Below are 41,928 nucleotides of genomic sequence, written 5' to 3' on the forward strand. Positions count from 1 at the left end.
GAGCTGCCTACCGCCGATACGCCAGACAAACTGGCGAAGCTGCTGCCATTCTGAGCTAAACAGCAATCATGCCGAAGGTGTGGTTGCTGTTACGCATACAGTGTTCAGCCCCTCTGGTTTTCTAGACTTTGGAAGCACTTACACCTGTAATCACCGCTTTAGTACCAAACATTGTATTGGCGAACCTTGACCCAGTGCTAAAAGCCCAGCCACCAAAGAAGCCGGATACGGCACCGAGCGCTGTTGCTGCTGCAATAGAACCAAAACTTCCACCATTGGAAGCGCTACTCACACCACCAATAATTCCGCCCAAGATAGCGCCGCCAGGTCCTACTCCACCATTTACTTCTTCAACTTGCTCAAATGTTAACTCTTGCATATTATCTCTCCTGAGATGTTTTTAAGTTTAAGGTTTGCTCTTTACCGAGCGTTATAACCGCCCTTGCAGGCTTAAAATCGGCTCAAACAACCAGGCTAACAGACTGCGTTGTTCCAGCACGATATCTGCGCTTAACAACATGCCCGATTGAAGCGGGACGGTGTTGCCATAAGCGCGGATGAGTTGCGAATCCAGTGCTACCTTTACCCGGTACACTGGCTCCTGTACGGCGACAGGCATTTCGACTTCATTTGGAAGCACGATAGCCTGCGCCGTTTTTATTACTTGCCCTTCGTATAAGCCAAAGCGCTGATACGGAAAGGCGTCAAAGCGCAAGCGGGTGCGCTGCCCTGGCTGTACAAAGCCGTAAGCCCGGGTAGGCACCAATAGCACTGCTTCAAGCATGGCGTTGTCGGGCATAATGGTGAGCAGCGGTATACCCAGCTGCACATTGTTGCCTACCTCGGCCATTAAATTGGTTACCCGGCCGCTAATGGGCGCGGTGATCAGCATTTCGCCACGGGCATTAAGTTCGGTTTGTTGTTGCGCCAGGCGAGAAATATCGCCGTCCATTAGCGCCAGCTGTTGCTCTCGCTCACTGGGCAGGCGCTGCAGTAAACCGCTAAGTTGCGTAAGTTGTGCCAACTGGCTTTGCTCGTTGGCATTTAGCTCAGCCAGCTGCTGGCGAATATTCAGCACTAATTCTTGTTGCTGCTGCAGCTCGTTAGTGGAGATAGCGCCACGCTGCTGTAAAGCCTGAAAATCTTGTAATGGTGCGCAAACTAATATGTTTTAATTAACTAAACAATAAATTGTTATATTCTTTTTTGTTATATTAATATTATTTGATAAAAAATTTTTACAGGGGATGAGGGTAATAAATTCAATTACTTAGCTCTGGCTATGCCTGCGGGCAATTGCTAAGCACTAACGCTAACCGCTTAAAAATTAGCCGGTCATTTGCCTTGTTAACATGCTTTTGCGCTTATTTCAGCTTAACATTGCACAGCGCCAGCAGGTTTGCGATTATGCCACTCTGTTGTTGGCGTTTGCCGTAACCACACTACTAATGAGTGATTGCACACTATGAGCGAATACAAAGCCTTTACTACCGACGCGGCTATAGCCTTTGCCGACAAGCACAGCGAGCTGTTTGGCGAGCATAGCAAACTAAGCGCAGAAGAGTTTGGTGGCGACAACCTGCACCTGATATTTCGGGTAGAAAATGATAAAGGCACCTCGTTAATCGTTAAACAAGCTCTACCCTACGTCCGGAGCGTGGGCGAAAGTTGGCCACTCACCACTGACCGCACCAGAATTGAGGCCGAAGTGTTAAAAATGCACCGGCGTTTTTGCCCGAAGCATTCGGTAGACGTGCGTTATTTTGACCCGGTCGACTGCGCTATTTTAATGGAAGACTTAAATGCTTATCGTATAGTTCGCAGTGAGCTTATTGCCGGCAAAAAACCTGGCCACTTAGCGCTGCAAATAGCCAACTATATGGCCAATACACTATTTTATACCAGTGACTTTGTGCTAAGCGGAGCGACTAAAAAAGCAGAAGTAGCGCGTTTTTTAAACCCGGAAATGTGCTTGATCACCGAAGATTTATTATTTACCGACCCCTACTGTAATCACGAGCGCAACAGCATAGAACCGTCTATTTTAGAAAAAGCCAAAACCTTGTGGCATGACGAAGCGTTAAAAGCCGAAGTAGCGGCGCTAAAAGCCGATTTTCTGAGCAAACCGCAAGCCTTGCTACATGGTAATTTACACAGCAGCAGCATTTTTATAGACGATGACAACTGCAAAGTTATTGCTGCTGAATTTGGCTTTTTTGGCCCCATTGGTTTTGATGTAGGCAGCTTACTGGGTAATTTACTGCTTAATTACCTGGCTTGCCCCGGGCACCATGCTTTGGAAGATAGCAGCGAGCAACAAACTTACTTGCTGCAACAGATTGAGCAATTATGGCAGCAATTTAGCGAGGTTTTCACCGAGCTTATGCGCACGGAAACCCAGGATCCGGCGCTAGAAAGCGGCTTATATCAGAGTAAGTTCTTGCAACAGATATTGAGCGATAGTATTGGTTACGCCGGTTGTGAGCTTATTCGCCGTACCGTTGGCATGGCCCATACCGCTGATTTTGAAAGCATTAATGATGCCAGTACACGTGCCACCTGTCAGCGTTTGGCCATAAAGCTGGGACGAGAACTGATTATGCAGCGGGCAGAGCTGAGTAATATCAGCCAGTTACTTACCTTAGTGCGTTACCAGCAAACTGAGTAGCAACCCACTACTTTACAGGAGCGTCCATGTTAACCGCACGCTGTATCTGGCAACAGGCTGAGCATAATGCTTTTACTGATCTTATCTGGTTTCAGCAAGCATTGTGGTGTGTGTTTCGGGAAGGCAGCGCCCATGTCTCGCCCGGTGGGGCTTTTCGGTTGTTGCGCTCGGCTGATTTGGGCCAAAGCTGGCACAAGGCAGCACTAATAAGTGCCGGTGATTGCAGCTATGCCGGCATGGTACTGCACAATAATACGCTGTATATCAGCTACTACTCCTCGCACGCAGGCAAAACGGCTATTTACTTCATTGAACTAGCAATAGCCGCTGCTGCCCTTAATTAGCTGTTAGTATTTAATACTACAACCATAAGGCTTGATTACTGCCGGGTTTGGCGTGTTACCCGCTAATACTGCATTAGCGGCATTAGCAAACAACGGCGTGGCCGGCGTTGCTGCTAGCTGTAACCTTGGTCTGCAGCATCTATTATTACTATCTCAACCTCGGCTGGGGCTGCAGTAAAATAGGTATTGAGTGCTTGCTGTAGCAACACACTGCCGTTTTGCGACACAATTTGCTGGCTGGCTGCATGATCAACCAGCTCGTTACCTGCTACAAAAAATGCCACTGGCTGCTGGTTATCCGCTAGCTCACTTTGCCCAGCCACCGCCAGGGTTAATTCAAAGCTAGCATCGGCCGGTATACAAATTTCTTCACACACCAACCAATCAACGTCGGCTTTAATAATCAGCGTGTCTGCGGTAAAGTTTGCCGGCAAACTAAGTTCGGTTAATAACAGTGTTTGACCGGCGTAGCCATAATTAACCAGCGGTGGGATCAAAAAGGCTTGCGGCGTGGGCCACTGAATAGCGCCGGCTTCTACACCCGCTGGTAAGTGCCAGTTTATGCTGGTGGCCAACCCGGAATCACCGTGCGGTATTCACTCACCAACTCCGCTTTTATATGCTTGGCCTGCTGCCAGCCACTGGTATTAGCAATGGTAGCAAAGCTGGTAAGCACGATACTGGCTACCAGCATGGCGCGCACCACTAGCAACCTGAAAAATAGCGACATTGTTTTACCTCTTTTTAACGACTCCGTTATTAAGCCACTAAAGTTTAAGCGCTAACATGAATTAAGGTTTTATTACGGCAAATACAGTAAAATTTACGACAAAATGCTATATTCACGTCGCTTAATTTTGTGATTAGTCGTGGTCACTCCGGCTGATTTTTACCAACCCCAGTGATGATATGAAGGTTAAACGTAATGAAAGACATGAAAAAGTCTGCTTTGAATCTGGCCGTTTGCGCCAGTTTACTTGGTGCTGTTAGTTTTACTGCGCAAGCACAGGAAAACAACAACAACCCACAAGAAAACAAGCTGGAAACCATCACCATAACGGCCCAAAAACGCAGCCAGAGTATCCAGGAAGTGCCTATTTCTGTGGCAACGATTAGCCAGGAGCGGTTTAACGCTATTTTTTCCAGTGGCGATGACATTACCGCTTTAGCCGTCAAAGTGCCGGGTCTGTATGCTGAAACCTCAAATGGCCGCGCTGCACCGCGTTTTTATATTCGTGGTTTAGGTAATACCGATTTTGACTTAGCCGCTTCACAGCCGGTATCCATTATTATGGATGAAGTGGTAATGGAAAACGTCATTTTAAAAAGTTTTCCGCTATTTGATGTTCAAGCCGTAGAAGTGATCCGTGGCCCGCAAGGTACCTTATTTGGCCGAAATACTACGGCCGGTATCATTAAGTTTGATAGCGTAAAACCCCGACAAGATTTTGATGGTTATTTTAAAACCAGCGCCGGCAGTCTTGGCATGTTAAACGTTGAAGGCGCCGTTGGCGGCGGTTTAACCGATGCGTTATCAGCCCGGGTGTCGTTAATGTCAAACTATCGTGACGACTGGGTAAGTAACAGTTTTAACAATGAAAAAGATGTTATGGGTGGTTATGAAGAGCTGGCCGGCCGGGTGCAATTTTTATATGAAAACGCTAACTTTGACGCACTGTTAAACCTGCATAGTCGCAACTATGCTGGTACGTCTAGTTTGTTCCGGGCTAACTTGTTAAGCCCTGGCAGCAACAAACTTAACAGCAATTATGATCGCGACAGCGTTGCTTACAACGAGGGCCGCAATAACCCGCAAAATTACGATGCCTGGGGCGGTTCGTTAAAACTTGATTTTGTATTTCAAGATATGACCTTAACCACTATTTCTGCCATAGAAAACGCGGATGGTGGTGGGATTGGAGATATTGACGGTGGTAATCCAACTGGCCCGGGCTTTATTCCCTTTCAGGCCGTAACAGAGGATCAGCTGCGTGATTTAAAGCAGGTTACCCAAGAAGTACGTTTAGCCAGCGATAGCAATAACGCGCTAAGCTGGCAAACTGGAGCTTTTTACTTCGATTCTACTTTCTCAGTAAACAGTATTGATGGCTTCTTTGGTGCTACTGAAGTATTTCATGGCAATACCAGTTGGGCTGTTTTTGGTCAGACCTCTTATAAAATAAACGATAAGCTGGATATTACCGGCGGCCTGCGCTATACCGACGATGAAAAAACCTTTTATGTTGGCCAGCAAAATGTTAATGGCTTCGCCTTAGTAATAGGTGTCGCAGAAGAACAGTTTTATGCCCCCATTAGGGTGTCAGACGATAACATTAGCTGGGAGCTAAGTGCTAACTACCGCTTAACTGGCACCACCAGTTTGTTTGCCCGGGCATCAGAAGGTTTCCGCGCCCAGTCTATTCAGGGCCGCGATGTGGCCTTTGAAGCGCCGCCGTCAGTAGCCGACTCTGAAACCATTACCTCGTTTGAAGTGGGTGCCAAATCAGATTTGCTAGACAACACCCTACGCTTAAACGGCGCATTGTTTTACTACACTATCGACGACATTCAACTGTCCGCCATTGGTGGCGGCACGCAGGGTAATCAATTAATCAATGCTGATCAGGGCGTCGGTTACGGCTTTGAAATAGACTTTGACTGGCGCGCCACACCCTATTTCACCGTAGGCGGTGGTTTTAGTTACAACAACACTGAACTGCAAGACGATACCCTTACGGTTGCGCCTTGTGGGTCAGGCATGTGTACCGTGCTGGACCCAACAAACAGTGATGGCCAGGCCTTTATTCGCGGCAATCCGTTTCCGCAAGCGCCAGAAACCATCTTAACCTTAAATGGCCGTTATGATTTCCCGCTTGAAAGCGGTGAAATTTATGTTTATGCGGATTACCAGTTGCAAGGTAAAACTAACCTGTTTTTATATGAGTCAGCCGAGTTTAACTCAGACAACAACTTTGAAGCCGGTATGCGGGTAGCCTATACCAACTATGCGCATAATTATGAAGTGGGCTTTTTTGGCCGCAACATTACCGACGAAGATAACCTAAAAGGTGCCATCGACTTTAATAACCTGACCGGCTTTGTTAACGAGCCACGGGTATTAGGCGTTGATTTTAGAATGAGCTTTTATTAATCACTCACTCTGTACCCAGGGGCAGCAAAAGCTGCCCTTTTTTATTTTGACGAGAATAACAGCGCTTTAGCCCATTCTGATTGCACAACTTGGCGCATCGTCTTACGCTGGTGCTCTTTTATTAGCGCGGAGCAGCAGATGGCGGATTTTCGCAGTGATACCATAACTCAACCCAGTGCCGCCATGCGCCAGGCTATGCACGACGCCGCTCTTGGCGATGACGTATTTAATGATGACCCCACCACACTGGAATTACAGCGTTATACCGCTGATATGCTGGGCTTTGAAGCGGCGCTATTTGCCCCCAGTGGCACTCAAACCAATTTAATTGCCATGATGAGCCATTGCCAACGCGGCGATGAGGTTATTGTTGGCCAGCAATGGCATACCTACAAATGGGAAGCGGGCGGCATGGCCGTGCTTGGCTCAATTCAGCCGCAGCCGCTGGAACTGCAAAGTGATGGCACACTAGCACTGGCCGATATAATCGCAGCAATAAAGCCGGATGACCCGCACTTTGCCCGCACCCGCCTAATTGTGATTGAAAATACCGTGGGCGGAAAGGTACTGCCGCTTAGTTATATGCGCGAGGTTGCCACGCTAGCCAAAGATAAGGGCCTGGCGTGCCATATTGATGGCGCCCGACTAATGAATGCAGCAGTGGCATTAGCACCACAACATAAGCTGACCCCACAGCAAATGGCCCGTGAGCTTTGCCAGGGTTACGACTCGCTGTCGTTATGTTTATCTAAAGGGCTCGGTTGCCCGGTCGGCTCGTTATTGCTCGGTTCGCACGACTTAATTGGCCGCGCCAAACGGCTTCGTAAAATGCTCGGCGGCGGCATGCGCCAAACCGGCGTACTTACCGCTGCCGGCCTGTATGCGCTGAAGCACAATATAGAACGCCTAGCCGATGATCATGCCAATAGCCGTTGTTTAGCCGACGGCTTAAGCGAACTGGCGGCGCAGCAGCCAAACTTGCAGCAACAGCTGACGGTGATCGAACCGCAAACCAATATCGTATTTACTGACATTACGCCGGCATTAGCTGAGCGTTTACTGCCCTATTTGACAAGCCATGGCGTTAAAGTTACTGCCAGCCACCTTCAGACACACTTTGGCCCTAGGCTACGATTGCGTTGGGTTTGTCATCTTGATATTAGCCGGGCGCAGGTGCTACAAACGTTAACCTTAATTAGCCAGTTTCCGGGCAATTAAGCTAACAATGAAAGCCTGCGGCCACATTGCCGGTCTGTTTATTACGTTGTAAATAAGTAGCCGGGAAACCGCAGGAAAATCTGATGAAATACCTAAGTGTTATCGTCGCAGTATTATTATCATTGTTGGTGTTTTTAGCGCTGCAAGCCCCCGCGCGTGAACTGCCGGCCGCTAAGCCGCTGAGTCTAAAACAATTGGATCCTAATCTTCCATTAAGCGCCCAGCTTGACAGCATAGTATTGGGCTCGGGGTGTTTCTGGGGTGCTGAAATGCGCTACGAAAAGCTGCCCGGCGTGGTGGATGCCGTGTCGGGTTATGCCGATGGTAAGGGTGTCGAGCCAAACTACCGGGCCATTACTCAGCGCAGTAATAAGCTAAACCCCAATAACCATGCCGAAGTGGTGCAGGTAACTTTTAACCCACAACAAATTAGCCTAGAAAGCCTGCTGCAGCATTACTTTGAAAGCCATGATCCTACGCAGCTTAACCGGCAGGGTAATGATGTTGGTACCCAATACCGCTCTATTGTCCTTAGCAACAGTGCTGAGCAAGCCGCACAGGTGCAGGCAGTGCTGCAGCGCTATCAGCCGTTATTAACCGCTGCAGGTTATGGCCAAATAGTCACTCAGCTAAAACCGCTGGCAGAATTTTTTCCTGCCGAGCAGTACCATCAGGATTATATTGCGAAAAACCCGAATGGCTATTGCCCCGATCATTCAACTGGGGTGCGTTTTAACCGTGATGATGCAACAGAAATAGCCCAGCTTGATAATAGTAGCTTGTTAAAAGGTAAGCACATTCTGGTCATTGATTCAGCCAATTATTGCCCGTACTGTGAAAAATTTAAAGCCGAAGTGGCTAACCAGTATCAGGGCGATATTCCATTACATTTTCGCTTTGCCAGCCAGCTTAACAACTTAACGATTACCAGCCCAACTTGGGCCACACCCACCATTATTTTACTGCAGGACGGCAAAGAAGTGTATGCCCGCCAGGGTTACTTAACGCCAACCGAATTTTATTTGCTGTTAGGTAAATTTAAACTAGGCGACAGCGAAGCCTTTGATGTGGCCTTTGATGAGGGCACTGATCAGCGGTTTTGTAAAGAATATGAAATTTTTAATAACACCCCCGACGGCACCTTTGTCGATAAACTTAGTGGCGCCGTGTTGTTTGATACCCGTGACCGCTTTGACTCGGGTACCGGCTGGCTGTCATTTACTAAAGCGGTTGACGGGGCGGTAACCGAAACAGCCGACAACCGTTATGGTATGCGCCGCACTGAAATTCGTGCCAAGGTATCTGGTATTCATTTAGGCCATGTTTTCCCCGACGGCCCTAATGGCCAACCGCGCTATTGCATTAATGCCACCGTGCTCGACTTTGTTGCGCGGCCAGCAAGCAGTTAACACTAAGTTTTTTTGCCAGCGGCGCTGTCGTTAGCCGCTGGCAGCAAATTCTCTTCATCCGACTTTTCTAAATCGTCGTTAAGTTGTTGTTCTATGCTGGTGTCGGCACTGACATCTACCGCTAACCCACCAGCAGCTGCGCCTGGCGCAGCCGCTGGGTAAAAAGGTTGTGGCTCATCTTGGTTATTTTTACTTTGTTTGTTGGCCATTTCAGCCAAATGAATGCGGTAAATTGGTTCTGGCATTTCTATGCCGGCGGCGTCAAACGCCGCTTTTACCAACCGAATAGCTTCGCTGCGCGCCTTTAAAAAATCAGTTTCTCGCTGATCTATCCAGCCCAACACCCTCACGGTTACTGTACTATCACCCAATTCCAGCACTAGTACCCGCGGTGTTGGCTCGGTTAAAATACCCGGCATCTGCTGCAAGGTTACGATAGCCAATTGCCGCACTACAATTAAATCAAGATCGACCGAGACACCAACGGTAAATTCAAATCGGCGCAGCGGATTACGGGTAAAGTTGGTCATCGGTGAGGTAATAATCTGGCTGTTAGGAATGCGCAAATGGTTACCATCTAATGTCATTAGTACCGTGTCGCGCGAGGTTAGCCGCATTACCATGCCGGTCATATTATTCACCTGAATAAAATCGCCAATGGCAAAAGGGTTGCGGGTGCTAAGTAGCACGCCAGCTAAATAGTTTTCAACAATGTTGCGAAAGGCAAAACCCAGCGCGATACCAATAACACCGGCCACCCCCAGCATGGCGCTAACTAATGCGGTGGCATCCAGTAGCTCCAACGCGATCAACATGCCAATAGCGGTAATTATTATGCGTACAAAGCGCATTCCCAAGTTCGTTGCTAACTCGCTTAACCCCAAGCGGCGTAATAAGGCATTGCGCCCGGACAGCCAGCTGCCCAACAACCAAAACCCAACCACGGCCAACAATGCCAGCAGCAGTAATGGCAACATTTGTACGGTGGTTGTTAGCATTTCCCGAAATTTTTCTGCCGCCGGCGCTAAGCGCGAACGCACCGCCAGCTGCTCCTGCAGCTGGTTTTGCACATGCACTACCCCTTCCAGCCGGCTAGCAATAGCCGTAATATCGTGTTTTAACTGGTTATTGGCTACCGTACCACGCAAGGTTATTACCCCGGCGTTTACGCTTATATCAAGCTGTTCCAGCCCCGATATCGAGGCGGCTATTGCCGCTAACCTTGCGGCAATAGCCGGATCTTGCGGCGCATTCAGCACTTTTATTTCGCCAGTAAGTGGCTCATCATCTGCCAGCTGCGCCCAAGCACTACCATTACAAAGCAGCCAGGCTACCAGCACCAGCGCTAACCATTGCCGCATTTTGCCTCCGGCTTAGTGTTATTGTTCATTGCGCTAACTATAGCAGCGCTGCACCTTACTATGACAGCTTGCTGGCGCTAACAGACCATTGGCTTAACCCGAATTTCGCATACCGGCAGCAATACCGGCGATGGTTACCATTAACGCCCGGCTAATCATCGGGTTTACCCGCTCTGGTTGGTGCCTTACCCGGTACAATAGCTCGGCCTGCAAAATATGCAGCGGGTCGACATAGGTATTGCGCAGCATAATTGACTCACGGATCCAGCCTTCGCGGGCCATTAAGGTGTCGCTATGAATAAGCTTTAGCAGCAAGTCACGGTCGGCGGTAAGCTGCTTACGCAAGCGTTGCCCCAGATGTTTTAACGCCTCCGGCACCAGTATTTTGTCATAATAAGCGGCAATGTCGGTATCGGCCTTTAAAAACACCATTTCCAGCATCGACATTCGGGTAGCAAAAAACGGCCATTGCTGCTGCATTTCATCTAATAAGGCCGTTTTACCCTGTTCGGCCGCGTTGGCCAGGGCTGAACCGGCACCCAGCCAAGCCGGCAACATTAAACGGTTTTGCGACCAGGCAAAAATCCACGGTATGGCGCGTAAGCTTTCTACTCCACCGGTGGGATTTCGCTTGGCTGGCCGGCTACCTAAGGGTAGTTGCCCCAACTCTTGCTCTGGAGTAGCTGCCCGGAAATAGGCAACAAAATCTTTATCGTGGCGCACCACGGCACGATAGGCCTGGCAAGAGTCGTCGGCCAACTGCTGCATAGTCTCGCGCCAGCTTTGCTTGGGCACTGGCGGCGGCAGTAGTAAGCCTTCCAGTACGGCACTAGCATACAATGCCAGGCTACGTTCAGCCAGTTTTGGTAAACCGAATTTAAAACGGATCATTTCGCCTTGTTCGGTAACTCTAAGACCTCCCGTTAACGATCCGGGTGGCTGCGACAAAATAGCGGCATGAGCCGGGCCGCCGCCACGGCCAATGGTACCGCCACGGCCATGAAATAACGTCAGTTGCACCTTGGCCTGCTGACAAATAGCCACTAAGGCTTCCTGCGCACTGTACTGCGCCCAAGCCGCAGCAAACACGCCGGCATCTTTGGCCGAGTCTGAGTAGCCAATCATCACTTCCTGCTTACCGTTAATATAGCCACGGTACCAGTCAATACTTAGCAGTTTACGCATGCAGTCTGGCGCATTTTGTAAATCGCTTAGGGTTTCAAATAAGGGCGCTACCGGCATGTGGAAGCTGATACCCGCTTCTTTCAATAGCAACTGCACGGCCAGCACATCAGACGGCTTACCGGCCATCGAAATAACATAGGTGCATAGCGCTTCGCTGCCATGGCGGGCAACAATATCGCAGGTATCCAGCACTTCCTGCACATCGGCTGATGGCTGCCAGTGTTTCGGAAACAGTGGCCGGCGATTAGCCAGCTCGGCCAATAAAAACGCTTGGCGGGCGTCTTCGTCCCAGGCAGCAAAATCGCCCAAACCAAGGTGCTGGGTTAATTCACTAAATACCTGAGCATGGCGCCCGGCGTCTTGGCGTATATCCAGCTTTAACAACGTTAAGCCAAAGGCATAGGCCCGTCGCAGGGTATCCAGCAACCGCCCATTAGCAATTACCGCCATACCATGGTCCAGTAACGACTGATAACACAACAGCAATGGCTCAAGTAATTGCTGCTTTTGCCAAATTAAGTCGGGCTGCCGCTGTAAGCGCTCGTGCTTAAGGGCTTCAGTTAACCAGTCTCGGGTTTGCAGCAAACCGTTTTGCAGTTTATTCAGCACCAAACGGTACGGCTCGCTGACATCACCGGCTACCTGCCGCAGTGCGTCATTAGCCTGATGCATAGATAACTCAGTGCTGAGAAAATCTAAATCGTCGACAAATAAATCGGCGGCTTTCCAGCGGCTCAGTAACAACACTTGCCGGGTTACCTTGGCGGTAACAAAGGGGTTACCATCTCTATCGCCACCCATCCAGGAAGAAAACCTAACCGGCGCGGCGTCCAAAGCCAGACCGTTATAATGGGCACTTTGCAACTTGGTATCGAGCTCACGCAAAAAGTCGGGAATAGCCTGCCACAATGAGCTTTCAATGACTGCAAAGCCCGATTTTGCTTCATCTACCGGCGTGGGTCGCTGCTCGCGAATTTCATTGGTATGCCAGGCCTGAGCAATCAGCTCGCTTAACCTAAGTTCAACTTTTTGTTGCTGTACCGCGGTTAACTCTTGTTCTAATTCGGTTAAACAGGCGGCAATTTCGGTAAGTTTATGAATAAGCGTGCGCCGTGACACTTCAGTAGGGTGGGCTGTTAATACCAGTTCTATCGATAAATTAGCTACCGCTTGGTCTACCTTAACCGAATCGAGCTTTTTATCGGCGAGCAAACTAAACAATTCTTGCAGTGGTTCCGGTTTTTCAATAGTAGCATGACCAATACGGCTAATTGTGTGGTGTTGCTCGGCTAAATTAGCCAAGTTTAAAAACTGCGCAAACGCCCGGGCTACCGGTAACAGCTCGTCGTCAGTTAACCCGCGCAATACCTGTTGCAGCTTATCGGACTGCAGTTCCTCGCCCTGACGGGAGGCCTTGGCCAGTGCCCGAATTTGCTCTACCCGTTCAAGTACCGCATCGCCCAGTTGTTGCCGAATTGTTTCACCCAATTGGGTGCCCAGCAGGCCAACATTGGTTTTTAGTGCAGCGTAATGGTCCATTTCAGCATCTCTGTTTTATGAAAATAGGTTAACAATAACGCTACCCTAGCCTGTTATGTAATGGTACTCAACCATGATAGGTTACAAAAGCAGCAACACTTTATTGCCGTGGCCAACCGACTTGCTATACTGCACGTCTTGTTTTATCAGTAAAAGCCTTTATGACCAGTATTCAGCAACCAACACCACCGAATCAGCCTTTGCGCCAGGGAAAGCAAAAAAAGTCCGGTTTCCTCAGCAACATGATTTTTAATATTGTCATCCCGGCAGTGATCCTCAGCCGCTTTAGCAGCGAGGACACGCTGGGCCCGGTATGGGGGGTGGTGGTGGCACTGGCCTTTCCATTGCTATTTGGCCTGTGGGAGCTGGTTAAGCTGGGTAAAATAAACTTTTACTCGATACTGGGAATTATTAGCGTAATGCTAACCGGCGGTATTAGCCTGCTGCAGCTTGACCCTTCATATATTGCCATTAAAGAAGCGATGATCCCGGCTATTATTGGCATTGTGGTGCTGGTAAGCCAATACACGCCTTTTCCACTGGTCAAAAAATTGCTGATAAACCCCGATTTACTCGATACCGACAAGCTGTACCAGGCGTTGGCAGCTGCGGCGAACCGCGAACTGTTCGAGCAGCGCGTGGCCCGGGCCGGTTATATTGTGGCAGCAGCATTTTTTGTTTCAGCAGTGCTTAATTATGTGCTGGCTAAAGCCATTGTGGTGAGCCAACCCGGCACCACCGCTTATGCTGAAGAGTTGGGCCGGATGACCTGGCTCAGTTATCCGGTCATTATGGTGCCGGTAATGGTTATGCTAATGGGCGCTATTACTTATATGTTTATGCAAATAGGTAAACTGACCAAGCAACCGTTAGAAGACTTTATTCTGCAGTAGGCTTTTTAAGCTCAGCCCGCAGTGCCGCGACTTCCAGCTGCAGTTGTTGCATTATTTGCACTAACTGCAGCTGCGTTGCCTGCTCGGCGTCATGCTCTTCCTGATGCTCTTCGTCGTGCATGGTTTGTACGGCGTTAACAATTACCGCAATAAACAGGTTTAACATGGTAAAGGTGGCAATTAAAATAAACGGCACAAAAAAGGCCCAGGCATAGGGGAATTCAGCGATTACTGGCCGGGCAATACCCATTGACCAGCTTTCCAGCGTCATAATTTGAAACAGCGTGTACAACGACGCCCCCAGGCTACCAAACCAGTCCGGAAACGCCTCACCGAATAGCTTAGTCACCATTACCGCCGCCACGTAATAAATTAGTGCCAGCACCATGGCAATGGACAGCATGCCGTTAAGTGATTTAATTAACGCACCGACAATTTTACGCATAGACGGCACAAAGGTTAGTACCCGCAGTATTCGCAATACTCTTAATGCCCGCAATACCGAAAATGGCCCGCTGGCTGGCAACAAGGCAATACCAACCACGATAAAATCGAACACACTCCAGCCATCTTTAAAAAAGGCCAAGCGGTGGGCAAAAAGGCGTAAAGCAATTTCCAATACAAACACGGTTAAAATGGCCCTGTCTAACAGTATGACAAAGCCACCGGCAACCGCCATCACTACCGGCATGGTTTCTAACCCCAGGGTAATGGCATTGATAATAATAAGGGCCAGCAAAATATGCTGCACCCGGCCGTTCTCGACAAAAGCGGTAACGCGCTGCTGCATTGACGGCATAACGCGGGCTTCGACACTACTCATACTGCACCTCAGAAGTAAACTGGCGCTATTGTATGTCAGGTTATGGCGCCGTCAATGGCAACCACAAACTTATTATGGCGCTGCAAGGTAGCTTGCTTTAGCTCGCTAAGGTTATCGAAAATGATGGTAGCGGCCCTCTGCGACCTTGGTCGAATATAAAAGACTTCTAGATGTCTATAGCATGCTTAGGTGTTTTATGTTAAAGATCACGGCAGAGTAACAACAATCATTGATCCTGCCGCGGTTAACCACAGTATTTTATTGTTGAAATACAAAATACTGAAGTTTGACAAGCCCGACCGGACAGCCTACTTTTTAATGATCATAACAAGGAGTTCACTATGCGCAGTGCAGCATTACACCCTCTGGTACTGGCGATCAGTACCGCTTTACTTAGCCCTGCATTCGCAGTGCTGGCTCAAAACAACGATATACAACAAGCCGACGAACAAAAAATTGAAAAAATTGTAGTAACCGGTACCCGGGTTGCCGGTCGCTCGGTCGATGATACCGCAGTTCCTATTGATATTATTGGGGTTGCCGCACTGGAGCGATCTGGCTCTACCGAACTTAATCAGGTGTTATCAGTAGCGCTGCCATCGTTTAACTTCCCAAGGCCAGGCCTGGCGGATGGTACCGATACCATTCGCCCGGCTACTTTGCGTGGCCTGGGCCCTGATCAATCTTTAGTATTGGTTAATTCGAAACGTCGGCACGCTGCTTCGCTGGTAAATGTTAACGGCACTATTGGCCGTGGCAGCTCAGCGGTAGATTTAAATACTATTCCTACCGCAGCAATACGCAGTGTAGAAGTATTACGCGACGGCGCTTCAGCTCAATATGGATCTGATGCCATTGCCGGGGTTATTAACGTGCGACTGCGTGAAGCCAGCGACGGTGGCAGTGTAACCGTGTCTTACGGCTACCGCGATTCAGCCTACACTGTGCCTACCACGCCGCCGCCAGTGGACGCAACCTGGAGTGCGCCAAGCGAAATTAAGCGCAGCGTTAATGACGGTGAAACCATTAATTTTTCTGGCTGGAAAGGCTTTGCTTTACCAAATGATGGTTATTTAACGGTAGCGGCCGAATATAAAGACGCCGAGCGCACTGAGCGCGGTGGTTACGATCATCGGCAACAATATCCGCGAGTTAATGGCGCTTATGATCCGCGCGAGCAAACTATTGAACGCTTTAACGCCTGGTATGGCGAGCCAGAATTGCAGCAATTTACGCTGTTTGCCAATGCCGGCATGATGCTGGACAGTGGTAAATTATATGGCTGGGCCAGTTTTCAAGACCGTTCAGCCCGTTCAGGCGGTTTTTATCGCCGGGCCCAGGACGACCGTAACGTTATTGAAGTTCACCCCGATGGTTTTTTACCGCTTATTGCTCCTGAAGTAACAGACACCAGCTTTGCAGTGGGCTACGAATGGGATGTTGCCGACTGGAGTATGGATGCCTCAGTAGTTTATGGTATGAACGAAATGGCTTTTACTATCGAAAACACCGTAAACCGTTCGATTGGTCCCAGCAGTAAAACTGAGTTTGATGCCGGCGGTTTTGACTACGACCAATGGGTTTTTAACTTTTCTGCTGTTACGTCTTTTGATATTGCCGCTTTTGCCTCACCAGTAAACCTGGCCAGTGGTGTTGAAGTTCGCCGCGAAGGCTACTCTATTTTTGCTGGCGAACCCGACTCCTATCGTAATGGCGGTGTATTGCTGGCAAACGGTAATCCCACGCAATCAGGTGCGCAAGTGTTCCCTGGTTTCCGGCCTGGCAACGCAGTAGATGAAAGTCGAAACGCCGTTGGTGTATACCTTGATTTAGAAGCGAATATCACTGATAAGTTATTAGGCTCTGTGGCATTACGGGCAGAAGATTACTCCGACTTTGGCAATAATTTTACTGGCAAACTGGCGTTACGTTACGACGTTAGCGACAGGGTTGGTTTGCGCGGCAGTGTGCAGAACGGCTTTAGAGCACCCTCGCTACAACAGCAATATTTTACCAGTACCTCAACTAACTTTATTGGTGGTATTCCATTTGATATCACGACTTTCCCGGTAAATGATCCCGCAGCTATTGCGTTGGGCTCCTCGCCGCTAGATGCAGAAGAGTCAGTAAACTTTTCGCTGGGTGCAGTATTTCGTATTGGCGATTTCTCATTAACCATTGATGGCTATCGCATTGATATTGACGACAGAATAGTACTGTCAGAGAACCTGACACAAGCTAATGTCCGCGCTTATCTGGAATCGCTGGGGTTAATTGGTATAGGTGGCGGCCGCTTCTTTATTAACGGCGTTGACACTGAAACTCAGGGTGTTGACATTGTTGCTAATTACCCAGTATTTACTGACGATATGGGCCGCTTTGATTTAACGCTGGTGGCGAATGTGAACAGCACTGATGTAACCCGTACCCCTGAAACGGCCGAGTTGTCAGCGCTAAACCCTGCACCAGAGTTATTTGGCCGGGTAAACGTATTAACCTTTGAAAAGGGCAATCCCAAAAATAAGTTAGGTGCTCATGTTAATTGGAGCCTAGACCGTTTAGGCGCCACGTTTAGAGCAACCCGCTATGGTGACGTGCTAACCCCCAATGCCAATGCAGCTAATGACTTTACCCTAGCCGCTAAAACGTTAATTGACGTTGAGGCACGCTATCAGCTAACCGACAACATGAAACTGGCATTTGGCGCCGACAACTTACTGGATGAATACCCAGATGCCTCACCGATTAATTTAAATGGTACCGGCAATACCCCTTTCTCTAACTACTCACCTTTTGGCCGCTCTGGTCGACTGGTGTATGGCAGAGTAACTTATGCTTTTTAATCAATAATTTTTAAATCTAAAAAGGCGCATTAGCGCCTTTTTTTATATTAAACCGTTTACTTGCTCGGTTGTGGCTAACCGCTCTAACTCTGGCCTGGCAAAGTAATAGCCCTGAAAGAAACGAATGCCAACACCGGCTAGCCAGTCCAACTCCGCTTTAGTTTCAACCCCTTCTGCCAACACTTTAGTACCTTGCAGTTCGCATTGCGCTAACGTTTGCTCAACAATAAACTGTTTCGCCGGGTTATCCTGAATATTGCGAATAAGCTGCATATCCAGCTTTAAAATATGGGGTTTTAGCTCTATTAACCAATCTAGCGTTGCGTAGCCCGAACCGTAATCGTCAATAGCGGTTTGAAAACCCCGTTTGGCGTAGCTGCGAAAAATACGGTTTAAATGGTCTTTATCCGGAATTTGCTCGCCTTCTGTCACTTCAAACACCAGTTTGTGCAAATCAAAACCATACATATCGGCCGCTTCAATAGTGGCTTTAATACAGGTTTCCGGGTTGTAAACCGCATTAGGTAAGAAGTTAATATGCAAGAAGGTATTACACCCTAACTTTGCCGCGGTTTCGATGGCTTTAACCCGACAAGCTTGGTCAAAATAATATTTATTAGTATCGTTAATCCGCTCAAACACCCAGCGGGCACCCTGACCTTCGGGGCCTCGCACCAGTGCTTCATAACCAAAAACACTTTTGCTTTGCCAGTCAATAATGGGTTGAAATGCCATCCGAATTTGAAAACCCAACGACTTACCACTTAAGCAGTCACTGCAGGTTTGTTGTTTAATTTTTTCGGGAAAATCCATCAACAACCTTTTTTCTATATAAGCAAACTTGTTTAACTTTAGCGATTAATAGCGGAGTTTACCAACTATAAATCAGAAAAAATCGTTAATAATAAGGAACGGTTGTGCGATCAAATATACGAGCTTGGCAACCCCGTTGGCTCAGCTTCTTTTAGCAAAGCCAGTAATTTAACGACGATTTTATAAACCTTCTGCTGCTGCTGTCGTATAACGCTGTTCTTTCGGGCGTGTCGCCATGCAAATACACGCTTGCAACCTTAACTGCTATAGAGCAGGCCAACACTGGCAAGCACTTACCAGAGCTGTATAATAGCAGATAATAATTTATAAGGCCTGATGTCAAGCATGAAATACAAAGACCTACGCGATTTTATAAAACAGCTGGAACAACGAGGCGAATTGGTACGGGTAACCACAGAAGTAGACCCGGTACTGGAAATGACCGAAATTGCCGACCGCACCTTGCGTGCCGGTGGCCCGGCCATATTATTTGAAAACCCGAAAGGTTACAGCATGCCGGTACTGGCCAACCTGTTTGGCACACCACAGCGCGTAGCACTGGGCATGGGCCAGGAAAACGTGTCTGCGCTGCGTGAAGTGGGTAAATTACTGGCTTTTTTAAAAGAACCCGAGCCACCGAAGGGCCTGAAAGATGTTATTAGCAAACTGCCGCTGTTTAAACAGGTGCTGAATATGTCACCACGGCTGGTGAAAAAAGCGGCTTGTCAGCAAGTAGTGTTAACGGGAGACCAGGTAGACTTAAGCACGCTACCTGTAATGACCTGCTGGCCCGGCGACGCGGCACCGCTTATAACCTGGGGGTTAACGGTAACGAAAGGGCCGCATAAAGATCGACAAAATTTGGGTATTTATCGCCAGCAAGTGCTGGCTAAAAATAAGCTTATTATGCGCTGGTTATCACATCGCGGCGGCGCCTTGGACTTTTACGAGTTTCAAAAAGCTAAACCAGGTGAAAATTATCCGGTAGCCGTAGCATTAGGTGCCGACCCAGCGACTATACTGGGCGCAGTAACGCCGGTACCAGACACGCTGTCAGAATATGGTTTTGCCGGCTTATTGCGTGGTGACAACACCGAAGTGGTTAAATGTATTAGCAACGACTTACAGGTGCCGGCCAGCGCCGAAATTGTACTGGAAGGTTATATTGCGCCTGGCGAAATGGCTGCCGAAGGCCCTTATGGCGACCATACCGGTTATTACAACGAAGTTGATAGCTTTCCGGTATTTACCGTAACGCATATTACCATGCGTAAAGACCCTATTTACCACAGCACTTACACCGGTAGGCCGCCGGATGAACCGGCCATTTTAGGGGTGGCATTAAATGAAGTGTTTGTGCCTATATTGCAAAAGCAATTCCCGGAAATTACCGACTTTTACCTGCCACCGGAAGGCTGCTCGTACCGGCTAGCTATTGTTACCATGAAAAAACAATACCCAGGCCATGCCAAACGCGTAATGATGGGGGTATGGTCTTATTTACGCCAGTTTATGTATACCAAATTTGTGATTGTTTGTGATGATGATATTAACGCCCGCGACTGGCAAGACGTTATTTGGGCCATTACCACACGGATGGACCCGGCCAGAGACACTACACTGGTTGAAAATACGCCTATTGATTACCTGGATTTTGCGTCGCCCGTATCAGGCCTTGGCTCTAAAATGGGTATGGATGCGACCAATAAATGGCCTGGCGAAACCAACCGTGAATGGGGCGAGCCTATTGTGATGGACGAAGCCACCAAACAACGAGTCGACACTATTTGGGACAGCCTGGGTATTGTGCTGCCCATAAAGGATACCAAACTGTGAGTTTTAAGGTAACGGTAGAACCAGCAAAGCTGAGCTTTGCCGTGCACAATGGCGAAACCATTCTTAGCGCCGCGCTTAGAAACGGTATCGACTTCCCTAATCGCTGTCGCCAGGGCGTTTGCACCAGTTGTGTCTGCAAACTTAAAAGTGGTGAGGTTCGCTATGCAGAGCCACAACCATTAACCGAACTGGATAAACAGCAGCAGTTTACTTACTGCTGCCTAGCTTACCCGATTACAGATGTTGTATTACATCACCCTTTTATAAGTGGTTAAGTGCCACCTAACTTTTAACCACGTATTTTTGAGAGCGACATGACAGATATTTCGACTAACACCGTGAGCACGCTTGCCACTGCCATTACCTGCGACGTTATTGCTATAGAAGCGCTGACACCCAGCATTAGTAAAGTGATACTAAGCCCGCAACAACCGGCGGCTTACCATGCCGGTCAATACCTGCAATTGCTGTTAAGCGCCGAAGACAAAAGACCGTTTTCTATTGCTAGTATAGCGCAGCATAACCAGCTGGAATTGCACATTGGCACCCCGGCAGGCGATAATTGGTCTGGGGCGGCGCTGGCGCATATACAGCAGCAGCATCGTGCGGGCTTACAGGTAATGGTAGAAGTTGGTTTGGGTGTGGCGCAGCTGCGGCTAAATAGCCAGCGGCCAATCATTTTACTGGCAGGTGGTACCGGGTTTTCTTACGTGTACGCTATAGCACAAGCACTTAGCGAAGCTAAGACCAGCCAACCGGTATATTTGTACTGGGGAGTACGCCAACAAGATGCGCTGTATTATCAACCACAATTACAACACTGGGCCGGGCAAGCTGATAACTTTCATTATATTCCTGTGGTACAGCAGCCAACGGCAGGCTGGCAAGGCCGGACCGGGCTGGTTCATGAAGCCGTATTAGCAGACATTGCCGCACTTGAAGACTACGATATTTATATTGCGGGCCCTTTTGCCATGGCCGGTGTTGCCCGTGAAGCCTTTGCTCAGCAAGGTGCGGTGCGCGAACATATGTTTGCTGATGCCTTTGCTTATATTTAATGTACTCTGTTATTAAAAAAGCGCCCTTTGGGCGCTTTTTTAATAACAGCTTAGTTCTACATAAATTGTTTTTTCATCTGGGCAGCGGGCTTATAGTTTTTTGCGATAGCCTGCTCAAGTAATTGCATACCTTGCTCGCGCTGGCCCTCCAGGATCAATCGGGTGCCGGTCCAGGCCATAACTTCGGCATTATTTAGGCTAAGTAAGTAATTTTCCCACTGCCTATCGTATGCGGCCATTATACGCTGGGCATCGAGGTTGCCGTTTTTAGCGGCTTGCTCCCACCAAAACATACCCGACATTGCCCGCGAAACCTCAATCGACGGAGTAATACTCACCCCTCTTGAGCTAATATCACTGCGCCGGTGCAGTCGGTAAACATCGGCCTCAACGTTACCTTTAAGTTTTAAACCCACTAAGCTGGTTACTTCGCTGCGCGGTTCAAAGTCTGTTTTAATTTGCTCGGTTATTGTGCCATCGGCCGCGACGCGTACCACAGCATATCCCCAAAACCCTTCGAAGCCGACTCGTAAAGCGGCGCGTTTTTCATAGATAGAAAAATCAGCGGCAGCGGCTGTTAGCGGTAACGCTGGGTTATACCAAAAACCATTACCACTTTGAATGTCAATCAGCGACAACAACATACCTAAGGCTAACTGGTGCTGTGGCGAACCGGCTAAAGAGTAAGCCCATAAATTGTGTTCAGTAACCGTAGCCTCTACTGCCGACACCTTTACACCACCGTCTAATGCATAACTTAGTTGCACGTTCATTAAATGCTTTTGGCCACTAGGCTCATAGCGCCAGCGTTTAACCGCTTTCACCGACGCTTTTTCAAACACGTTTTGCGGGTAAGCATCCATGGTATCTACTGCGGCAACCTTGCCTTGCTCATCAACCAAAAAGCGCAGTTTTACATAACCATACTGACCATTCCTAGCCGCACTGATCGGATATTCAGGGCTTACCCGTTTTATTGGTTGCGGCAGGCTAACATCTCTTGGCTTGTCTAAATCTGTCGCCGCAATCACCACGCTACGTTTTAACTGCTCAAAGCGCTGGTTAGCCTGCTCCAGTTGCTGCTCAGTTGCATTTTTGGTTAAATCTGCCAGAACGTCTTTTGCCTGCGGATGTTGAAGCTCTATTGCTAACATAAAATAAGCTATTGCTTCGCTGAGGTCTTTAGCCTGACCTTCACCTTGATAAGCCATAGCACCGAGGTTAAACACCGCTAATTCATTGCCTAAAGGGACAAGTTCAGCAAACTGTTGTTGTGCTTGCGTATAATTTTGATTTTCATATGCTTTTAATGCTTCCAGCATATCGGCCTGAGCGACGCTGCAGCCAAACAACGCCGCTAAAATCCACTTTTTCATTACTTGTTCCTTTTAAATTAACTGTGAACACCTTACCCAAAAAAAATATTATTGCAACCCTTGCTACTTAAATGTTAACAAAACAGTTTTCGCTAATCTGGTATGGCCAGTTATTCTATGCCACAATTAACACACCTGAAATACTTACAGAGTTTAAGCATGACCCATAAAACCGTCATTAAAGTTCGTGGTTACCATTTAGATATCTATCAGCATGTTAACAACGCCCGATATCTGGAGTTTTTGGAAGAAGCCCGCTGGGGTTACCTGGAAGACAGTGGTGACATTGAATGGTTTGCCAAACATAACCTAGCCTGGATTATTGTTAATATCAATATTAACTATCGGGTCGCGGCTGCTATGGGTGATACGCTAGAAGTGGCTACCCGCTTTAGTAAAATTGGCGGCAAAAGTGCTGTTGTCACCCAAGAAGTTCGCATTGCCGGTAAAGATGCCATAGCAGCAGATGCTGAAGTGACCATTGTTTGCCTAGATCAGAAAACCGGGAAAGCCGTTGCCATTGATGGTGAGTTAAAGCAACGCCTCGAGCAGCATATTGCTGAAGCCTGATTAACGTTTACTGTGTTTTTGTAGCGCCTGCTTTTCAATCGTCTTGTTATGCTCAGCTTTATCAGCCTGGCCGGCTGATTCGACTGCCGGGGTCGGCTTAGCTTGCTGATACAGAAAAGAGGTAATTGGTGCGGATGGCGGTGGTTGCGCTGGCCGGCTAAAGGTTGTGTTCAGTAGTAATGCGAGTATTAGGCTGTGAAATAGCAACGCCAGTAGCACAGCAACTCCGTACTCGCGCGCATAAAACGATGTAAAGGATGAGTAAGATTTAACAAAAACGGCTGCACCGGGATCTGACGTTGTTAAGGCTATTTCAGACCAACAGGGCAGCAATTAATTCCGTTATAATATCCACTTAACCGTTACTGCTTATTGTTAATAAGGATTGCTCGGCTGGTAGATGATACTTTGGCTGCCGTCCAGACTAATACGCAGTGGCTCGACATCAGTATGATGGCTGCCAAGCTGATAACGGTCGCCCGGCTGCAAACGGTAACGCAACAAATCATTTATCATCACCGGCTGGCCGCACTCGGTTTGCTCATAGTGCGTTTCTGCATCAACCCGCAAAATATAAACTTCATGCTGCCCTAACACTTCAACCCAGCCATTGCGCTGCACCCAAAGCGCGGTCTTTTCAGATACTCCAATGCCGGTTAAATCTGCTGCTGCATGGTGCGCCAGTAATGTCATCAGGCGCCCCATACGGTCTCGCTGTTTAAAGTGAGTATCGGTAAGGGTACCTTTTAGCAGCGGCGCCTGTAAAAAGTCGCCGCTGAATTTAATATTGGCATCACAAAAGTCTTTAGCGACTTCGCTGGACACTGCGCTGCCAACACCGTCAGGGTTATATACCACCTCACCTAAAATGGCATTTCCGGCCGAGGTGCCGCCGATAATGGCACCTTGCTGGTAGGCGTAATGAAGCTCCTGCTGCAAACGGGTATTTTGCCAAAAGCGGATGTACTCAGACTGATCACCACCGGCAAACCAAATAAATTCGGCACTACGCAGTGCCCAGGCAACGTATTCGCTGTTGGCTTTGTCACGGCTGTCCACAATTAACGTTTCAACCGAGGCAGCTTGCGTTAAGTGCAGCAGGTAATCGTTATAACCTGCACCGCCCTCGGTGCGCAGCACCAACACATTACCACCCTGAATATACGGCCGGACTTTTTCCGCAAACACCGCATCAACATCGGTACTACCGCCCATCAGGATCACGCCCGCCTCTTCCGGTTCAAGCGTGACACAAACGTCGCCAGTGTAACCTAGTGCAAAACGGGTCAGGTTGGCGGGTTTGTCAGGCCGGTTGCCATAGCCACAAGCCTCAGCGTTCGCCATCGACGCTAATTCGCTTTGTAAAGCCGGTTCCGCTGGCGAATTACCGCAACCCTGAAGCAATAGCGCCGCCAGTGAAAAAATAAAAATATTATTGAACATGTTTATTTTCATTTGTCTTACTCAATTCTAAAAAAGTATAAGCCCAGCCAAAGCGTGGGCTTATTGGCCATTACAACTCAGATATTACTTAATATAACTAGTATGGATTTAATGGCGCATAAAAATTTCCACTACGACCGTCAATACTTAGTCGGGTGGGGTTAACCGTGCTGCCATTATTTAACAGGTTATAACTTTGCCCAGGCAACAGTTTGTAACGCAGCAGGTTATTAATAATTACCGGCTGGCCACAACTGGTTTGCTGATACTGGGTTTGGTTGTCAGCACGCAGCACATAGACCTCATTGCTACCATCTACCACGCCATTGCCATTAGCGCTAATAAACAGCGATGTCGCTTCTGATACCGCCACGACTCTACCACTACTGCCTAATTTTGCCTGGAACACCGCTGAGCGCCCCATGCGGTCTCGCTGCTGAAAGTGGGTGTCGGTAATAATGCCGTTTAGCAGCGGTACGTTAAGAAAATTTGTACTGACATTAACGGTTGGATGACAATAATCGGTTACTGCCTCTGAGCTAATAGCACCTAACACACCGTCGGGGTCATATATAAATTGGCCCAGAACGTGATTACCGGCGGAGGTACCACCAACCGCGCCGCCTTTGTTATACACATGCATTAATGCATCTTGCACCTTGGTACCCTGCCACTGATTCAGGTAGTCAGACTGATCACCACCGGCAATAAACACAAACTCGGCACTGCGGATCGCCCAGTCAACATAGTCGCTATTAGCCTTGGTACGGGTATTTATAATTAACGTTTCTACCGAAGCGGCGTCGGTTAGCCCTTGCAGGTAGTCATTATAGGCGGCGCTGCCAGAGGTGCGCAGCACCACAACATTACCACCGTTAATATGCGGTTTTATCCTATTACTAAAAGCCGCATCTACATCTGCACCACCGCCCATTAGTAACAAAGCCGGCGACGTTAAACTGGTGCAAAAATCGCTACCACTACCCAGCAAGGTTGCCGATAAACTACCTGGCTTGGCAGGCCTTGGGCCATAATTACAATTAGCTGGCTCTGGTTCTGGGTCTACGCCACCGCCACCACTAAAATTGACCATCAGCTGGTAGTTACCACTGCCGCTATATCGGGTAACTTTAATATAATGCGGCCCGGCGGGTGAGGCGACGTAACTGCCCATTTCCGGCGTGGCACTGCTTTGCCCTGAGACAATATAATTACCGCTGGCCCGATATAAAAACCAGTCAAAATCCACATTATTGCTATGACTTAAACTCACCGAGATATCGCCGCTAGCGCTGGTGTTAAAATAATACCAGTCCTGATCGGTACGGTTGCCAATAGTAGCCTGTACACTTGCCCCACTGCATAGCGGGCCGTTAGCCGCGCTTTCGTTATTATTTCTCTCACTTTCTTGTAACAAACAGGCCTGCGCATTGCCACAGAGCAATAGTGCAACTACGCCTAATAGACTTAGTGCTTTCATTTTTACGTCCTGCATAGTGTGTTTTTTTAGGAAATGGCCAATACAGGCCAAGTTTTTCGCCAGGCAAATGCCAGGCAAAACTGTTGCAGCTAACTCAGAGGGAGGAGGCTATTCGTCAAACCATTCAGATAAGTGATAGTCTGAGGCACAATTATGCAGATCAGTCGGTTTGGCAACCAACCACAGTATTTCACTGGCTCTACACAATATTGGATTCATAACACAACAAGATGACGGTTTAATTACTATTTAATATTGTCTCGAATAGACATGCTGTCAAGGCAATACGCCAAACAATGTAAAAAAAGCCGACACGTTGCAAAGTTAGCAACAACCTATTTGAGGTAGTGTAACAGTGCAGCCCACTGCTGGTGCTTTTGCTCAACGCTAAGCGCGGCATAAGCCGGACTAGTGGAGGGTAAGGGTAATAACGCTATAGCGCTAGTAAGAGTAAGTTGTGGAATAACCAGTCGGTTAAAGCTTTGCCAGGCTTTATTGCCATTAAACCCAATGGCCACTATTTTTGGGTGCTGCTTTAAAAAGGTTTCAAAATCGTTAGCTTGCTCGGCACGAATGGCACTGTCCAGACTGCCTTGGCGCTGACAGTGGCTAATAACATCCCATAATGCTATTTTGCCCTGCGACAAAGCCTGCAAACGCTGAGAATAACTCAGGGTTTGCTCGAAACCCAGCAACCGGGCCATAATTGGCCAAAATGCGTTACGTGGGTGTGCATAATACTGCTGCTGTTGCAGTGACGCTACCCCAGGCATGCTGCCCAAAATTAATAACGTGCTGCCTGGCTGCGCTACCGCAGACAAACCTGCTATAGCAGGCATTATCGTAATTCAGGCTGATACTGCCGCGCTTTTTGCCAGGCTTGCTGTGCTTGCTGTTGCTCACCCTCTTGTTCAGCCAAATACGCCAGCACCGCATACAAGTAGCCATTACTGGGGTTATCCCGCAGCCAATGTTGAATATGTTTTCGCAGCCGCAATACCGAACGTCCCAGGGTTATCTGCCGTAAATGAGGCCAGGCGGGGGCGATATCTGCCAGTTCCAGCGCTGCTACTAAGCGTTTTTCAGCTGCTTCGGCCTGGCCGGCATTGGCTTCAGCCCAGGCTAAACCCAGGGCAGCGGCTGCCGACTTTCGCTCTTTCGACGGTAGCGCTTGCCAGTAGTCTTGTTGCTGTTCAAACGCCTGGTCACCTGCCAACTGACGTAGAGCCTGCGGATAAATAACAAAGCGTTGTTGTTGCCAGCTGGGCGCATCAAACCAACGTTCCTTAGCCGCCTGCCCGGCGGCAACCAGCAGCGGCTGCCACTGCCCGGCCTGTTGTAAAGCACGCAGATATAACTGACCCAGCCCGGCATCAGGCGCTGTTTGTTGTAACAAAGCCTGCAATATCACTACTGCCTGGCGGGCATTACCCTGCTGCAACAACATGTCTACTTCCAAATACTGGCGGCCAGCATCGTCTTCCGCTAACCCAGCTAATAAGGTTTTTGCCTGCTCAAGCTGGCCAGCATAAAACGCCGCATAAGCTGCAAGTAAGCGTTTTTCGTTGTTAAAGTCACCCGCTAGCAGTGCCTGTTCCAGTTGACTGGCGGCTGCAGGCCATTGCCGCCTTGCATACGCTTGTAAACCATTGGCAAAGGTCAGCCTGGCTTTACGCTGGCGCCGTGAGCGAAAAAAGTTAAATGATATATGCTGCAGGCGCAGTACATACCGTAGCAGTTTAATTACTATGGTAACCACAACAATACCCGCCACCAGTACTATGACAAAACCCAATGCAGTCATTTCAATAACATAACCGGCTAACACCAGTTTTATATAACCCGGATTATTGGTTACCAGCGGCCCGATAAACATCGCCAGCACCAATAAGCCCACTAATAATAGTGCTTTGATCATAATGCCGTCTCCGCCAAGCTTTGCAGATAACTCTGCAATTGCGGGCCACTTTGCAGTGCAGGCCGCTGCGGCGTAGCAACATCAATAGCCGCCAATACCAGTAATTGGGCACTTAATTGCTGTACCGCAGCTTCAGTAGCTTGAAAATGACGTTGTAGCTGATCACTGGCTTGTTGCAGTGCGCTTCGATACACCTCAGATTCAGCAGATAGTGCCGCCTGTTGCGCCAGTAATAGCTGCTGATTAAGGGCAATTCGTACCATTAATTGCTGCTCAGCGGTTAAATTAAAATAATCTTCCGGTACTGCCACTCTGGCCGCAAACAATTGCTGCAGGCTACTGTCCCAATAATACTTCAAGGTGCTACGCCAGTTTTTCAGCTCACCTTGTGGTGCGGCTACCGTGATCTTAAGCGTGGCTTCTTGCTGCTTTAGTGGCAATGCCATACTGCTTTTGCGCATTTGTGCTAACTGCACATATACTGCGGTAAGATCAAGTTGCTTTAGCTCAGCCAGTGCGGTTAAATCAGCTTCAATTGCCTGGCGTACCGTTATTAACGAGGCATCATCCAGTTCAGCAAGTTGCTGCTGAGCCATGTTTAATAAGAGCCGGGCACTGTTGCTATCCTGGTTCAGCCATAGACTGTAATTAGCCCGCTTCAATAAAAACTGAATTTCAGCCAAGGCCCAGTGTCGTGGTGGTGCGCCATCACTTTGCTGCACCAGCTCACGCACTGCTTGCATTTGCTGCTGCAGTTGTTCTTGCTGGCGTTGCTGCTGAGTGCGTAATTGCTGCTCTATGGCACTAAAATTTTGCTGCTGAGCACTCAGGCTTTGTTGTAACTGGCTTTGGCTGCTGCTTAATAGTTCGGCGCTTTGCCGGTTCACGCTCTGCTGCGCCTGTTGTAATTGCTGTTGTTGCTGCTGCATCTGCTGCCACTGCGGCCATAACCAATAACCGGCTACAGCAAGTGCGGCCGCCAATAACAACGAACAACACAATGCCAACCATGCCAGCCCCCGACCGCCGGCTGCCGGCCGCTCGGCTTGTTCGGCAATACGTTTTTTTAATTGCGCAAGTGGAGCTGCTGGATCTTCAGCTACGGTTTTGTCTGCCTGCTCACTCATACCATTTCCTTTTTAAGCTGGATAATTTGCTGCAACAAGGCGTGATCATTGGCGTTCTCAGCCAAGCTAATATGCGAAAGCGCTATGCCCAGCGCCAGTGCCTGCTCCTGCATGCGGGGGCTAACTAACACCCAATGCCGCTGTTGCAACCACGCCTGCCCTGCTGCCGGGATCAGTGCAAACAACTGCTGCAAAATTTCATTACTGGTTGCCACAATACAACGTACTTGCTGTTGCTGCCATAGTTGCCACAACTGATTACCCTCTAACGCTAATGGCACTCTGATATAACTTTGCACATATTTAACGTTAGCACCACGGGCTTGTAATTGCTGTTTAATTAGCTCGCGGCCATTGTTGCCACGTACCACCGCTACCTGTTTATTTTTAACATGCTGTAACTGTGGCAAGGCCAGCAAGCCTTCGCTACGCTGATCGTGCGGTACTATCACCTCTCGCCCGGTCCAGCGCTGCAATAATGTCGCAGTTGTGCTGCCCACTGCCAATAAATGGCCAGTAAGTTGCTCTGGTTTGAGCTGTTGTTGCAGTGCATTTACCGCACTGACACTAACAAAAATAATGAGTTCTGCCTGCTGCAACAACGAAATATCTTTTGCTTTTAACCTTACTTGCTGAGTAGTAATTAACGGCTGATAACTATAAGCAATGCCCTGTTCATCCAGACTGGCCAATAAGTTGTCAGCTTTGCCAGCCGGGCGGGTGATCAAAAATGGCGTGGCTATACTCATTCGTTCGCCTGATATACCTGTTGTAGAATGGCTCCGGCACCTTGTGCCAGCAATTGCTCGGCAACCATCAAGCCCAGCTGCTCGGCAGTGTCTGCACTACCACTATGCTGCGCCCGGATTATCTGGCTGCCATCAAGTGACCCTACCAGTCCCCGCAGTTGCAACTGATTACCATTAAGCGTGGCAAATGCGCCAATAGGCACCTGGCAACCACCTTGTAAGCGGCGATTCATCGCCCGCTCAGCCAGCACACACAGCCGTGTGGCATAATGTTCCAGTGGCGCCAGCAACTGCTGAACGGCAGTATCATCACTGCGACATTCGATACCTACGGCACCTTGGCCATTGGCCGGCAAACTTTGCTCTGGTTCAATGAAGCTGGCAATCCGCGTTGCAAAACCTAACCTTATTAAGCCTGCAGCAGCCAATATAATGGCGGCAAACTCACCGTTATCCAATTTCGCCAGCCGGGTATTAACGTTACCGCGCAAATCGCGTATTGTTAAATCAGGCCGTAGTGCTTTTAACTGACACTGACGACGTAAACTGGACGTTCCTACCACCGCACCAAGCGGCAATTGCGCCAGACTTTGAAACTGATTAGAGACAAACGCATCACGCGGATCTTCCCGCTGGCAAATAGTTTGCAATACCAGGCCATCAGGAAATGCTACTGGCACGTCTTTCATACTGTGTACGGCGATATCAGCCCGGCCATCGAGCATTGCGGTTTCCAGCTCTTTTACAAATAAGCCTTTACCACCAATTTTTGCCAATGGCGTATCCAGTATTTTATCGCCCTGAGTCGACATGGGCACTAGTTCTACCTGTAATGCTGGATGATGGCGCAATAGTTCAGCTTTAACAAACTCGGCTTGCCATAATGCCAAGGCGCTTTTGCGGGTAGCAATACGCACAATCTGGCTCATAATGCGTTATCCTTTACCAGCATTAACCGGCGCTGCAAAAAGCTACTAATATCGGCCACTTCTTGCGCGCACACACTGTGTTCCATCCGGTAATCATGCCAGCTAACAGTAAAACCAAGGTTTTTTAACGCATGAAAGGCTTGCTGGCCAGCGGCTACCGGCACTACCGGGTCTTGTGTGCCATGGCCAATAAATACTGGCGTAGCTTTATTGCTGGTAGTGGCTTCAGCTGAGAGTTTTTCAGCGGCACACAAATAGGTCGACAGTGCCATTACCCCGGCCAGTCGATATGGCAACCGTGCCAATAAATGCAGGGCAACAACACCACCCTGACTAAAGCCAGCCAGTACAATTTTCTCGCTTGGAATGCCATCCGCTATTAACTTATCCAACAACTGCTGCACTGCCGTGGCCGATTCGCGCACCCCGGCCTCATCGGCCCGGTTGCTAAGATCCATGGTTTTTATGTCGTACCAGGCACGCATCCGCATACCACCATTTACCGTTACCGGCCGCTCGGGTGCATGCGGAAATAAAAACCGAATACCGGCATCAGCTGGCAACCGCAACTCTGGCACTATAGGCGCAAAACCGTGGCCGGAATCACCCAGGCCGTGTAACCAAATTACCGCCGCCTTAACGGCCCCCTGCGGCTTAACATCAACAAAAGAAAGCAACGCCATTACTTTGGTCCAGTTTGCTGCGGGCCAAGCACCAGTGGGCTACCCGCTTGTTTCGATGCGACATCGGTTAATAATGTCCAAAATTCAATACCAGTGCGGTTATCAATCCATTGCTGCTCGCGCCATTCAAAGTGATGGCCATTAAATTTAGTTGCCACCCACAGTTGCTGCAACGGTGGTTGTTTATTGATAATAATTTTGCTTTGGTCTGGAAAGGTTATCGACAACAAGCCACCGTGCGATTCATAGTCTAAATCCAGTTCTTGCTGGTCAAGCGCCTCTTCTACCGCTAACAAGGTATTATCGGTTAGTTCATCATATTCATAGTCATTCATCTGCGTCACCTGTTTGCTTTTATCGCTAAGGATGCGATTATAGAGCGTCAAGCCGTTAAAGAAATAGAAACCATGCAAACGAAGCGCACTTTATCTCAGTTTCTTTTGCCTGCCTGCTTTATGTTGGGCAGCATAATGCTAACCGCCTGTGGCCAAAAAGGGCCTCTTACCTTACCACAAGCGGCACCCGAAGTGGCAGCGCCAGCGTCAGAAAAGCCGCTTCAACCAACCGGCAACCGTGAGGACAGTTATGGATCACTTTAATTATCATCACGCTATATTACATGCTGAAGACGTTGATTTAACCACGCTGGCAGCAGAATTTGGTACCCCTTGTTATGTTTATTCCCGTGCCACTATCGAGCGTCATTATCATGCTTTTGCCAGCAGCGCCGCCGCACATCCGCAAAGCTTGGTGTGCTATGCGGTAAAGGCTAATAGCAATTTAGCCGTGTTAAATGTACTGAGCAAACTGGGCAGCGGTTTTGATATTGTCTCTGGTGGTGAATTGCGCCGGGTTATTGCGGCCGGTGGCGACCCGGCGAAAATTGTCTTTTCTGGTGTCGCAAAAACCGCCGATGATATGCGCTTTGCCCTGCAACTGGGCATTAAATGCTTTAATGTTGAATCTGAAGCTGAGTTAGCACGGTTACAACAGGTCGCCAGTGCGCTGAATATGCTGGCACCGGTGTCGCTAAGAGTTAATCCGGACATTGATGCCAAAACCCATCCTTATATTTCAACGGGTTTAAAAGCCAATAAATTTGGCGTTGATATTTTAAAAGCACCTGATATTTATCGGGCCGCCAGCAAAATGAGCCACCTGAAACTGGTTGGGGTAGACTGTCATATCGGTTCGCAATTAACAGAAACCCAACCATTTTTAGAGGCGTTGGAAAAACTGATCTCTTTAATTGATACCCTAAAAAAAGACGGCATAAACCTTAGCCATATCGATATTGGCGGCGGCCTTGGTGTTACTTATGACAAAGAAACGCCCCCTGAGCCTGCAGCCTATATTAACAAAGTAGTTGCACGGCTTCGAGATTACCCAGAGCTGGAACTCATAATGGAACCCGGCCGCGCCATTATGGCCAATGCCGGCATTTTGCTTACCCGGATAGAATATTTAAAACCGGGGCAGGAAAAGCACTTTGCTATTGTCGATGCCGCAATGAACGACTTAATCCGGCCGGCACTGTACAGTGCCTGGCAAAATATTGTGCCGGTTAAACAACACAGTACTGCCAGCGCGCAACTTTACGATGTAGTAGGCCCGGTATGTGAAACCGGCGATTTTCTTGGTAAAGACCGCACACTGGCAGTTAGCCAGGGCGATTTACTGGCGGTGCGCTCGGCCGGCGCTTATGGTTTTACCATGAGCTCTAACTACAACAGCCGGCCGAAAGTGGCCGAAGTAATGGTAGCCGGCAACCGCAGTCATTTAATCCGGGCCCGTGAACAGTGGCAGGATTTATGGCGCGGCGAACAACTGCTGGTTGACGAGAAATAAGGCACTGATGATCATTAACTTTTCGAAAATGCATGGCCTGGGTAACGACTTTATGATGGTCGATAGTGTCAGCCAGAATATTTTTTTAACCAAAGAGCAAATTCGCCAATTAGCTGATCGGAATTTTGGCATAGGGTTCGATCAATTGCTGATGGTAGAACCACCCTATGATCCGGAACTGGATTTCCATTACCGGATTTTTAATGCTGACGGTACCGAAGTAGAACAATGCGGCAATGGTGCCCGTTGCTTCGCCAAATTTGTGCGACACCGTGGCCTGACCAACAAAAATAAAATTCAGGTAAGTACCAAATCTGGCAAAATTACGCTGTATGTAGAACAAGATGGTCAGGTGACGGTGACTATGAACGTACCACAGCTAGATCCGGCACTAGTACCGTTCAAAGCTCAAAAACAAGAAGCCACCTACATTATGCGCGCTGACGAGCATACCGTGCTATGTGGTGTAGTCTCTATGGGTAACCCGCATGCGGTGTTAGAGGTAGATGACATTACCAGCGCTAACGTTGCCATTTTGGGGCCGTTGCTGGAAGGCCATGAACGATTTCCGCAAAAAGCTAATATTGGTTTTATGCAGGTAATAACAGCGCAGCATATTAAACTTCGGGTATGGGAGCGCGGTGTTGGCGAAACTCTGGCTTGCGGTACCGGTGCTTGCGCCGCTGTAGTGGTTGGTCAGCTGCAAAAAAAATTGGGCCAGCAAGTACAGGTAGACTTACCCGGAGGCACCTTGCATATTCGCTGGAATGGCTCGGGCCAGGTGGTAAAAATGACCGGCCCGGCAGAACACGTATTTGATGGACAACTTTCGTTATGACCGATATTTTAGCTCAGGATAAAGACGCCATTGCTACTAGCGTGGTACTGGATTACTTACAGGACCACCCGGAGTTTTTCCAGCAATATCCGCAACTATTACAACAAATGCGCTTACCACATCAGCAACGGGGTAGCATATCGTTAGTAGAGCGGCAGCAGGAATTACAACGGGCAAAAATTGCCGCCCTGGAAGATGATATTACCCGGCTAATGTCGCTTGCCCGGCAAAACGAGCATATTTTTCATGCTTTAAATACGCTGCATTTAAGTTTACTGCAACACCCGACACTGCCCGACGCTGAGCGTGCAGTGCAGCATTTTGCTAAAAGCATGCCGCAAGTGCATGCCTGCCGGCTGGTTTGCCTGCAACCCGACAGCAGCGCCATAAGTCAGTATCAGTTACTGTTAACCAGGCGGCTTAGCAGCGACAATGTTTATCTGGGGCGTTTAAACAAAGAAGAACAGCAGCCGTTATTCGCTGACAGCATTCACTCGGTCGCATTGGTTCAGATTGGTACCGGGCCTGGCCTGGCATTATTAGCCTTTGGCAGTGAGCAAGACGACCACTTTCAGCCAGCAATGGACCGACTGTTTATCCGCCACCTGGCAAAACTACTGGTGTTGGTACTGCCCGGTTATGACCGCAACTGAGCCGCACTGGCAACGCGACATTGAGCAATACCTTAGCTACCTGCGCTTTGAGCGCGGTTACGCCAGCCGCACCTTACAAACCTATCGCCAGCAGCTGAGCCTGCTGGCCAACAGCCTGCCAACTCAGGCAGCCCAAACATTAGACAGTAAACCAGCTGAATTTAGCTGGCATAGCCAAACGGAAAGCAGCCTCCAAAGCTATTTGGCCAATGGCCGCCGCCGCGGCCTTAGTGCCCGCAGCCTGGCTTTGACGGTAGCCTCCTTGCGTGGTCTCTACCGTTATCTGCAGCAACAGCAGCAGCTTAGTGACAATCCGGCACAGTATTTAACGGTTCCGAAACCCAAGGCTACGCTACCGAAAAACGTTGATATTGATACCTTGCAGCATTTGCTCAGCTTTGATAGCAGCACTGATCTATTGGCATGTCGGGACAAAGCCATGCTGGAACTGTTCTATTCCTCCGGCCTGCGCCTGGCAGAGTTAGTCAGTACAAACATCAACGATATCGACTGGCGGCAAAAACTAATCCGGGTGCGCGGTAAAGGCAGCAAAGAGCGGCAAATACCGGTTGGATCGGTAGCGCTATCGGCATTACAACATTGGCTCAGTCAACGCCATTTTTTGCTGGGTGAGGCCACACCAAAAGCGGATCAGCTGGCGCTATTTCTTAGTAAACAGCAGCAGCGAATTTCGGCCCGTCAGGTTCGGCAGCGGGTAAACCACTGGGCTAAAGTGCAGGGGCTGGGCCAGCAACTGCATCCGCATATGCTGCGCCACTCGTTTGCCAGCCATGTACTACAATCAAGCGGCGACCTGCGCGCTGTGCAAGACTTACTGGGCCATGCTAACCTTAGTACCACCCAGGTTTACACCCACCTCGATTTTCAGCATCTGGCGGCGGTGTATGATAACGCTCACCCACGGGCAAAGAAAAAGCCGTAATACTCCGTAAGAACTATAGTAGTCTCACTGGCGTAAATCTTTATAAGTAAAATTACGTTATGTTGAATTCTGGAAAACCCATGCAAGTATTTAAAGCCCTCTCTGCTATTCAGGCATTGTCATTTGATCTAGATGACACGCTTTACCATAACGCGCCGGTGATTGCGGCTGCCGAACAAGCTATGCTTAACGCGTTGGCACAGCAAGCACCCGTTAGTAAAAATAAAGACAGTACCTTTTGGGGCCAGCAGCGCGTACAGCTGGCCAAAATACAGCCAGAAATACGCCATGATATTGGCCGCTGGCGCCTGCTGGGTATTGAAGCCGGGCTGCTTGAATTAGGCTTGCCATACCAAGAGGCTAAACACGTTGCCCAGCATGGTTACGATGCTTTTTTGGAAGCGCGTACAAGAATTAGCGTAACAGCTGACATCACTCAACTATTAACCCTTCTTGCCACACGTTACCGGCTAATTGCCATAACCAATGGTAATGCCTGCATTCATAAAATGGGCATAGGCGGCTTATTTCAATTTAGCTTGCAGGCCGGGCCTGACGGTAAGATGAAGCCCTACCCTGATATGTTTCAGCTGGCATCACAGCGGCTAAAACTGGCCCCAGCGCACATTCTGCATATTGGCGACAGCCACCGCGCCGATGTAATGGGCGCCTTAGCCGTGGGCTGCCAAACCGCCTGGCTGGATCATCACCAGCAAGCAGTAAGTACCTTGCCGCATATCCGCCTGACAGATGTGCGGCAGTTAGGCGCTTTACTGCTACCAAACAACTGACACTGGTTATTTATCCACTAAAAGCCGGCAGCTTTACTTGGCGCACCGGTTTCGCCTGCTATAATGGCCGGCAAATAGTTTACTGAGATGATCTGATGGATGTATCCAACCTGCTGGATGGTTTAAACGATAAACAACGTGACGCGGTGGCAGCGCCGGCGCAGCATATGCTGATATTAGCGGGTGCTGGCAGTGGTAAAACCCGCGTACTGGTGCATCGTTTAGCCTGGTTAATGCAGGTGGAAACTGTCGCCCCATATAGTTTACTGGCGGTAACCTTTACCAATAAAGCAGCTAAAGAAATGCGCGGCCGCATTGAAAGCACTATTGGTGTCAGTTTAAATAATCTGTGGATGGGTACTTTTCATGGCTTATCGCACCGCATGTTACGGGCACACTACCAGCAGGCCGGTTTACCCCAAGGCTTTCAAATCATCGACTCTGACGACCAGTTCCGGTTGGTTAAACGGGTATTAAAAGCTTTAAACCTGGATGAAAAGCACTGGCCTGCTAAGCAAATTCAATGGTTTATTAATGGCCGTAAGGATGACGGCCAGCGCCCGGCGATGATCGATGCTGGCGGTGATTTTAGCATGGTGCAAATGGTGAAAATTTATGCGGCCTATCAGGAAATGTGTGACCGTGCCGGCTTGGTGGATTTTGCTGAAATTTTGCTACGTAGTTTTGAGTTATTAAAAAAACATGATGATGTACGGTCTCATTATCAGCAGCGTTTTAGACATATTCTGGTAGACGAGTTTCAGGATACTAATGCGATTCAGTATAATTGGCTGCGCTTGTTGGCAGGCAATGCTGCCAGGGTAATGATCGTTGGCGATGATGATCAGTCTATTTACGGCTGGCGCGGTGCCAGGGTAGAGAATATTCAGCAATTTTTACGCGACTTTGATGGCGCCGAAACTATCCGGCTGGAACAAAATTACCGCTCTACTGCCACCATTTTAAAAGCCGCTAATGCCGTTATTGCCAATAACAGCGGCCGGCTCGGTAAAGATTTATGGACCGATGGCGTTGAGGGCGAAACGATTTCGCTGTATACCGCTTTTAACGAATTAGACGAAGCACGCTTTATTGTGTCGCGCATTCGCAGTTGGCATAACCAGGGTGGCGCACTAATAGAAAGCGCTATTTTATATCGTAATAACGCCCAATCACGGGTGCTGGAAGAAGCCCTTATTCAGGAAGGGTTGCATTATCGTATTTATGGCGGCCTTCGTTTTTATGAACGACAAGAAATTAAAGACGCGCTGGCGTATTTACGACTGGTCAGCAATCGCCAGGATGATGCCGCAATGGAACGTATTATTAATACACCGGCACGCGGTATTGGTGATACCACGATGAATAAAGTTCGGCTGCATGCCCGTGCCGAGCAGCAAACGCTGTGGCAAGCCTTGCAGCAAATGCTGCAACAAAAACAACTGAGCGGCCGGGCGGCCAACGCCATTGAACAGTTTATGCAGTTAATTGACCGGCTGGAACAAGAGTTAACCGATTTACCGCTGTTTGAACAAGCCGAGCATATTATTAAGCAATCTGGCTTGTACGCTATGTACCAAGCTGAAAAAGGCGAAAAAGCGCAAACCCGCATAGAAAACTTAAACGAACTGGTCACTGCCTGTCAGAATTTTAACAGCAACACGACAGAAGAAATGACACCGCTGGCGGCTTTTTTATCGCAAGCTGCGCTGGAAGCAGGTGATTATCAGGCGGAAGAGCATTCCGATGCCGTGCAACTCATGACGTTACACAGCGCTAAAGGCCTGGAGTTCCCACTGGTATTTATGTGCGGTTTGGAAGAAGGTATGTTCCCAAGCCAACAAAGTGGTGATGACCCAACCCGCTTAGAAGAAGAACGTCGCCTCTGTTATGTGGGCATGACCCGCGCCATGCAAAAACTCTATTTATGCCACGCCGAAAGCCGGCGCTTATACGGCCAGGAGCAATACCATAAACCTTCACGCTTTATCCGGGAAATCCCGGCTGAATATCTGGATGAAATCCGCTTAACAACTCAAGTTAGCCGGCCTGTTCAGTCTAACCGGTTTGGCAGTGCAGCCAGCCATGTTGCTTTTGAAAGCACCGGCTTTAAACTGGGTCAGCGCGTGTTACACGACAAGTTTGGTGAAGGCACGGTGTTAAACTATGAAGGTACCGGCCCACAATCGCGCATTCAGGTTAATTTTGACCAGCTGGGTAGTAAATGGCTGGTTACTGCCTATGCCCGATTGCAGGCTGTTGATTAAATGCCGTTACTGGCACTTTTACGGCCGCTATTGGCTGAAGCCTCTGCTCGGCATCTTCGTTTACCGGTACTGTTGCAAGGCGAGCAAAATGCCGTGTTACTCCTTTGCCATAAGGTCGTTGAGCAGCTAAAACCCAAAACGCATTATTGGTTGGGCGAGCAGGCGCCACCAGGCAGTATTATTCTTAAAGCTGGCAATAATTATCAGTTACTGGGTAGTGAATGCGATCTGTTAATTATAAATGCCTTTAATGGTTTGAATGCCGATTTGGTTGCAGCCAGTGCCGGGTGTTTACGTGCAGGAGGCCTATGGTTGATACTGGCGCCACCTGATGCGCAGTGGTGCCAGCAAGCCAACCCTGCGCATGCTTCATTATTACCCTATCCTTTTAAGGCTGCTGAGCATAACGGCCAGTTTATCCGCTTTTGGTTAGCCCGGCTGGCTAATTGTCCGCTACTAAAACTCAGCCTCGCTAATGAGCAGCTCAGTATTAGCCAAGCAATAACACTACCGGAATTTAAGCCGGTGCCGCAACCAACAAAACCTTATGCCAGCGCAGATCAACAGCTTGCAGTAGCTGCAATTATTAAGGTAGTAACGGGTCACCGTAAACGTCCATTAGTATTAATTGCCGATCGTGGCCGGGGTAAATCGGCAGCGCTGGGTATTGCTGCAGCGCAGTTAGTTAAACAAGGTAAGCAATATATAGTGATAACTGGCGCTAGCCCTAATGCTACCACCACTGCTTTGCAGCATTATCAGCAACTAATGCCTACCACTACAGGGCTGCACTTTATGGCTATTGATCAGCTGCTGCAGCAACAACCAAATCTTGATTTATTATTGATAGATGAAGCAGCAGCACTGCCAACCAACATATTAAAGCAACTTGCCGATCGCTACAGCCGTATTGTATTTGCAACAACTGAGCATGGTTATGAAGGTACCGGTCGCGGCTTTCAATTGCGCTTTCAGGCATATTTAAACCAGAACCAACCTGGCTGGCGTCGTTTACAACTTAGCCAAGCTATTCGTTATCAGCAACAAGACCCATTGGAACAGCTCGTTTTTCATAGTTTCTTATTACAACAGCCTGACGCCACCCTACATTATCAGCCAGACTTAACTTTGCAGGTACGTCAATATCGTCATAGCGACTGGTTAGCAAACTCAGAGCAACTACTGGCAGTGTTTCATCTGTTAAGCCAGGCCCATTACCAAACTCAAATAAAAGACTTAGCAGCGCTTTTAGATAACCCGCAGCTACGGGTAATGGCTTTATATCAGCAAGACCAACTACTAGCCTGTGCCTTATTAAGCTTTGAAGGGGAACTCCCTCTACCACTTTGCCAGCAAATTTATCAGGGCAAACGACGAGTACATGGTCATTTACTGGCTCAAAGCCTGGCGTTTCATCTGGCTCAGCCACAACTTGCCAGCCAAGCTCTGGTGCGGGTTATGCGAATTGCCGTTGCAGCGCCATTTCAACGCAATGGGTTGGGCAGTAAATTACTGCAGCAAATAGCCAGCGTACTTAAGGCTGAAAACATTGCCTGGCTGGGGACTAGTTTTGGTGTTAGTGACACTTTACTGTCTTTTTGGGAAAAGGCAGGGTTTATACCCGTTCGGCTAAGTCACTTTGCTGACAATGCCAGTAGCGAGCCTTCTATATTAATGTTGCAACCACTTAATGCAGCCGTTGAACCAGCACATTTTTTACAGCAACAATTAGGATACGAGTTATATCAGACCCTTATGGAGTATCCGGAAAACCTCAGTTTTACTGTCATTAAACGGTTGATCATCACACCAGCAGGAGGCTTGAGTGAAGCAGAACAGCAGCAAGTTCAACTTTTTGCTGCAGGTCAGCGTCCTTATCAGTTAGTCGCATCCTTACTAGTGGTCTGGTTTAATCAGCATTATAGGCAACTTGAACCTGCAGCAGCCGCTGTTTTAGCCGCTCGTTTATGGCAAAAACAGGGTTGGCAAATAATTTGCCAACGTTTTCAACTGACGGGCCAAGCAGCATGTATTAAACTGATACAGCAACAACTTAACGCATTAGAAAGTATTCCAAGCGACTAATACTGTTTTCAGCTTCAGAAAAATGCTAATGTGCGACGATTTATTTGAATACTGTTGATACTATATTTCTATGACGATGATAACGCCGTTACTAATAAGCCTTGCTGCCAGTAGTTTTTCAGGCTATAGCCAAACTGAAATACGCACTTTACAATACGCGGTAGATAGCCATGCCTACAGCACCGCCCTAGAACATTTCTATCAACACTGTAATGAACTCGACGCAGCGCAATTCATGGTTAAAAAACCTGATAACAGCCGGTTTTTTAACTTATTAGAACAACAATTACAACTCGATATAAATCAGTTCACTGAAAATGTTGTAGGTAATACAAGGCTGCATCAACGCGTAGCAAACAACATCCTGCTTACTGATTGCACTGACCATGCTAACTATCAACAGGTACTCGATAAATATGAGTTAGCATTATTCGCTTTGGAAATCGCTACACCTGTTAAAGTAAGTAAAGACAGCAGTAGTGTTAAATGGCAAAAGCAAAAGTCGGTAATGAAACAACAGGCAAGCGAACTATTACAGCGCAGCAAAGCAGTTGCATTAGTGAGTATTGTCGATCGCAACAGCCTTAGCTCGCTGGAGCAAAGTAATTTTTTGCATCCTGAATATAAAGGCCAATATATTTATAAACTGGAACAAGGCTGGCGCAATATTCCCTCTAAATATATGGGCATGCAGAGCTATCTGACGGAACAACAATATACAAAAAGCCCTAAAAGCTGGTTATTGTTGTTAGACCAGCATAATCAATTTATTAAAGTATTTAGCGAAGCTGATGTGCAAGTGTATCTTCAGTTACTTGGCAAAGCAGAATGGCATTTCGACAATCAGGGTAACCTGCAACGTAAATAATTAAATTCCTTTCCAAGCTACCTTAGTCTTTCCTTAAAAACTATAAATTCATCTTAACCCCCGTTGACAAAGGGGGTTGCTTAGTGGCAACTAAGAGCAACGGCTATCTTAGTGGATCGTAGCCAATAAAAAAGCCCCAGCTCTTACGAGAGGGGCTTATTTATTGAATTGGGAGCCTGGCGGTGTACTACTCTCGCATGGCGAATGCCACACTACCAT

Annotated in this window: 39 protein-coding genes; 20 read left to right on the forward strand and 19 right to left on the reverse strand. The window is 48.4% G+C overall.

The features are described 5' to 3' along the window. Positions 1-121: 121 nt before the first annotated feature. A complete protein-coding gene (locus VT06_RS14905; RefSeq protein ID WP_046555127.1) occupies positions 122-379 on the reverse strand; it encodes a hypothetical protein in 258 nt (85 codons plus the stop codon). A 51-nt stretch (positions 380-430) separates the two neighbouring features. Then, complete coding sequence (locus VT06_RS17865) at positions 431-1,168, reverse strand: HlyD family efflux transporter periplasmic adaptor subunit (protein ID WP_082122553.1); 738 nt, start codon at positions 1,166-1,168, stop codon at positions 431-433. Between the two features lie 297 nt (positions 1,169-1,465). On the opposite strand from VT06_RS17865, the gene mtnK reads away from it, so the two are divergent. Together mtnK and VT06_RS18485 are read left to right on the forward strand one after the other, a co-directional pair. Next, the gene (gene mtnK, locus VT06_RS14915) at positions 1,466-2,668 is read left to right on the forward strand and encodes an S-methyl-5-thioribose kinase (RefSeq protein WP_046555128.1); all 1,203 of its coding nucleotides are present in this window, start codon (positions 1,466-1,468) and stop codon (positions 2,666-2,668) included. 26 nt (positions 2,669-2,694) lie between these two features. Continuing rightward, complete coding sequence (locus tag VT06_RS18485; protein ID WP_046555129.1) at positions 2,695-3,012, forward strand: hypothetical protein; 318 nt, start codon at positions 2,695-2,697, stop codon at positions 3,010-3,012. 113 nt (positions 3,013-3,125) lie between these two features. Here VT06_RS18485 and VT06_RS14925 read toward each other — a convergent pair whose 3' ends face one another. Then, positions 3,126-3,587, reverse strand: a complete 462-nt coding sequence (locus VT06_RS14925; protein WP_046555130.1) for a protein-disulfide reductase DsbD domain-containing protein — start codon at positions 3,585-3,587, stop codon at positions 3,126-3,128. Next, a complete protein-coding gene (locus VT06_RS18490) occupies positions 3,572-3,742 on the reverse strand; it encodes a hypothetical protein (protein WP_200898003.1) in 171 nt (56 codons plus the stop codon). Before VT06_RS18490 ends, VT06_RS14925 begins: the two co-directional genes overlap by 16 nt. Before the next feature lie 195 nt (positions 3,743-3,937). Between VT06_RS18490 and VT06_RS14930 the strand changes: the two genes are divergently transcribed. The 3 genes from VT06_RS14930 (at position 3,938) to msrA (ending at position 8,790) form a co-directional block, all read left to right on the forward strand. Beyond that, positions 3,938-6,163 (forward strand): TonB-dependent receptor, encoded by a 2,226-nt coding sequence (locus tag VT06_RS14930; RefSeq protein WP_046555131.1) that lies wholly within the window; start codon positions 3,938-3,940, stop codon positions 6,161-6,163. A 138-nt stretch (positions 6,164-6,301) separates the two neighbouring features. Continuing rightward, complete coding sequence (gene ltaE, locus VT06_RS14935; RefSeq protein WP_046555132.1) at positions 6,302-7,381, forward strand: low-specificity L-threonine aldolase; 1,080 nt, start codon at positions 6,302-6,304, stop codon at positions 7,379-7,381. An 83-nt stretch (positions 7,382-7,464) separates the two neighbouring features. After that, positions 7,465-8,790 (forward strand): peptide-methionine (S)-S-oxide reductase MsrA, encoded by a 1,326-nt coding sequence (msrA, locus tag VT06_RS14940; protein WP_052750298.1) that lies wholly within the window; start codon positions 7,465-7,467, stop codon positions 8,788-8,790. A 2-nt stretch (positions 8,791-8,792) separates the two neighbouring features. Here msrA and VT06_RS14945 read toward each other — a convergent pair whose 3' ends face one another. Next, complete coding sequence (locus VT06_RS14945) at positions 8,793-10,151, reverse strand: mechanosensitive ion channel family protein (protein ID WP_046555133.1); 1,359 nt, start codon at positions 10,149-10,151, stop codon at positions 8,793-8,795. Positions 10,152-10,244: 93 nt separating this feature from the next. Further along, positions 10,245-12,875, reverse strand: a complete 2,631-nt coding sequence (gene ppc / locus VT06_RS14950; protein ID WP_046555134.1) for a phosphoenolpyruvate carboxylase — start codon at positions 12,873-12,875, stop codon at positions 10,245-10,247. Positions 12,876-13,036: 161 nt separating this feature from the next. On the opposite strand from ppc, the gene VT06_RS14955 reads away from it, so the two are divergent. Beyond that, a complete protein-coding gene (locus tag VT06_RS14955) occupies positions 13,037-13,768 on the forward strand; it encodes a VC0807 family protein (RefSeq protein WP_046555135.1) in 732 nt (243 codons plus the stop codon). Here the strand turns inward: VT06_RS14955 and VT06_RS14960 are convergent. Beyond that, complete coding sequence (locus VT06_RS14960) at positions 13,755-14,591, reverse strand: ion transporter (RefSeq protein WP_046555136.1); 837 nt, start codon at positions 14,589-14,591, stop codon at positions 13,755-13,757. The genes VT06_RS14955 and VT06_RS14960 overlap by 14 nt on opposite strands. A 341-nt stretch (positions 14,592-14,932) precedes the next feature. Here VT06_RS14960 and VT06_RS14965 point away from each other — a divergent pair, with 341 nt between their 5' ends. Next, entirely contained in the window at positions 14,933-17,434 is a 2,502-nt protein-coding gene (locus tag VT06_RS14965) for a TonB-dependent siderophore receptor (protein WP_046555137.1), read from the forward strand. A 42-nt stretch (positions 17,435-17,476) separates the two neighbouring features. Here VT06_RS14965 and VT06_RS14970 read toward each other — a convergent pair whose 3' ends face one another. After that, on the reverse strand, positions 17,477-18,247 hold the full coding sequence (locus VT06_RS14970) for an EAL domain-containing protein (RefSeq protein ID WP_046555138.1): 771 nt from the start codon (positions 18,245-18,247) through the stop codon (positions 17,477-17,479). 345 nt (positions 18,248-18,592) lie between these two features. Here VT06_RS14970 and ubiD point away from each other — a divergent pair, with 345 nt between their 5' ends. The 3 genes from ubiD to fre are packed head-to-tail and all read left to right on the forward strand — an operon-like array spanning position 18,593 to position 21,141. Next, on the forward strand, positions 18,593-20,083 hold the full coding sequence (gene ubiD / locus VT06_RS14975; RefSeq protein ID WP_046555139.1) for a 4-hydroxy-3-polyprenylbenzoate decarboxylase: 1,491 nt from the start codon (positions 18,593-18,595) through the stop codon (positions 20,081-20,083). Continuing rightward, on the forward strand, positions 20,080-20,358 hold the full coding sequence (locus VT06_RS14980; protein WP_046555140.1) for a 2Fe-2S iron-sulfur cluster-binding protein: 279 nt from the start codon (positions 20,080-20,082) through the stop codon (positions 20,356-20,358). Before ubiD ends, VT06_RS14980 begins: the two co-directional genes overlap by 4 nt. Before the next feature lie 39 nt (positions 20,359-20,397). Next, positions 20,398-21,141 (forward strand): NAD(P)H-flavin reductase, encoded by a 744-nt coding sequence (gene fre / locus VT06_RS14985; RefSeq protein WP_046555141.1) that lies wholly within the window; start codon positions 20,398-20,400, stop codon positions 21,139-21,141. Positions 21,142-21,197: 56 nt separating this feature from the next. Here fre and VT06_RS17625 read toward each other — a convergent pair whose 3' ends face one another. Continuing rightward, positions 21,198-22,517, reverse strand: coding sequence for an energy transducer TonB (locus tag VT06_RS17625; protein ID WP_052750299.1), 1,320 nt, complete (start codon positions 22,515-22,517; stop codon positions 21,198-21,200). 159 nt (positions 22,518-22,676) lie between these two features. On the opposite strand from VT06_RS17625, the gene VT06_RS14995 reads away from it, so the two are divergent. After that, positions 22,677-23,087 carry a thioesterase family protein gene (locus tag VT06_RS14995; RefSeq protein WP_046555163.1) on the forward strand — a complete coding sequence of 137 codons (411 nt, stop codon included), beginning with the start codon at positions 22,677-22,679 and terminating at the stop codon, positions 23,085-23,087. Here VT06_RS14995 and VT06_RS15000 read toward each other — a convergent pair whose 3' ends face one another. From VT06_RS15000 to cyaY, 10 genes are all read right to left on the reverse strand, one after another. Continuing rightward, positions 23,088-23,306, reverse strand: coding sequence for a hypothetical protein (locus tag VT06_RS15000; RefSeq protein WP_152659039.1), 219 nt, complete (start codon positions 23,304-23,306; stop codon positions 23,088-23,090). Between the two features lie 156 nt (positions 23,307-23,462). Further along, on the reverse strand, positions 23,463-24,530 hold the full coding sequence (locus tag VT06_RS15005; protein ID WP_161795044.1) for a cyanophycinase: 1,068 nt from the start codon (positions 24,528-24,530) through the stop codon (positions 23,463-23,465). Positions 24,531-24,627: 97 nt separating this feature from the next. Beyond that, positions 24,628-26,010, reverse strand: a complete 1,383-nt coding sequence (locus VT06_RS15010) for a Type 1 glutamine amidotransferase-like domain-containing protein (RefSeq protein ID WP_046555143.1) — start codon at positions 26,008-26,010, stop codon at positions 24,628-24,630. Between the two features lie 335 nt (positions 26,011-26,345). Continuing rightward, entirely contained in the window at positions 26,346-26,849 is a 504-nt protein-coding gene (locus VT06_RS15015; RefSeq protein ID WP_046555144.1) for a DNA-deoxyinosine glycosylase, read from the reverse strand. Then, positions 26,849-27,928: a heme biosynthesis HemY N-terminal domain-containing protein gene (locus VT06_RS15020; protein WP_046555145.1), complete on the reverse strand. Its 1,080-nt coding sequence runs from the start codon at positions 27,926-27,928 to the stop codon at positions 26,849-26,851. Before VT06_RS15020 ends, VT06_RS15015 begins: the two co-directional genes overlap by 1 nt. Next, positions 27,925-29,055 (reverse strand): uroporphyrinogen-III C-methyltransferase, encoded by a 1,131-nt coding sequence (locus VT06_RS15025; RefSeq protein WP_046555146.1) that lies wholly within the window; start codon positions 29,053-29,055, stop codon positions 27,925-27,927. Before VT06_RS15025 ends, VT06_RS15020 begins: the two co-directional genes overlap by 4 nt. Beyond that, complete coding sequence (locus VT06_RS15030) at positions 29,052-29,804, reverse strand: uroporphyrinogen-III synthase (RefSeq protein ID WP_046555147.1); 753 nt, start codon at positions 29,802-29,804, stop codon at positions 29,052-29,054. Before VT06_RS15030 ends, VT06_RS15025 begins: the two co-directional genes overlap by 4 nt. Continuing rightward, a complete protein-coding gene (gene hemC, locus VT06_RS15035) occupies positions 29,801-30,733 on the reverse strand; it encodes a hydroxymethylbilane synthase (RefSeq protein ID WP_046555148.1) in 933 nt (310 codons plus the stop codon). The genes VT06_RS15030 and hemC overlap by 4 nt, the downstream gene beginning before the upstream one ends. Beyond that, positions 30,730-31,416, reverse strand: a complete 687-nt coding sequence (locus VT06_RS15040; protein ID WP_046555149.1) for an alpha/beta hydrolase — start codon at positions 31,414-31,416, stop codon at positions 30,730-30,732. The genes hemC and VT06_RS15040 overlap by 4 nt, the downstream gene beginning before the upstream one ends. Further along, complete coding sequence (cyaY, locus tag VT06_RS15045) at positions 31,416-31,751, reverse strand: iron donor protein CyaY (protein ID WP_046555150.1); 336 nt, start codon at positions 31,749-31,751, stop codon at positions 31,416-31,418. The genes VT06_RS15040 and cyaY overlap by 1 nt, the downstream gene beginning before the upstream one ends. 120 nt (positions 31,752-31,871) lie before the next feature. Between cyaY and VT06_RS18855 the strand changes: the two genes are divergently transcribed. From VT06_RS18855 to VT06_RS15090, 9 genes are all read left to right on the forward strand, one after another. Then, positions 31,872-32,015 carry a lipoprotein gene (locus VT06_RS18855; RefSeq protein WP_369796923.1) on the forward strand — a complete coding sequence of 48 codons (144 nt, stop codon included), beginning with the start codon at positions 31,872-31,874 and terminating at the stop codon, positions 32,013-32,015. Continuing rightward, positions 32,002-33,264, forward strand: a complete 1,263-nt coding sequence (gene lysA / locus VT06_RS15055) for a diaminopimelate decarboxylase (RefSeq protein ID WP_046555152.1) — start codon at positions 32,002-32,004, stop codon at positions 33,262-33,264. The genes VT06_RS18855 and lysA overlap by 14 nt, the downstream gene beginning before the upstream one ends. A 7-nt stretch (positions 33,265-33,271) precedes the next feature. Beyond that, positions 33,272-34,102 carry a diaminopimelate epimerase gene (gene dapF, locus VT06_RS15060; protein WP_046555153.1) on the forward strand — a complete coding sequence of 277 codons (831 nt, stop codon included), beginning with the start codon at positions 33,272-33,274 and terminating at the stop codon, positions 34,100-34,102. Beyond that, entirely contained in the window at positions 34,099-34,755 is a 657-nt protein-coding gene (locus tag VT06_RS15065; RefSeq protein ID WP_046555154.1) for a DUF484 family protein, read from the forward strand. Before dapF ends, VT06_RS15065 begins: the two co-directional genes overlap by 4 nt. Then, a complete protein-coding gene (locus VT06_RS15070) occupies positions 34,742-35,698 on the forward strand; it encodes a tyrosine recombinase XerC (protein WP_046555155.1) in 957 nt (318 codons plus the stop codon). The genes VT06_RS15065 and VT06_RS15070 overlap by 14 nt, the downstream gene beginning before the upstream one ends. A gap of 80 nt (positions 35,699-35,778) precedes the next feature. Beyond that, the gene (locus VT06_RS15075; RefSeq protein WP_046555156.1) at positions 35,779-36,489 is read left to right on the forward strand and encodes an HAD-IA family hydrolase; all 711 of its coding nucleotides are present in this window, start codon (positions 35,779-35,781) and stop codon (positions 36,487-36,489) included. Positions 36,490-36,584: 95 nt separating this feature from the next. Further along, positions 36,585-38,756 (forward strand): DNA helicase II, encoded by a 2,172-nt coding sequence (gene uvrD, locus VT06_RS15080; RefSeq protein ID WP_046555157.1) that lies wholly within the window; start codon positions 36,585-36,587, stop codon positions 38,754-38,756. Further along, positions 38,757-40,841: a GNAT family N-acetyltransferase gene (locus VT06_RS15085; RefSeq protein ID WP_046555158.1), complete on the forward strand. Its 2,085-nt coding sequence runs from the start codon at positions 38,757-38,759 to the stop codon at positions 40,839-40,841. 70 nt (positions 40,842-40,911) lie between these two features. Continuing rightward, a complete protein-coding gene (locus VT06_RS15090; protein WP_046555159.1) occupies positions 40,912-41,709 on the forward strand; it encodes a hypothetical protein in 798 nt (265 codons plus the stop codon). Positions 41,710-41,928: the final 219 nt, after the last annotated feature.

The organism is Arsukibacterium sp. MJ3 (assembly GCF_000987765.1).
Taxonomy (GTDB): domain Bacteria; phylum Pseudomonadota; class Gammaproteobacteria; order Enterobacterales; family Alteromonadaceae; genus Alishewanella.

Coding starts and splice junctions, on each gene's coding strand:
- VT06_RS14905 (WP_046555127.1), bottom strand. CDS start 379: ATGCAAGAGTTAACATTTGAGCAAGTTGAAGAAGTAAATGGTGGAGTA.
- mtnK (WP_046555128.1), top strand. CDS start 1,466: ATGAGCGAATACAAAGCCTTTACTACCGACGCGGCTATAGCCTTTGCC.
- VT06_RS18485 (WP_046555129.1), top strand. CDS start 2,695: ATGTTAACCGCACGCTGTATCTGGCAACAGGCTGAGCATAATGCTTTT.
- VT06_RS18490 (WP_200898003.1), bottom strand. CDS start 3,742: ATGTCGCTATTTTTCAGGTTGCTAGTGGTGCGCGCCATGCTGGTAGCC.
- VT06_RS14930 (WP_046555131.1), top strand. CDS start 3,938: ATGAAAGACATGAAAAAGTCTGCTTTGAATCTGGCCGTTTGCGCCAGT.
- ltaE (WP_046555132.1), top strand. CDS start 6,302: ATGGCGGATTTTCGCAGTGATACCATAACTCAACCCAGTGCCGCCATG.
- msrA (WP_052750298.1), top strand. CDS start 7,465: ATGAAATACCTAAGTGTTATCGTCGCAGTATTATTATCATTGTTGGTG.
- VT06_RS14945 (WP_046555133.1), bottom strand. CDS start 10,151: ATGCGGCAATGGTTAGCGCTGGTGCTGGTAGCCTGGCTGCTTTGTAAT.
- ppc (WP_046555134.1), bottom strand. CDS start 12,875: ATGGACCATTACGCTGCACTAAAAACCAATGTTGGCCTGCTGGGCACC.
- VT06_RS14955 (WP_046555135.1), top strand. CDS start 13,037: ATGACCAGTATTCAGCAACCAACACCACCGAATCAGCCTTTGCGCCAG.
- VT06_RS14960 (WP_046555136.1), bottom strand. CDS start 14,591: ATGAGTAGTGTCGAAGCCCGCGTTATGCCGTCAATGCAGCAGCGCGTT.
- VT06_RS14965 (WP_046555137.1), top strand. CDS start 14,933: ATGCGCAGTGCAGCATTACACCCTCTGGTACTGGCGATCAGTACCGCT.
- VT06_RS14970 (WP_046555138.1), bottom strand. CDS start 18,247: ATGGATTTTCCCGAAAAAATTAAACAACAAACCTGCAGTGACTGCTTA.
- ubiD (WP_046555139.1), top strand. CDS start 18,593: ATGAAATACAAAGACCTACGCGATTTTATAAAACAGCTGGAACAACGA.
- fre (WP_046555141.1), top strand. CDS start 20,398: ATGACAGATATTTCGACTAACACCGTGAGCACGCTTGCCACTGCCATT.
- VT06_RS17625 (WP_052750299.1), bottom strand. CDS start 22,517: ATGAAAAAGTGGATTTTAGCGGCGTTGTTTGGCTGCAGCGTCGCTCAG.
- VT06_RS14995 (WP_046555163.1), top strand. CDS start 22,677: ATGACCCATAAAACCGTCATTAAAGTTCGTGGTTACCATTTAGATATC.
- VT06_RS15005 (WP_161795044.1), bottom strand. CDS start 24,530: ATGTTCAATAATATTTTTATTTTTTCACTGGCGGCGCTATTGCTTCAG.
- VT06_RS15010 (WP_046555143.1), bottom strand. CDS start 26,010: ATGAAAGCACTAAGTCTATTAGGCGTAGTTGCACTATTGCTCTGTGGC.
- VT06_RS15015 (WP_046555144.1), bottom strand. CDS start 26,849: ATGCCTGCTATAGCAGGTTTGTCTGCGGTAGCGCAGCCAGGCAGCACG.
- VT06_RS15020 (WP_046555145.1), bottom strand. CDS start 27,928: ATGATCAAAGCACTATTATTAGTGGGCTTATTGGTGCTGGCGATGTTT.
- VT06_RS15025 (WP_046555146.1), bottom strand. CDS start 29,055: ATGAGTGAGCAGGCAGACAAAACCGTAGCTGAAGATCCAGCAGCTCCA.
- VT06_RS15030 (WP_046555147.1), bottom strand. CDS start 29,804: ATGAGTATAGCCACGCCATTTTTGATCACCCGCCCGGCTGGCAAAGCT.
- hemC (WP_046555148.1), bottom strand. CDS start 30,733: ATGAGCCAGATTGTGCGTATTGCTACCCGCAAAAGCGCCTTGGCATTA.
- VT06_RS15040 (WP_046555149.1), bottom strand. CDS start 31,416: ATGGCGTTGCTTTCTTTTGTTGATGTTAAGCCGCAGGGGGCCGTTAAG.
- cyaY (WP_046555150.1), bottom strand. CDS start 31,751: ATGAATGACTATGAATATGATGAACTAACCGATAATACCTTGTTAGCG.
- VT06_RS18855 (WP_369796923.1), top strand. CDS start 31,872: ATGTTGGGCAGCATAATGCTAACCGCCTGTGGCCAAAAAGGGCCTCTT.
- lysA (WP_046555152.1), top strand. CDS start 32,002: ATGGATCACTTTAATTATCATCACGCTATATTACATGCTGAAGACGTT.
- dapF (WP_046555153.1), top strand. CDS start 33,272: ATGATCATTAACTTTTCGAAAATGCATGGCCTGGGTAACGACTTTATG.
- VT06_RS15065 (WP_046555154.1), top strand. CDS start 34,099: ATGACCGATATTTTAGCTCAGGATAAAGACGCCATTGCTACTAGCGTG.
- VT06_RS15070 (WP_046555155.1), top strand. CDS start 34,742: ATGACCGCAACTGAGCCGCACTGGCAACGCGACATTGAGCAATACCTT.
- VT06_RS15075 (WP_046555156.1), top strand. CDS start 35,779: ATGCAAGTATTTAAAGCCCTCTCTGCTATTCAGGCATTGTCATTTGAT.
- uvrD (WP_046555157.1), top strand. CDS start 36,585: ATGGATGTATCCAACCTGCTGGATGGTTTAAACGATAAACAACGTGAC.
- VT06_RS15085 (WP_046555158.1), top strand. CDS start 38,757: ATGCCGTTACTGGCACTTTTACGGCCGCTATTGGCTGAAGCCTCTGCT.
- VT06_RS15090 (WP_046555159.1), top strand. CDS start 40,912: ATGACGATGATAACGCCGTTACTAATAAGCCTTGCTGCCAGTAGTTTT.